This is a genomic window from Kitasatospora sp. NPDC057500, from assembly GCF_042802195.1.
In the GTDB taxonomy this organism is placed as follows: Bacteria; Actinomycetota; Actinomycetes; order Streptomycetales; family Streptomycetaceae; genus Kitasatospora.
Genome location: NZ_JBHVER010000009.1, coordinates 1 through 57,671, shown reverse-complemented (window position 1 = coordinate 57,671; position 57,671 = coordinate 1). Strand labels below are relative to the sequence as shown.

General features: G+C 75.3%; 3 protein-coding genes and 2 pseudogenes (1 of these 5 running past the window's edge). All 5 read right to left on the bottom strand.

The window, feature by feature from the left end; genetic code table 11:
* Window positions 1-7,741: pseudogene (locus tag ACFU74_RS03540) on the bottom strand (SDR family NAD(P)-dependent oxidoreductase) (its annotated part extends 1,760 nt beyond the left edge of the window); the annotation flags it as partial.
* The gene (locus ACFU74_RS03535; RefSeq protein WP_380751104.1) at window positions 7,738-22,455 is read right to left on the bottom strand and encodes a type I polyketide synthase; all 14,718 of its coding nucleotides are present in this window, start codon (window positions 22,453-22,455) and stop codon (window positions 7,738-7,740) included. The gene ACFU74_RS03535 and the pseudogene ACFU74_RS03540, both read right to left, overlap by 4 nt.
* A gap of 166 nt (window positions 22,456-22,621) precedes the next feature.
* Window positions 22,622-31,771 (bottom strand): type I polyketide synthase, encoded by a 9,150-nt coding sequence (locus tag ACFU74_RS03530; protein WP_380751101.1) that lies wholly within the window; start codon window positions 31,769-31,771, stop codon window positions 22,622-22,624.
* A 111-nt stretch (window positions 31,772-31,882) separates the two neighbouring features.
* A pseudogene (locus ACFU74_RS03525) lies at window positions 31,883-36,391 on the bottom strand (type I polyketide synthase); the annotation flags it as partial.
* Between the two features lie 607 nt (window positions 36,392-36,998).
* Window positions 36,999-57,578 (bottom strand): type I polyketide synthase, encoded by a 20,580-nt coding sequence (locus tag ACFU74_RS03520; protein WP_380751098.1) that lies wholly within the window; start codon window positions 57,576-57,578, stop codon window positions 36,999-37,001.
* Window positions 57,579-57,671 lie beyond the last annotated feature (93 nt).

Below are 57,671 nucleotides of genomic sequence, written 5' to 3'. Positions count from 1 at the left end.
TGTGGTCGACGGCCCACGGGTGGGTCGTCACGGACAGCGACCCGGTGAACAGCACCACCCCGGAGCCCGGGACCTCCGCCACCGCCCCGAGGACCGGATGACCGGTACCCGTGAGACCGAGGCCGGTGACGTCCCCGGTGACGCCGGTACGCGGGCGCGGCCAGAACCGCCGGTGGGAGAACGGGTAGGTGGGCAGGTCCACGGCGGCCCGGCCGACCAGCGCGGCCCAGTCGACAGACTGCCCCCGCACGAAGAGTTCGGCGACCGCGCGGAGCAGCGTCTGCGGCTCGGGCCGGCCACGCCGGAGCGCGGTGACGACGGGGAGGTCCGGGTCGACGTGGCCGACGAGCCCGGTGAGGACGCCGTCCGGGCCGAGTTCGAGCACGCGGGCGGCGTCGAGGGCGGTTGCGGCCTCGGCGAAGCGGACGGGCTTGCGGACCTGGTCGACCCAGTAGGCGGGGTCGGTCCACTGACCGGGCGTCACCGGGCGGCCGGTGACGGTGGAGACGGCGGGGAGGGCCGGTTCCTGGAAGGCCAGGCCGGTGACGATCTCGCGGAACCCGGCGAGCATCGGCTCCATCAGGCGGGAGTGGAAGGCGTGGCTGGTCCGGAGGCGGTTGGTCTTCCAACCGTTCTCGGCCGCCGCCGTCGCGGCTGCTTCGATGTCGGCCTCGGTGCCCGAAAGCACTACGGCGGCAGGGCCGTTGACGGCCGCGATGTCGAGGTCGGGGAACGCCTCGCTCACCTCGGTCTCGGCGGCGCCGACGGCCAGCATCGCACCGCCCGAGGGCAGTTCCTGCATCAGCCGGCCGCGCGCGGCCACCAGCGCGGCCGCGTCCTTGAGCGTCAGCACCCCCGCCGCGTACGCGGCCGTGACCTCGCCGATCGAGTGCCCCGCGACGATGTCCGGCGTCACGCCCCAGCTGCTCACCAGCGCCAGCAGCGCGACCTCCAGCGCGAAGATCGCCGGCTGCGCCCAACCCGTCCGCTCCAACCGCTCCGCGTCGTCCAGCACTTCACCGATCGCCAGGTCAAGCGCCACGCACGCCTCGTCGAAGGCCGCCGCGAACACCGGGAACGCCGCATACAACTCCCGGCCCATCCCGGCCCGTTGAGACCCCTGACCGGTGAACACCACTGCCAGTCGGCCTTCGACTGCTGTTCCGGTGACGGCTCGCTCAGTGAACTCGCAGATTGAATCGTGCAGTTCGACGCCGTCCTCGGCCAGGACCACCACGCGGTGCGGCAGCACCGCCCGGCCGGCCAGACCTGCCGCGACCCGGTCGAGCGGCAGGTCGTTCCGCTCGGCGAGCCGGTCCGCCAGCGTGTGCAGGGCGTCCTGGTCGGCTGCGCTGAGCACGAGCGGCGTGACGGGCAGCGCCGAGCTCGGCAGGGCCACCGGCTCGGCGGGCTCGGGGGCTTCGAGGATGACGTGGGCGTTGGTGCCGCTGATGCCGAAGGAGGACACCGCTGCGCGGCGCGGGCGGTCCAGCGCGGGCCACTCCCGCGCCTCCGTCAGCAGCTCGACCGCGCCGGCCGACCAGTCCACCTTCGTCGACGGGGTGTCGACGTGCAGCGTGCCGGGGAGACGGCCGTGGCGCATCGCCTCGACCATCTTGATGATCCCCGCAACGCCGGCGGCGGCCTGGGTGTGCCCCAGGTTCGACTTCACCGAACCGAGCCAGAGCGGCTCGCCCGCGCGGTCCTGGCCGTAGGTGGCCAACAGCGCCTGCGCCTCGATCGGGTCGCCCAGCGTCGTTCCGGTGCCGTGCGCCTCGACGGCGTCGACGTCCTGCGGCGACAGCCCCGCCGACTCCAACGCCGCCCGGATCACCCGCTGCTGCGACGGACCGTTCGGCGCCGTCAGACCGTTCGACGCACCGTCCTGGTTCACCGCCGTACCCCGCACGACCGCCAGCACCGGGTGACCGAGGCGCTCGGCGTCGGCCAGCCGCTCCACCAGGAGCATGCCGACGCCCTCACCCCAGCCCGTACCGTCCGCCCCCTCCGCGAACGACTTGCACCGCCCGTCCGCCGCCAACCCGCGCTGCCGCGAGAACCCGACGAACGTCCCCGGCGTCGCCATCACCGTCACACCACCCGCCAACGCCGCATCGCACTCACCACTGCGCAGCGCCTGAACAGCCAAGTGCAGCGCGACCAGCGACGACGAACACGCCGTGTCGACCGTGACCGCCGGACCTTCGAGACCGAAGGTGTAGGCGACCCGGCCCGAGGCGATGCTGCCGCTCGTACCGAGGAAGCCCTCGGCGTTGTCGGTGGATCCGTCGAGGACGAGCCCGTAGTCGTTGTACATCACCCCGGCGAACACACCCGTGCGGGAGCCGCGCAGGCCCAGCGGATCGATGCCCGCCCGCTCGAACGCCTCCCAGGACGTCTCCAGCAGCAACCGGTGCTGCGGATCCATCGCCAACGCCTCACGCGGCGAGATCCCGAACACCGCAGTGTCGAAGTCGGCCGCGCCGGCGAGGAAACCACCGTGCCGGGAGTACGAGGTGCCGGGGTGGTCGGGGTCGGGGTGGTACAGGCCCTCCACGTCCCAGTCACGATCCTCGGGGAACGGCACGATCCCGTCCCGACCGGCTACGACCAGCTCCCACAGCTCCTCCGGCGAGGAGACCCCACCCGGGTAGCGGCAGGCCATCCCCACGATCGCGATCGGCTCGTCGGCGGGGGTGGCGGTCGTCGGTGCGGCCACCGCCTGGGCCGCACCGGCCAGTTCCTCGCCGACCCGGCCGGCCAGGAGGGTGGCGTTCGGGTAGTCGAAGACCAGCGTGGACGGCAGGCGCAGCCCGGTCACGGTGTTCAGCCGGTTGCGCAGCTCGACGGCGGTCAGTGAGTCGAAGCCGAGTTCGCTGAAGGCCCGCTTGGGGTCGACGTCCTCGCCGCGGTCGTAGCCCAGGACGTCCGCCACCTGGGCGCGGACCAGCCCGAGCACCGCCATGACGCGCTGCTCGGTGGGCAGCTCGGCCAGCCGCAGGCCGAGGGGGGTCCCAGCGGTCGGGCGACGGTCGGCGGCGCGGACCAGGCCGCGCAGCAGGTCGGGGACGGCGGCGGCCTCACGGAGCACGGCGGTGTCCACGCTGAGCGCCGCGACGACCGGCCGGCCGGTGCCGAGGGCGGCGTCGAAGGCGGCGAGGCCCTGCTCGGCCGTCAGCGGCAGCACGCCGCCGCGCCGCATCCGGTCGCGGTCGGCGTCGGCGAGGGTCTCGGCCATGCCCGCGTCCCACAGGCCCCAGGCCAGCGAGACCGCCGGGACGCCCTGGGCGCGGAGGGCGGTCGCGTAGGCGTCCAGGAAGGCGTTCGCCGCCGCGTAGTTGGCCTGGCCCGCATTGCCGAACAGACCCGCCGCCGAGGAGTAGAGGACGAAAGCAGCGAGGTCCTTGCCCTCCGTCGCGGCCACGAGGTTGCGGGCCGCATCCACCTTGGCCCGGAACACCCGCTCCAGGCGCTCCGGCGTCAGGTCGGCGAGCAGAGCGTCGTCGAGCACCCCGGCCGCGTGGACCACCGCCGTCACCGGCTCGCCCCGCAGCACCTCGGCCACCGCCTCGGCATCAGCCACATCGCAGGCCACCGCGCGGACCTTCGCGCCCTCGACCTCCACGATTCCGCCCGACCGGGACAGCAGCAACAGATCACGGACCCTGTGCACGTCCACCAAGTGGCGAGCGATCAGGCGGCCGAGCGTGCCGGTGGCACCCGTGACAACCACGGTCCCGCCACCGAACCCGACCGGCTCACCCGCCTCCACGCGGACCAGGCGCGGGACACGGACCTCGCCCTCGCGGACGACGGCCTGCGGAAGCTCGTAGAAGGCATCATCGGCGGCATCCAGCAGATGGATCCGGTCCGGATGCTCCGACTGCGCCGAACGCACCAGACCCCACAGCGCGGCACCGTCCGCATCCGTGACCACCTCACCCGCCGCACCGAACGTCCGCACCACCAGACGCGATCGCGCCCACTCCGGATCGGCCAGCCACTCCTGGAGCAGCGCCAGCAGCACCACCGACCGGTCCAACGCCGCACCCGACACCGAAGCATCCACCAACAGCACCGGAACAGGCTCGGGCAGCACGTCACCGAGAGCGATCACCACCGGCGCAACCGCCGACGCGGCCACCTCCCGCGCCACCCACTCCACCCCGAACAGCAACCGGTCCGCCGCACCACTCGCCAACTGCCCGGCCGTCACCGGCCGGAGGCGGAGCGCGTCCACCTCCACGACCGGGAGCCCGGCCCCGTCCGCGAGCAGCAGCCGCACCACGTCCGGGCCGTCGCCCGGCAAGAGTCGGACGCGCAGTTCCCGGGTGGCCGTGCCGGTGACCCGAACGCCGGTGAAGGCGAACGGCAGCCGCACGTCCCCGTCCGGGAGCAGGCCGCCGGCGCCGATCGCGTGCAGCGCCGCGTCGAACAATGCCGGGTGCACACCTGGGCCGTCAGTCGGCCCGTCGAGCGCGACCTCGGCGAACACCGCCCCGTCCGCCCGCCAGACCCGTCGCAGGCCCCGGAACATCGGTCCGTACGACAGGCCTGCGTCGGCGAAGGCGTCGTAAAGGCCGTCGATCGCGATCTCCTCAGCGCCGGGCGGCGGCCAAGCGACCAGGCTCAGGTCTGCGCCGGGCCCGGCGGCCGGGGTGAGCGTGCCCTCGGCGTGGGTGGTCCAGCTCTCGGCGTCGCCGTCCTCGGGTTGGCTGTAGACGGTGACCGGTCGGCGGTCGGCGCCGTCCGCGGGCCCGACCCGGACCTGGAGTCGGACGCCGCCCTGCGGCGGGACCGCCAACGGCTCGCGGAGGACGAGTTCCTCGATGCCGTTCGTACCCACCCGCCGCCCGGCCGCGAGGACGAGGTCGAGCAGCGCGGTCCCCGGCACGAGGACTGTGCCGAACACCTGGTGGTCGGCCAGCCAGCCGGGCGCACCGGCGGCGAGTCGCCCGGTGAGCAGGGCGCCGTCGCCGTCGGCGAGGAGCATCGCGGCGCCGAGCAATGGATGGTCGGGCGCGTACAGGCCGGCCGTGGTGACGTCGCCGGTGTCGGCAGCGGTGTCCAGCCAGTACCGGCGCCGGTCGAACGGGTAGGTGGGCAGGTCGACGGGGCGTGCGCCGGTGCCGTCGAACAGAGCTGCCCAGTCGACGTCCTGGCCGTGGACGAACAGTTCGGCGACGGCGGTGAGCAGCGTCTCGGCCTCGCCGCGCTCGCGGCGCAGCGCAGCCACGGCCATCGTGTCGGGGGCCACCGAACCGACGAGGGCGGTGAGGACGGCGTCCGGGCCGAGTTCGAGGACGCGGTCCGCTTCGAGGGCGGTGAGGGCCTCGGCGAAGCGCACGGGTCGGCGGACCTGGTCGACCCAGTACTCGGGGTCGGCCCACTGGCCGGGCGCAACTGCTGTTCCGGTGACGGTGGAGACGGCGGGGATGGCCGGCTCGGCGAAGGTCAGTGCTGACACGACCGTGCGGAACTCGGCGAGCATCGGCTCCATCAGCCGGGAGTGGAACGCGTGGCTGGTGCGCAGCCTGCTCGTCTTCCAGCCCCGCTCGACCGCCACCGCCGCCGCTGCATCGATCTCGCCGTCAGCGCCCGAAAGCACCACCGCCGCCGGGCCGTTGACGGCCGCGATGTCGAGTTCCGGGAAAGCCTCGCGCACGTCGGCCTCGGACGCCCCGACGGCCAGCATCGCGCCACCGGAAGGGAGTTCCTGCATCAGCCGACCACGCGCGGCCACCAGCCTCGCGGCGTCGCCCAGGGAGAGAACCCCCGCCGCGTACGCAGCCGTGACCTCGCCGATCGAGTGCCCCGCGACGACGTCCGGGCTCACGCCCCAGCTTCGGACCAGCGCCAGCAGCGCGACCTCCAGCGCGAAGATCGCCGGCTGCGCCCACCCCGTCCGCTCCAACCGCTCCGCATCGTCCAGCACCTCACCGATCGGCAGGTCAAGCGCCGCACACACCTCGTCGAAAGCCGCCGCGAACACCGGGAACACCCCATACAGCTCCCGCCCCATCCCGACCCGCTGCGACCCCTGACCGGTGAACACCACCGCCAGCCGACCCTCGGCCGCAACACCACGCAACACCACGTCACCCAACAGCACCGCCCGACGCTCCAGCACCGCACGCGCCGCCAACGACACACCCACATCGACCACCGACGAGGACCCCGCCAGCGCCCGCACCCGCCCGACCAGAGCCTCCAACGACCCCTCGGAACGCGCACTCACCACCAACGGCACCACCGGCAACACCACCGACGGCCCAACCGACCCAACCGGCTCCACCGGCTCGACCGCCGGCGCCTCCTCCACGATCACATGCGCGTTCGTCCCACTGATCCCGAACGACGACACACCCGCCCGACGCGCACGGCCCACCTGCGGCCACGCCCGCGCCCCCGTCAGCAACTCCACCGCACCGGCCGACCAGTCCACCTGCGAAGACGGAGCATCGACGTGCAAGGTGCCCGGCAACACCCCGTGCCGCAACGCCTGCACCACCTTGATGACCCCCGCCACACCGGCGGCGGCCTGCGTATGCCCGATGTTGGACTTGAGGGAGCCGAGCCACAGCGGGCCCCCGGTCCGGCCCTGCCCGTACGTCGCCAGCAGCGCCTGCGCCTCGATCGGGTCACCCAGCACCGTCCCCGTCCCGTGCGCCTCCACCGCGTCCACCTCGGACGCGGCGAGACCGGCGGCCTCCAGCGCGGCCCGGATCACCCGCTGCTGCGACGGGCCGTTCGGGGCCGTCAGCCCGCTGGAGGCGCCGTCCTGGTTGACCGCGCTGCCCCGCACCACGGCCAGCACCGGATGCCCGTTGCGCTGCGCGTCCGACAGCCGCTCCAGGAGCAGCAGGCCGACACCCTCACCCCAGCCCGTCCCGTCCGCACCCTCCGCGAAGGACTTGCACCGGCCGTCGGCGGCCAGCCCGCCTTGGCGGGAGAACTCCACGAACGTGGTCGGCGTGGCCATCACCGTCACGCCGCCGGCGAGCGCCAGGTCGCACTCGCCGTTGCGCAGCGCCTGCCCGGCGAGGTGCAGGGCGACCAGCGAGGACGAACAGGCGGTGTCGACGGTGACGGCCGGGCCCTCCAGGCCGAACGTGTAGGAGATCCGGCCCGAGGCGACGCTGCCCGCGTTGCCGTTGCCCAGGTAGCCGGCGACACCCTCGGGCAGGTCGAGCGGGCGCGAGCCGTAGTCGTGGTACATCACGCCGGTGAACACGCCGGTGCGGGGGAACCGCACGGCAGTGGGGTCGAGGCCGGCCCGCTCGAACGCCTCCCAGGCGGTCTCCAGCAGTAGCCGCTGCTGCGGGTCCATCGCCAGCGCCTCGCGCGGCGAGATACCGAACAGCTCCGGGTCGAAGCCCGCGGCGCCGTGCAGGAAGCCGCCCTGGAGCCGGGCGCGCCGGTCGAGTTCGCCGCTCTCGTGGTCGTAGAGGCCCTCGACCTGCCAGCCCCGGTCGGTCGGCGGGGCACCGATGGCGTCGGTGCCGGAGGCGACCAGGCGCCACAGGTCCTCGGGACTCTCGACCCCGCCGGGGTAGCGGCAGCTCATCGCGACGATCGCCAGCGGCTCGCTGTTGCGCTGCTCCAGCTCCGTCACCCGCTGGCGGGCGGCGCGCAGGTCGGCGGCGGCGCGCCTGAGGTAGCCGAGGTACTTCTCCTCGGTCCCGGCGGGTTCGCTTACGGATGTCATGGCGGAGCCGCCTTCGGATCTGGGTCGGCTCACTGGGTGCCGAGTTCGTCGAGGAGGTCGAGGATCTCGTCGGCGGTCGCCGACTGGATGTCGTCGGTGGCGCCGTCGCCCGCGGGCGCGGTCCAGGCCGCCGCGAGCGTGCGCAGCCGCTGCCCGATGGCGTCGCGGTGCCCGCCGTCGAGGTGGCCTGCGGCCTTGAGCCGGGCCTCCAGGCCGGCGATCTCGGCGTAGGCGGCGTCGAGGGGGTCGGGTCCGGGGGCGATCCGGTCGGGGCGGAGCAGCTCGGCGAGGTGCCGGGCGAGCGCGGTCGGCGACGGGTGGTCGAACAGGACGGTCGCCGACAGGCGCAGCCCGGTCTCGGTGTTCATCCGGTTTCGCAGTTCGACGGCGGTGAGCGAGTCGAAGCCGAGTTCGAGGAAGCCGCGGGTGGTCTCGACGTCCTTGGGCGAGGCGTAGCCGAGGATGGCGGCGGTGCGGGTGCGGACCAGGTCGAGCAGGGCCCGTTCGCGCTCCGGGTCGCCCAGCGGGGCGAGCCGGTCCGCGAGCGTGTCGGCGGGGGCGGTGCCGGCGGCCCGGCGGGTCACGGCGACCAGGCCGCTCAGCAGTTCGGGGACGGTGCCGTCGGCCGCGCAGGCCCGTACGGCGTTCAGGTCCAGCGCGATCGGCACGGCCAGCGGGCGGCCGGTGGCGAGGGCGGCGTCGAAGGCGGCGAGGCCGTCGGCGGCGGTGAGCGCGCCGAAACCGGTGCGGGCCAGTCGGGCGCGGTCGGCCTCGGTAAGCGTCCCGCCCATCCCGGCGTCCCACAGGCCCCAGGCGAGCGAGACGGCCGGGACGCCCTGGGCGCGGAGAGCGGTGGCGTAGGCGTCCAGGAAGGTGTTGGCGGCGGCGTAGTTGGCCTGGCCCGCGTTGCCGAACAGGCCGGAGGCCGAGGAGTAGAGGACGAAGGCGGCGAGGTCCTTGCCCTCGGTGGCGGCGGCCAGGTTGCGGGCGGCGTCGACCTTGGCCCGGAACACGGCGTCGAGCCGTTCGGGGGTGAGCGACTGCACGGTGCCGTCGTCCAGGACCCCGGCCGCGTGGACGACGGCCGTCACCGGCTCGTCCCGCAGGACCTCGGCCACCGCGTCGGCGTCGGCCACGTCGCAGGCCACCGCGCGGACCTTCGCGCCGTCGATCGCCACGCTCCCGCCGGAGCGCGAGAGCAGCAGCAGGTCACGGACACCGTGCTCCGCCACCAGGTGCCGGGCGATCAGCCGGCCCAGCGTGCCGGTGGCGCCGGTGACGACGACCGTGCCGCTGCCGAACCCGACCGGCTCCCCTTCGGCGGGCACCCGTACCAGGCGCGGCACCCGCAGCTCGCCGTCCCGGACCACGGCCTGCGGCACCTCGTAGAAGGCGTCCTCCGCCGCGTCCAGCAGGTGGATGCGGTCCGGATGCTCCGACTGCGCCGAGCGGACCAGGCCCCACAGCGCGGCGCCGTCCGCGTCCGCGATCACCTCGCCCGCCGCGCCGAACGTCCTTACGACCAGACGGGATTGCATCCACTTCGGATCGGCCAGCCAGTCCTGGAGCAGCGCGAGCAACGCCGCCGACCGGTCCAACGCCGTACCCGGCGCCGATGCGTCCACCAGCAGTACCGGCTGCGCGACGGCCGGCAGCGGATCGCCGAGAGCGATCACCGCCGGCGCTTCGGCAGAGGCAGCCACCTTCCGCACCGCCCAGTCCACCCCGAAGAGCGAGCGGAAGCCGGTCCGCACGGCGCTGACCTGCTCGGCGGTGACCGGGCGGAAGGCCAGCTCGTCGACGGTGAGCACCGGCGAGCCGGAGCCGTCCAGGGCGATCAGGCTGACCGCGCCCTCGCCCGTCCGGGTGAGGTGGACGCGGAGCGCCCCGGCGCCGACGGCGTGCAGTCGCGCGCCGGTGACCGCGAACGGCAACCGGACGGTCCCGTCGAACAGGCCGGCCGCGCCGATCGCGTGCAGCGCCGCGTCCAGCAGGGCCGGGTGCACCCCGAAGCCGTCCGGGTCGACGCCCTCCGGCCGGATCTCGGCGATCACCCGGTCGCCGTCGCGCACGGCGCCGGTCAGACCCCGGAACGTCGGGCCGTAGCGCAGGCCGGCGTCGGCGAGCCGCTCGTAGAGGCCGTCGAGCGGAACGGGCTCGCCGTCGGGCGACGAGTCGGGCAGCCGCACGGGTGCGCCCGTGTCGGCGGAGAGGAAGCCGGTGGCGTGCGTGGTCCAGCCGTCGGCGCCGTCGGGCTGCGCGTGGACGCTCAGGGCCCGGCGCCCGTCGTCACCGGAGGCGCCGACGGTGACCCGCAGGGCGACCCCGCCCGCGGCGGGCAGCGCCAGCGGGACCTGGAGCAGCAGTTCGTCGAGGACCGGGGCTCCGGCCCGAGCGCCTGCGGCCAGTGCGATGTCCACCAGGGCGGCGCCGGGGAGGACCACGGTGTCGAAGACCGTGTGGTCGGTCAGCCAGCCGGGGGCTCCGGCGGCCAGCCGCCCGGTGAACAGCAGGGCGTCGCCCTCGGGGAGCGTGACGGCCGCGCCGAGCAGTGGGTGCTCGTCGTCGCGCAGACCGAGGCCGGCCAGGTCGCCGACCGGGTCGATCACATCGATCCAGAGCCGCTGGTGCTGGAACGGGTAGGTGGGCAGGTCGAGGACGGGCGCCGGTCCGGTGCCGAACGTGGCGGCCCAGTCGACCTCCTGGCCGTGGACGAAGAGCTCGGCCAGCGCGGTGAGCAGCGCCTCGGCCTCGCCGCGCTCGCGGCGCAGGGCGGGGACGGCGGCCGTGTCGGGAGCCGCCTCGCGGACGAGGGCGGTGAGGACGGCGTCCGGGCCCAACTCCAGGACGCGGGAGGCGTCGAGGGCCGCGGCCGCGTCGGCGAACCTGACGGGACTGCGGACCTGGTCGACCCAGTACGCCGGGTCGCTCCACTGACCGGGCGTCACCGGGCTGCCGGTCACCGTCGAGACGGCGGGGAGCAGCGGGTCGGCGAAGGCCAGGCCCTCCACGACCGTGCGGAACTCCGCGAGCATCGGCTCCATCAGCCGGGAGTGGAACGCGTGGCTGGTCCGGAGGCGGTTGGTCTTCCAACCGTTCCCGGCCGCCACGGCCGCGTCGATGTCGGCCTCGGTGCCCGAGAGCACCACGGCGGCAGGCCCGTTGACGGCCGCCACATCCAGCCCCGGGAACGCCTCCCGTACGTCGGCCTCGGACGCCCCGACGGCCAGCATCGCACCGCCCGAGGGCAGTTCCTGCATCAGCCGACCACGCGCGGCCACCAGCGCGGCAGCGTCCTTGAGCGTCAGCACCCCCGCCGCGTACGCGGCCGTCACCTCGCCGATCGAGTGCCCCGCGACGACATCGGGCGTCACACCCCAACTGCGCACCAACGCCAGCAGCGCAACCTCCAGCGCGAAGATCGCCGGCTGCGCCCAACCCGTCCGCTCCAACCGCTCCGCATCGTCCAGCACTTCACCGATCGGCAGGTCAAGCGCCGCACACACCTCGTCGAAAGCCGCCGCGAACACCGGGAACACCCCATACAGCTCCCGCCCCATACCGGCCCGCTGCGACCCCTGACCGGTGAACACCACCGCGAGCCGACCCTCGGCCGCACGGCCGGTCACGACCGGTTCCCCGGAGCCGGGGCTCAGCAGCACCGCGCGGTGCGGCAGCGTGGCGCGGGCGGTCAGGGCGTGCCCGACGGCGGCGGGCCGCAGGTCCGGCCGGTCGCGCAGCAGGGCCGGGGTCCGCTCGACGAGTTCGGCCAGCGCGGCCGGGTCGTTGGCGGTGAGCACCAGCGGCACCGGGCGGGTCACGGCGGGGAGCGGTGCGGGCGCCGGGTCGGCGGGCGGTTCCTCCAGGATGACGTGGGCGTTGGTGCCGCTGATGCCGAAGGAGGAGACGCCTGCCCGGCGGGGGCGCTCGCCGGCCGGCCAGGGGCGGGCCTCGGTGAGGAGTTCGACGTTCCCGGCGGCCCAGTCGACCTTCGGGGACGGCGCGTCGACGTGCAGGGTCTTCGGCAGCACTCCGTGGCGCATCGCCTGGACCATCTTGATGATCCCGGCCGCTCCGGCGGCGGCCTGGGTGTGCCCCAGGTTGGACTTGATCGAGCCGAGCCGCAGCGGCTCGCCCTCCCGGTCCCGGCCGTAGGTGGCCAGCAGGGCCTGGGCCTCGATCGGGTCGCCCAGCACCGTCCCGGTGCCGTGCGCCTCCACCGCGTCCACCTCGGACGCGGTGAGACCGGCGGCCGCCAGGGCGGTCCGGATCACCCGCTGCTGCGAGGGGCCGTTGGGGGCGGTGAGGCCGTTCGATGCACCGTCCTGGTTGACCGCCGTGCCCCGCACGACCGCGAGCACGCGGTGGCCGTTGCGCCGGGCGTCGGAGAGGCGCTCGACCAGCAGCATGCCGACGCCCTCGCCCCAGCCGGTGCCGTCGGCGGCGGCGGCGAAGGACTTGCACCGGCCGTCGGCGGCCAGGCCGCGCTGGCGGGAGAAGCCGGTGAAGGTGTCCGGGGTGGCCATGACGGTGACGCCGCCGGCGAGCGCCAGGTCGCACTCGCCCGAGCGCAGCGCCTGGGCGGCGAGGTGCAGCGCGACCAGCGAGGAGGAGCAGGCGGTGTCCACCGTGACGGCCGGCCCCTCCAGCCCGAAGGTGTACGACACCCGGCCGGAGGCGACGCTGCCGGAGTTGCCGGTGCCGAGGAAGCCCTCGACCTCCTCGGGGACGGCGGTCAGCCGGCCGAGGTAGTCGTGGTACATCAGGCCGACGAAGACGCCGGTGCGCGAGCCGCGCAGGCCCAGCGGGTCGACGCCGGCGTGTTCCAGGGTCTCCCAGGAGGATTCGAGCAGCAGGCGCTGCTGCGGGTCCATCGCCATGCCCTCGCGCGGCGAGATGCCGAACAGGCCGGGGTCGAAGTGGGCGGCTTCGTAGAGGAATCCGCCCTCGCGGGCGTAGGAGGTGCCGGGGTGGTCCGGGTCCGGGTGGTAGAGGCCCTCGACGTCCCAGCCGCGGTCGGTCGGGAAGGGCCCGATGCCGTCCCGGCCTCCCGCCACCAGCTCCCACAGGTCATCGGGCGAGGAGATCCCGCCCGGGTAGCGGCAGGCCATCCCGACGATGACGACGGGGTCGTCGTCCACCGGGACGGCGGTGGCGGCCGGCGCCGGGGCGGGCGCCGTGCCGGACAGTTCGGCGGCGAGGTACTCGGCGAGGGCGGTGGCGTTGGGATAGTCGAAGACCAGGGTCGCAGGCAGCCGCAGGCCGGTCTCGGCGGCCAGCGCATTGCGCAGTTCGACCGCGGTGAGCGAGTCGAAGCCCAGCTCCCGGAAGGCCCGGCCGACCGGGACCGCGTCCGGGCCCGGGTAGCCGAGGGCGGCAGCGGCCTGGGTCCGGACGGTGGCCAGTGCCGCCCGGGCCCGCTCGGCGTCCGCCAGGCCGGCGAGGTGCCCGCCGGGCGTGCCGGCTCCGGCGGGGCGCCCGGCGGCGGCGCGCCGGCGGGTGGCGGCCGGGACCAGGCCGTGCAGCAGCGGGTGCGGGCTCTCGGCGCGGCGCAGCGCGGCGAGGTCGAGCCGCAGCGGGACGGTGACGGCGCGGTCGGCGCGGAGGGCGGCGTCGAAGAGGGCGAGGCCGGTCCCGGTGTCGAGCGCGCCGAAACCGCCGCGGACGAGCCGGCGGCGGTCGGCGGTGGAGAGCGCGGCGCCGAGGCCCGCGTCCCACAGGCCCCAGGCGAGCGAGACGGCGGGGACGCCCTGGGCGCGGAGGGTGGTGGCGTAGGCGTCGAGGAAGGCGTTGGCGGCGGCGTAGTTGGCCTGGCCCGCGTTGCCGAACAGGCCGGAGGCGGAGGAGTAGAGGACGAAGGCGGCGAGGTCCTTGCCCTCGGTGGCGGCGGCGAGGTTGCGGGCGGCGTCGACCTTGGCCCGGAACACGGCGTCGAGCCGCTCGGGGGTCAGGTCGGTGAGCAGGCCGTCGTCGATGACGCCGGCGGCGTGCACGACGGCGGTGACGGGTTCCTCGCGCAGGGCGGCGGCGACCGCGTCGGGGTCGGCGAGGTCGCAGGCGAGCGTGCGCACCTCGGCGCCCTCGATGGCGGGGCCGCCGCCGGAGCGGGAGAGCAGGAGCAGCCGGGTGACGCCGTGTGCCTCGACCAGGTGGCGGGCGAGCAGGCCGCCGAGCGTGCCGGTGGCGCCGGTGAGGACCACCACGCCGTCGCCGAGGTCCGCCGTGCCCGCCGTGCCCGCCGCGGCGGGGCGGGCCAGGCGCGGCACGGTGGCCAGGCCGTCGCGCACCCGGGCCTGCGGCGCGGGGTGGAGCGCGGGGGCGGCGGCGTCGAGCAGGTGGATGCGGTCGGGGTGTTCGGTCTGGGCGGAGCGGACCAGGCCCCAGAGGGCGGCGCCGTCGGGGTCGGTGACCTCGTCGCCGACCGCGCCGAAGGTGCGCACCACCAGGCGGGAGTCGGTCCACGCCGGATCGGCCAGCCAGGTCCGGAGCAGCGCGAGCAGGGCGGCGGTGCGGTCGCGGGCGGTGCCCGGGGCGGTGGCGTCGACGGACAGGGCCGGCGCGGGGGCGGGCAGCGGCTCGCCGAGCGCGATCTCGGCCGGGGGCTGCGCGGCGGAGTCGGCGGCGGCCGGCTCGGCCGGGGCCCAGTCGACGGTGAACAGGGAGCGGGCCGCCTCGGTGCGGGCGGGCGCGGTGTCCTCGGCGTCGACCGGACGGAAGACGAGTCCTGCGACGGTGGCGACGGGCGCACCGTCGGCGTCGACGGCGTCGAGGCGGACGCTGTCCCCGGCCGGCCGGAGGCGGGCGCGCAGCAGGTCGGCGCCGTCGGCGTGCACGGTGGCGCCGGTGAAGGCGAAGGGCAGCCTGGTCGCACCGTCGGCGCTTCCTTCGCCGCCGCCGTCGCCGCCGGCCAGGCCGTGCAGGAGGGCGTCGAGCAGGGCGGGGTGGACGCCGAACCGGTCCGGTTCGCCGGGCAGTTCGGCCTCGACGTAGAGGTCCTCACCGTGCCGCCAGAGTTCGTTCAGGCCGCGGAAGGCGGGCCCGTACGCGTACCCGGCGTCGGCGAGCCGGTCGTAGAGGTCGTCGGTGGCCAGGCGGGTGGCGCCGGCGGGCGGCCAGGGGAACGTCTCGCCGGCCGGGCCCGCCGGGCCGAGCAGGCCGGTGGCGTGGACGGTCCAGTCGTCCTCGGTGCCGGAGGTGCCGGAGGTGCCGGAGGCCGGCTCGCCAGGGTGGGAGTGGATGGTGACGGGACGCCGTCCGGTCGGGTCGGGGGCGCCGACGCCGACCTGCACGGTGGCGCCGTCCGGGCCGTCGAGGCGCAGCGGCTGCCGCAGGACCAGTTCCTCGACGGTCGGGGCGCCGACCACGGCGCCCGCGGCGAGGGCGAGTTCGAGCAGGGCCGTGCCCGGGACCAGGACGCCGCCGAGCACGGTGTGGTCGGCCAGCCAGGGGTGGGTGCGGGGCGAGAGCCGGCCGGTGAGGACGGCGCCGTCGCCGTCGGCCAGCACGACCGCGGCGCCGAGCAGCGGGTGGTCGGCGGGGCCGAGGCCGAGGGCCGCCGGGTCGGTCCCGGTGGCGGCGTCGGCCCGCGGCCAGTAGCGCTGCCGCTGGAAGGCGTAGGTGGGCAGGTCGGGCAGTTGGGTGCCGGCGCCGTCGAGGACGGCGGTCCAGTCGACGTCGGTGCCCCGGGTGAAGAGCGCGGCGACGCCGGTGAGCAGGGTCGTGACCTCGTCGCGGTCGCGGCGCAGGGTGGGTGCGGCAAGCGCGTCGGGTGCGTTGGCGGCGACCAGGGCGGTCAGCACGCCGTCGGGGCCGACCTCCAGGAAGCGGGTGACGCCCCGGGCGGTCAGCGCGTGGACGGCCTCGGCGAAGCGGACCGGTCGGCGGACCTGCTCGACCCAGTACTCCGGGTCGGTCCATCGCGGCGGCTCCCCCGGCGCGACGGTGGAGACCGCGGCCAGCCGCGGCGCGGCGAGGTCGAGCCCGCGGACGACGGCGCGGAACTCGTCCAGCATCGGGTCCATCAGCCGGGAGTGGAAGGCGTGGCCGGTGCGCAGCCGGCTGGTCTTCCAGCCCCGCCCGGCCGCCACCGCGGCAGCCGCGTCGACCTCGGCCGAAGGGCCCGAGACCACCACCGACGCCGGGCCGTTGACGGCGGCGAGGTCGAGGCCGGGGAGGGCCGTCAGAACCTCGGCCTCGGCGGCGCCGACGGCGAGCATGGCGCCGCCGGCGGGCAGCGCCTGCATCAGCCGGCCCCGGGCGGCGACCAGGGTGGCGGCGTCGTCCAGTGACAGGACGCCGGCCGCGTGGGCGGCGGCGATCTCGCCGACCGAGTGCCCGGCGACGAGGTCGGGCGTCACGCCCCAGTGCCGGAGCAGGGCCAGCAGGGCCGTCTCGACGGCGAACAGGGCGGGCTGGGCGTACGCGGTGCGGTCGAGCGCGTCGGGGTCGGCGAAGACGGTCAGCCGCAGCGGCTGGTCGAGCAGCGGGTCGAACCGGGCGCAGGCCTCGTCGAAGGCCACCGCGAACACCGGGAAGGCGGCGTAGAGCTGCTCGCCCATGGCGAGGCGCTGCGCGCCCTGGCCGGTGAAGAGCAGGGCGAGGCGGCCGTCGGCGCTCTCGCCCGCCGCCGCGCTGTCGCGCCGCTTGAGCGCGCGCAGCAGCTGGGCCCGGTTGGGTGCCAGGTAGGCGGCGCGGTGGGCGAGCGGGGCGCGTCCCGCGGTGGTGCGGGCGAGGTCGAGGAGGTCGGTGCCGGGGTGGGCGTCGAGCCAGTCGAGGAGGCGGTCGGTCTGGGCCTCCAGGCCGTCCGGGGTGGCGGCGGAGACGATGACCGGCAGGGTCGGTGAGGCGGTGCGCCCGCGCGGACGGGCGGTCGCCTCGGCGGCGGGCGGCTCCTCCAGGATGACGTGGGCGTTGGTGCCGCTGACGCCGAAGGCGGAGATCCCGGCGCGGCGGGGGCGCTCGCCGGCCGGCCAGGGGCGGGCCTCGGTGAGGAGTTCGACGGCACCGGAGGCCCAGTCGGCCTGCGGGGTCGGCGCGTCGACGTGCAGGGTCCTCGGCAGCACGCCGTGCCGCATCGCGAGGACCGTCTTGATGATTCCGGCGGCGCCGGCGGCGGACTGGGTGTGCCCGATGTTGGACTTGACCGAGCCGAGCCAGAGCGGGTCCCCGGTGCGGCCCTGGCCATAGGTGGCGAGCAGGGCCTGCGCCTCGATCGGGTCGCCGAGGGTGGTACCGGTGCCGTGCGCCTCGACGGCGTCGACCTCGTGCGCCGACAGCCCGGCGCTTGCGAGGGCGGCGCGGATGACGCGCTGCTGGGAGGGGCCGTTGGGCGCGGTGAGGCCGTTGGAGGCGCCGTCCTGGTTGACCGCGCTGCCCCGTACGACGGCCAGCACCTCGCGGGCGGCCGCCCGGGCGGAGGAGAGCCGCTCGACCAGCAGCAGGCCGACGCCCTCGGCCCAGCCGGTGCCGTCGGCGGCGGCGGCGAAGGACTTGCACCGGCCGTCGGCGGCCAGGCCGCGCTGGCGGGAGAACTCGGTGAAGGTGCCGGGCGTCGCCATGATCGTGACGCCGCCGGCCAGGGCGAGGTCGCACTCGCCGTTGCGCAGCGCCTGCACGGCGAGGTGCAGGGCGACCAGCGAGGACGAACAGGCGGTGTCGACGGTGACGGCCGGGCCTTCGAGGCCGAAGGTGTAGGCGATCCGCCCGGAGGCGACGCTGCCGGCGCTGCCGGTGCCGAGGTATCCGCTGAGATCGTCGGCACCGCCCTCCAGGAGTGAGACGTACCCCTGGTGGGTGGTGCCGACGAAGACGCCGACCTGGCGGCCGCGCAGCGCGAGCGGGTCGAGCCCGGCCCGCTCGAACGCCTCCCAGGCGGTCTCCAGCAGCAGCCGCTGCTGCGGGTCCATGGCGAGCGCCTCGCGCGGCGAGATGCCGAACAGGCTCGGGTCGAAGCGGTCGGCGTCGAGGACGAAACCGCCGTTGACGGTGTAGGAGGTGCCGGATCGGTCGGCGTCCGGGTCGTAGAGCGCGTCGAGGTCCCAGCCCCGGTCGGCCGGGAACGGGCCGACCGCGTCGACCTCCCCGGCGACCAGCTCCCACAGTCCGTCGGGGGTGTCGACGCCGCCGGGGAAACGGCAGGCCATCGCGGTGAGGACGATCGGGTCGTCCTCGGCGGCGGGTACGGCGCTCGGGACCGACCCGGCGTCGGCGGAGGCCGCGTCGGCGCTCTCCGCGAGCAGGTGGCAGGCCAGGGCCAGCGGGGTCGGGTAGTCGAAGGCGAGCGTCGCGGTCAGGCGCAGCCCGGTCTCGGCGGCCAGCGCGTTGCGCAGTTCGACGGCGGTGAGCGAGTCGAAGCCGAGTTCGCGGAACGGCCGCTTGAGCGCGATCGCCTCGGCGGACGGATAGCCGAGCACGCGCGCGGCGTGGCCGCGGACCAGGTCGACGAGCACGCTCTCGCGCTCGGCGGGCGGCAGTTCGGCGAGCCGGGAGCGCCAGCCGGTCTCGGCGTGCGGTGCCTCCGCGGCCGGGCCGGTGAGCTCCGGCAGGTCCTCCAGCAGCGGGCGGCGGCGGGCGGCGGCGAAGGTCTCGGCGAAGGCCGCCCAGTCGACGTCGGCGACCGTGAGCAGCGGCGCGGGGGCGGCGACGGCCCGGCGCAGCACGTCGACCGCCAGGTCCGGGGCGAGCGGGGTCAGGCCCCGGCGGCTCAGCGCGGCGCCGGTGTCGCCCTCGGTGGCCATGCCGGCGTCGGCCCACGGGCCCCAGGCCAGCGAGGTGGCGGCCAGGCCGCGGGCGTGCCGCCGGGCGGCCAGCGCGTCGAGGGCCGCGTTGGCGGCCGCGTAGGCTCCGCCCCAGCCGCTGCCCCAGGTGGCGGCGATCGAGGAGAACAGGACGAACGCGTCGAGCGGAGTGTCGCCGAGGAGGTCGTCGAGGTGCCGGGCGCCGGTGCTCTTGCCCGCGAGCACCGCCGCGAGGGCGGCGGTGTCGAGGTCGGTCAGCGGTGCGCCGTGCGCGATGCCGGCCGCGTGGACGACGGCGGTGAGCGGGGCCTCGGGGTCGGCGCCGGCCAGGTCGAGGAGGGCGGCGACCGCCTCGCGGTCGGCCAGGTCGGCCGGGACGACGGTGACCTTGGCGCCGATGGCGCGGATCTCCTCGGCGAGTTCCCGCGCGCCGGGGGCGTCCGGTCCGCGTCGGCCGGCCAGCACGAGGTGGGCGGCGCCCTGGGCGGCGGCCCAGCGGGCGACGTGGCCGCCGAGCGCGCCGGTGCCGCCGGTGATCAGGACGGTGCCGCGCGGGCGCCAGCCCTCGTCGGGGGCGGCGGTGCTCGCGGGGGCGACGGGGGTGTGGGCCAGACGTCGGACGAACAGCCCGGCCGGGCGGATCGCTACCTGGTCCTCGGCGTCGAGGCCGCCGGCCAGGACGGCGGTGAGGCGGTCGGCGGCGCGCCGGTCGAGGTTGTCGGGGAGGTCCAGCAGGCCGCCCCAGCGGTCGGGGTGTTCGAGGCCGACCACCCGGCCCAGGCCCCAGACGGCGGCCTGGTCGACGTCGGTGGCGGGGTCGGCTTCGGTGGCCGTGGTGACTGCGCCCCGGGTGAGGATCCAGAGCGGGGCGGTGACCGCGGCGTCCTCGGCGGCCTGGGCCAGCGCGAGCGTGCCGGCGAGGGCCGCCGGAACGTGGGGGTCGGCCGGTTCGGGAGTCTCCGGGGTGTCCGCGTCGCCGCCCAGGGCGAGGAGCGAGACGATCCCCGCCGCGTCCGGCGTCTTCCGGAACCGGGCCGCGAGCGCGGCCCGGTCCGTGGCGGACACCGTCACCACGTCGGCCCCGGCCCGGGCGAGGGCCTCCGCGACGCCGTGCGTCCCGGCGGAGGCCGGGGCGACCAGGAGCCAGGTGCCGGAGAGCGGCCGGGCGGTCGGAGCGGGCAGTCCCTGCCAGGTCTCGCGGTAGCACCAGCCGTCGGTGCGGTCGCGGCGCTGACGGCGGCGGTGCCAGGATGCCAGCGCCGGGACCAGGGTGCCGAGCGACTCCCGGTGGGCCTCGGCGTCGATGCGCAGCTCGTTGGCGACCACACTCAGGTCGGCGGAGTCGATCGCGGTCCACAAGTCGGCGTCCGCGCCGGTCGGGGCGGCCTCCTCGCGGGGCGCGGGGCGCAGCCAGTACCGGCGCCGGTCGAACGGGTAGGTGGGCAGGTCGACGGGGCGTGCGCCGGTGCCGTCGAACAGAGCTGCCCAGTCGACGTCCTGGCCGTGGACGAACAGTTCGGCGACGGCGGTAAGCAGCGTCTCGGCCTCACCGCGCTCGCGGCGCAGCGCGGCGACGGCCATCGTGTCGGGGGCCACCGAACCGACGAGCGCGGTGAGGACGGTGTCCGGGCCCAACTCCAGGAACCGGTCCGCTTCGAGGACGGTGACGGCCTCGGCGAAGCGCACGGGCCGGCGGACCTGGTCGACCCAGTACTCGGGGTCGGCCCACTGGCCGGGCACAACTGCCGTTCCGGTGACGGTGGAGACGGCGGGGATGGCCGGCTCGGCGAAGGTCAGTGCTGACACGACCGTGCGGAACTCGGCGAGTATCGGCTCCATCAGCCGGGAGTGGAACGCGTGGCTGGTCCGGAGGCGGTTGGTCTTCCAGCCGTTCCCGGCCGCCGCCGTCGCGGCTGCTTCGATGGCCTCTTCAGTGCCCGAAAGCACTACGGCAGCAGGGCCGTTGACAGCGGCGACGTCGAGGTCGGGGAACACCTCCCGTACGTCGGTCTCGGACGCCCCGACGGCCAGCATCGCACCGCCCGAGGGCAGTTCCTGCATCAGCCGACCACGCGCGGCCACCAGCCTCGCCGCGTCGCCCAGGGAGAGCACCCCCGCCGCGTACGCGGCCGTCACCTCGCCGATCGAGTGCCCCGCCACGACATCGGGCGTCACACCCCAGCTCCGGACCAGCGCCAGCAGCGCAACCTCCAGCGCGAAGATCGCCGGCTGCGCCCACCCCGTCCACTCCAACCGCTCCGCATCGTCCAGGACCTCACCCAACGGCAGGTCAAGCGCCGCACACACCTCGTCGAAAGCCGCCGCGAACACCGGGAACGCCGTGTACAGCTCCCGCCCCATCCCGGCCCGCTGCGACCCCTGACCGGTGAACACCACCGCCAGCCGACCCTCGGCCGCAACACCACGCAACACCACGTCACCCAACAGCACCGCCCGACGCTCCAGCACCGCACGCGCCGCCAACGACACACCCACATCGACCACCGACGAGGACCCCGCCAGCGCCCGCACCCGCCCGACCAGAGCCTCCAACGACCCCTCGGAACGCGCACTCACCACCAACGGCACCACCGGCAACACCACCGACGGCCCAACCGGCCCAACCGGCCCAACCGGCTCGACCGCCGGCGCCTCCTCCACGATCACATGCGCGTTCGTCCCACTGATCCCGAACGACGACACACCCGCCCGACGCGCACGGCCCACCTGCGGCCACGCCCGCGCCCCCGTCAGCAACTCCACCGCACCGGCCGACCAGTCCACCTGCGAAGACGGAGCATCGACGTGCAAGGTGCCCGGCAACACCCCGTGCCGCAACGCCTGCACCACCTTGATGACCCCCGCCACACCGGCGGCGGCCTGCGTGTGCCCGATGTTGGACTTGAGGGAGCCGAGCCACAGCGGGCCCCCGGTCCGGCCCTGCCCGTACGTCGCCAGCAGCGCCTGCGCCTCGATCGGGTCACCCAACACCGTCCCCGTCCCGTGCGCCTCCACCGCGTCCACCTCGGACGGTGACAGGCCCGCCGACACCAGGGCCTGGAGGATCGCGCGCTGCTGGGCTCCGCCGTTGGGCGCGGTGAGGCCGTTGGAGGCGCCGTCCTGGTTGACCGCGCTGCCCCGCACCACGGCCAGCACCGGATGCCCGTTGCGCTGCGCGTCCGACAGCCGCTCCAGGAGCAGCAGGCCGACACCCTCACCCCAGCCCGTCCCGTCCGCACCCTCCGCGAAGGAACGGCAGCGGCCGTCGGCGGCCAGCCCGCCCTGCTTGGCGAACTGCCCGAAGGAGTCGGGGGTCGACATGACCGCCACGCCGCCGGCGAGCGCGATCGAGCACTCGCGGCTGCGCAGGGCGCGGCAGGCCAGGTGCAGGGCGACCAGCGAGGACGAACAGGCGGTGTCGATCGTGACGGCCGGGCCTTCGAGGCCGAAGGTGTAGGCGAGGCGGCCGGAGAGGACGGCGGGGGCGGTGCCGGTCAGCAGGTGGCCGAGGACGCCGTCGGGCAGGTCCTCGACGTAGGAGCTGTACCCGAGGTAGCTGCCGCCGACGAAGACGCCGGCCTGGGTGCCCCGCAGTGCCGCCGGGTCGATCCGGGCGTGTTCGAAGGTCTCCCAGGCGACTTCGAGCAGGATTCGCTGCTGCGGGTCCATCGCCAGCGCCTCGCGCGGCGAGATGCCGAAGAACGCCGGGTCGAAGTCGCCCGCGTCGTGCAGGAAGCCGCCGGAGCGGACGTCGCCCTCGGCCGGGCCGGACGGGTACCAGCTCTCCCAGCCGCGGTCGGCGGGGAAGCCGGAGATCGCGTCCCGGCCTTCGGCGACCAGGTCCCACAGGTCATCGGGGGAGGTCACTCCGCCGGGGTAGCGGCAGCCCATCGCGACGACGGCGATCGGTTCCTGTGCGGCGGATTCCAGTTCGGTGAGGCGCCGGCGGGTCTGGGCCAGGTCCTTGCTTACCCACGTGAGGTAATCGCGGAGGGTTTCCTCGGTTGCCATTCAGCTTCACCTCTGCGGATGACCGGACGCATGTCGAATCGACTGGCATCCGAATTCGAAGGACTCGAAAGCAGCCCGGCCTGAGGCTAGGAGTTCCGGATTGCCACCCGGAACCCCTAGCACTCCCCTAGGGGTGCACCCGTTCGGACACCCCCAGGGCGCCCGCTCAGGGCCGCCCGAGCTGCGAATCGATGAACCGGAGCAGCTCGTCGTCGGAGTCCCCGGGCAGGACCCCGGACGGCGGCTCGGGGGCCTCGGAAACGCCCGCTTCCAGTGCGGACAGCAGCGCGCGGAGCTTGATCCGCAGCTTGGTGCCGGTGATCGCGTCCGGCGCGGACCCGGTCAGCCGCCGCTCGATCCCCTCCAGTTCCTCCAGAATGGAACGGGAGTTGTCCGGGACCAGTTGAATGCGCAGATACGTCGCCAGCGCGGCCGGAGTGGGGTGGTCGAATACCAGGGTCGCCGGGCATCGCAATCCGGTCGACGCATTCACCCGGTTGCGCAATTCCACGGCGGTCACCGAATCGAATCCGATTTCCCGGAATGCGCGGCCCGGCGGGATCCTGTCGGAGCGGGAGGTACCGAGTACGGCCGCGGTGTGGTCGCGCAGCAGTTCGACCAGTTCGCGGTCCGCCTCCTCGGCCGGCAGGGCGGCCAGCCGCTCGCGCAGCGCGGCGCCGGCGTCGGTGGCCCCGTCCGGCTCCGCCGTGCGCGCGGCGGCGGCCTCCAACTCGGTGAAGAGACGGCCCGGGCGGGCCAGGCCGAAGGTGGGCAGGAACCGGGCCCAGTCGACATCCGCGACGACCAGGGACGGCAGCCCCGCGCCGAGTTCGGTCACCGCGCGGCCGGGGTCCAGCGGCCGGACGCCGACCCGCAGCAGCGAGCCGTCGGCGGCCGGCCCGGCGGCGATCCCGCCGCCCGCCCACGGCGACCAGGCGATCGAGGTGACCGGCCGGCCCTCGGCGCGGCGCCGCTGGGCGAACGCGTCGAGGAAGGCGTCAGCGGCCGCGTAGGCGGGGTGCCGGGCGGCGCCCCAGATCCCGGCCACCGAGGAGAAGACCACGAAGGCGTCGAGTTCGGTGCCGGCGAGGTACTCGTCCAGCAGGAGCGTGCCGGTGACCCTCGCGCCCGTCACCTCCGCCGTCCCGGCGGCGGTCAGGTCGGCGACGGCGGTGTCCTGGGCGACTCCGGCGGCGTGGACCACGGCGGTGAGGTCCTCGGGCAGGCCCGCGACGAGCGCGGCCACCTCCTCCCGGACGGTGAGGTCGCAGGCGACGACGGCCACCCGTACCCCGGCGTCGGCGAGTTCGGCGCGGAGCGCCTCGGAACCGGGCGCGTCCGGGCCCCGGCGGCCGGCCAGGACCAGGCCGGTGGCGCCGTTGCGGGCGGCCCAGCGGGCGACGTGCCCGCCGAGGGCACCGGTGCCGCCGGTCACCAGCACCGTTCCGCGGGGGCGCCAGCCGGGTCCTGCCGCCGCCGGGGCGGGCCGCAGGCGCCGCCCCCAGGCGCGTCCGTCGCGCAGCGCGAGCTGGTCCTCGCCGCCGCCCTCCTCGGAGGCCCCGCCGTCGGCCCCGGCGAGGACGGCGGCGAGGCCGTCCGCTCCGCTGGTGGGCAGGTCGACCAGGCCGCCCCACCGCTCCGGGTGTTCGATCGCCGCGACCCGGCCGAGGCCCCAGACCTGGGCCTGGGCGGGGCTGCGCACCGGCTCGGGGCCGGTCGAGACCGCGCCGGCCGTGACGATCCACAGCGGGGCGGCCGATCCGTCCAGCGCCCGCAGCAGGTCGACGGTGCCGGTCAGGCCCCGGGGGACGCCCGGGTGCTCGGGGTGCGGGCGCTCGTCGAGGGCCAGCAGGGAGACGACGCCCGCGAAGCTGCCCGGCGGGACGCGGCCGCCGTCGGCGGTCACCACCTCGGCTCCGGCGGCGGCCAGTTGCTCCGCCACGGCGCGGACGCTCCGCGCGGCGTCCGGGTCGGTCGCGGCGTCCGGGCCGGCCGGGACCTGCGGGCCTTCCGGGTCGGCGCCGGTGGGCGGCACGACCAGCCAGCGGCCGGCGAGCCGGGCCGCGCTGTCGAGCGACACCGGGGCCCAGCCGACGGTGTGGCGCGGGCCCCCGTCCCGGGTCGGCACGGGCTCGCCCGCGTGGTCGGGCGAGAGCCAGTAGCGGCGGTGCTGGAAGGGGTAGGTGGGGAGGTCGGGGAGGTGACGGGTGCCGGCGAACCACGGTGACCAGTCGACGGTCGCGCCGCGTACCCAGGCCTCGCCCAGCGCGCGGATCTGCGCGGCCGGACCGTCCTCGCCACGCCGCAACGTGCCCCAGATGCCGGCCTCCGGAGCGCACTGCTCCAGAGCCACCGTCAGCACCGGATGCCCGGAGACCTCCGCGAAGAGCCGGAACCCGTCCTTCGTCAACTGCTCCACCACCGGGGCGAACCGCACCGGCTCGCGCAGGTTGCGCCACCAGTACGCGGCATCCACCGGCTCGGCGATCCGCTCACCCGTCACCGTCGAGTACCAGGGGATACGCGGCAACTCACCCCGCACACCCTCAAGCCCGGCCATGACCGCCCCCCGGACCGGCTCGACCTGCGCCGAGTGCGAGGCATAACCGACACCCACCACCCGGGCGCGCACCCCCCGCTCATCGCACCACGCCACGAACGCCTCCACCACGGGCCGCCCGCCCGCCACCACCACCTGGGAAGGGGAGTTCACCGCCGCCACCGCGAGAGCGGACCAGCGCGGGTCGGCCAGCCAGCCGGCCACCGCGTCGGCCGACGCACCGACCGAGGCCATCCCGCCGGTGCCGTCCATGCCGACCAGCGGACGACAGCGCGCCGCCACGACCCGCGCACCCTCCTCCACCGACAACGCACCCGCCACCACCGCCGCGACCACCTCACCCTGCGAATGACCCACCACCGCTGACGGGGTGACGCCGTACGACCCCCACCACGCCGTCAACGCCACCCCCACCGCCCACAGCACCGGCTGCACCACCTCCACCCGCGCCAACCACTCCTCCGAACCCCGCAACACCTCCTCCACCGAGAAACCCACCAACGGACGCAACGCCGCATCGCACTCCCGCAACCGCTCCACGAACACCGCCGACCCCAACAACCCCACAGCCATACCCAGCCACTGACCACCCTGCCCCGGATACACGAACACCACGTCCGAGGACCCCGACAGCGAACCCGCCACCGAACCGAGACCGGCCGCCACCGCCGCCAACCCCTCCACATCCCACGCCACCGACCGCACCGGCAGACCCGCCCGCACCGCCAACGTCGCCCCCGCATCCGCCACCGACATCCCACCCGACACCACCCGCTCCAACACCAGCGAAGCCAACGCCCGCAACCCCGCCTCATCCGCACCCGCCAACGGCAACGGCAGCGGCAGCGGCAGCGGCAGCGGGACGGGACCGGCGGAGTCGGCCGCGCACCCGGAGTCGGGCTCCTCCGGGGCCTGTTCGAGGATCACGTGCGCGTTGGTGCCCGAGACGCCGAAGGCGGAGACCCCGGCCCGGCGCGGCCGTCCGGTGGCCGGCCAGGGGCGGGCCTCGGTGAGCAGTACGACGCCGCCGAGCGCCCAGTCCACGTGCGGGGAGGGCTCGTCGACGTGCAGCGTCCTCGGCAGCACGCCGTGCCGCATCGCCATCACGGTCTTCATCAGCCCGGCCATGCCCGCCGCGGCCTGGGTGTGGCCGATGTTCGACTTCACCGAGCCGAGCCAGAGCGGTTCGCCGGTGCGGCCGGTGCCGTAGGCGGCGAGCAGCGCGTTGGCCTCGATCGGGTCGCCGAGGGTGGTGCCGGTGCCGTGCGCCTCCACGGCGTCGATGTCGGCGGGGTCGAGCCGGGCGTCGGCCAGCGCCTGGCGGATGACCTTCTGCTGGGACGGTCCGCTGGGAGCGGTCAGCCCGTTGGAGGCGCCGTCCTGGTTGACCGCGCTCCCCCGCACCACGGCCAGTACCTCGCGCCCGGCCGCCCGTGCGTCGGCGAGCCGCTCGACCACCAGCACGCCGACGCCCTCGCCCCAGCCGGTGCCGTCGGCGGCGGCCGCGAAGGACCTGCACCGGCCGTCGGCGGCGAGCCCGCCCTTCCGGCTGAACTCCACGAAGGGGCCTGGCGTGGACATCACGGTGACGCCGCCGACGAGGGCGAGGTCGCATTCGCCGTTGCGCAGCGACTGCACGGCCAGGTGCAGGGCGACCAGCGAAGAGGAGCAGCCGGTGTCGACGGTCATCGCGGGGCCTTCGAGACCGAAGGTGTAGGAGACCCGCCCGGACAGCACGCTGGAGGCGTTGCCGGTGCCGAGGTGGCCCTCCAGTTCGGCGGGGAAGACGCCCATCGACCACAGGTAGTCGGAGCCGTTGGTCCCGGCGAACATGCCGGTGCGGGTGCCGTGCAGGCCGAGCGGGTCGAGTCCGCCGCGTTCCAGGGCCTCCCAGGCGCACTCCAGCAGCAGCCGCTGCTGCGGGTCCATCGCGACGGCCTCGCGGGGCGTAATCCCGAACAGTCGGGCGTCGAACCCGGCGACGTCGTCCAGGAAGCCGCCCTCGCTGGTGTAGGTGGTGCCGCGCACCGCCGAGTCGGGGTTGACCAGGTCGCCGAGGTACCAGCCGCGGTCGGTGGGGAACGGTGCCATGGCGTCGACGCCGTCGCTCACCAGCCGCCAGAGGTCCTCGGGGGAGCCGACGCCGCCGGGGAAGCGGCAGCTCATCGCGGTGATGGCGATCGGTTCGCCGTCGGCCGCCCGCGCGGCGGCGGAGGCGGGGAGGGCGGGAGCGGGGGCGGCGGGGCCGGCCACCCGGGTGAGCAGGTGCGCGGCGAGCGCGGCGGCGTTCGGATGGTCGAAGACCACCGTGGCCGACAGCGGCAGGCCGGTCCCGGCCCGCAGCCGGTTGCGCAGGTCGACGGCGGTCAGCGAGTCGAAGCCCAGTTCGCGGAACGGTCGGCGCGGCGCGATCTCGTCGCTGGACTCGTGGCCGAGCACCGCGGCGGCAGCGGCCCGGACGAGTTCCAGCACGACCCGCTCGCGCTCGGCGGCGGGCAGCTCGGCCAGTCGGGAGGCGGGAGCGGCGCTGTCCCCGGCCGGTTCGGCGTCCGCCGCCAGTGCCTCCCGGACGGCGGGGATGTCGCCGATCAGTGGCCGGGGCCGCTCGGCGGTGAACAGTTCGGTGAAGCGCGGCCAGTCGACGTCGGCCACGCAGACCGTGGTGTCGTCCTGGGCGACGGCGCGGCGCAGCGCCTCGATCGCGAGGTCCGGCGGCATCTGCACGATGCCGCGCCGGCGCAGGTCGGCGCCGACCTCGGCGGAGGCCATGCCGCCCTCGGCCCACGAGCCCCAGGCGATGGCGGTCATCCGGCCGCCCCGGGCCCGCCGCTGCTCGGCGAGCGCGTCCAGGGCGGCGTTGGCGGCGGCGTAGGCGGCGTGCGCCTGGCTGCCCCAGACGCCGGACATGGAGGAGAAGGTGACGAACGCGTCGACGTCCCCGATCAGCTCGTCGAGGTGCGCGGCGCCGGCGACCTTGCCGGTGAGCAGGCGTTCCAGCAGTGCGGTGTCGGTCTCGTCGAACGGCACGTTGGCGCCGGTCCCGGCGGCGTGCACGACGGCGTCGACCCGGCCGACCTCGGTCAGCAGTTCCTCGACCGAGGCCCGGTCGGCCAGGTCGCAGGCGACGATCCTGACCTCGGCGCAGACGGCGGCCAGCTCGTCGCCGAGTTCGGCGGCGCCGGGCGCCTCGGGGCCGCGCCGGCTGGTGAGGACGATCCGTTCGGCGCCGTTGGCGGCGGCCCAGCGGGCGATCCGGGAGCCGATCGCTCCGGTGCCGCCGGTGACGAGGACGGTGCCGCGCGGCCGCCAGCCCTCGCCGCCCCGGCGGGCGGGGGCGGGGGTGACACGGCGGGCCCGGAGGCCGTCGGGGCGGATCGCGAGCTGGTCCTCCGGGCCGAGGGCTCCGGCGAGGACGGCGGCGAGGAGTCCGTCGGTGCGGGCGTCCGGGGTGTCGGGCAGGTCGAGCAGGCCCGCCCAGCGGTCGGGGTGCTCCAGGCCGGCGATCCGGCCCAGGCCCCAGACCGCGGCCTGGGTGAGGCTCTGCGGGGCGCCGCCGCCGACGCCGACCGCGCCCCGGGTCAGGACCCGGACGGGGCCCTCGATCCCGGCGTCGCCGAGGGCCTGCACCAGTGCCAGGGTGCCGGCGAGCGCGCGGGTGACCACGGGGTGGTCGGGCACCGGCCGCTCGTCGAGGGCCAGCAGGGAGACCACCCCGGCGAACGGCCCGGCGGGCAGGGCAGCGGCGAGCGCGGCCCGGTCGGCGGCGGCGTCCACCGCCAGGACCTCGGCGTCCGGGAGCGGGCCGGCCAGGTCCGGGGTGTCGACGCCGTCGGGCCGCACGACCAACCACCGGCCCTCGGGGCGTGCGGGGGCGGGGGCGGGCAGCGGGGTCCAGCCGACGGCGTAGCGCCAGCCGTCGACGGTGGACGCGAGCTTGCGCCGGGCCCGCCAGGACGCCAGGCCGTCGAGGACCGGTTCGACGGCTTCGGCGGTGAGGCCGAGTTCGTCGGCGAGGCTCTCGGCGCCGGCCTCGACGGCGGTCCAGAACTCCGGGTCGCCGCCCTGGTCGCGGCGCTGTTCCTCGGGGGTGAGCCAGTGGCGGCGGTGCTGGAAGGGGTAGGTGGGGAAGTCGGTGAGGTGACGGGTGCCGGCGAACCACGGTGACCAGTCGACAGTCGCGCCACGTACCCAGGCTTCGCCCAGCGCGCGGATCTGCGCGGCCGGACCGTCCTCGCCACGCCGCAACGTGCCCCATACACCGGCCTCCGGAGCGCACTGCTCCAGAGCCACCGTCAGCACCGGATGCCCGGAGACCTCCGCGAAGAGCCGGAACCCGTCCTTCGTCAACTGCTCCACCACCGGGGCGAACCGCACCGGCTCGCGCAGGTTGCGCCACCAGTACGCGGCATCCACCGGCTCGGCGATCCGCTCGCCGGTCACCGTCGAGTACCAGGGGATACGCGGCAGCTCACCCCGCACACCCTCAAGCCCGGCCATGACCGCCCCCCGGACCGGCTCGACCTGCGCCGAGTGCGAGGCATAACCGACACCCACCACCCGGGCGCGCACCCCCCGCTCCTCGCACCACGCCACGAACGCCTCGACCACGGGCCGCTCACCCGCCACCACCGCCTGGGAGGGGGAGTTCACCGCCGCCACCGCGAGAGCGGACCAGCGCGGGTCGGCCAGCCAGCCGGCCACCGCGTCGGCCGACGCACCGACCGAGGCCATCCCGCCGGTGCCGTCCATGCCGACCAGCGGACGACAGCGCGCCGCCACGACCCGCGCACCCTCCTCCACCGACAACGCACCCGCCACCACCGCCGCGACCACCTCACCCTGCGAATGACCCACCACCGCTGACGGGGTGACGCCGTGCGACTCCCACCACGCCGTCAACGCCACCCCCACCGCCCACAACACCGGCTGCACCACATCCACCCGCGCCAACCACTCCTCCGAACCCCGCAACACCTCCTCCACCGAGAAACCCACCAACGGACGCAACGCCGCATCGCACTCCCGCAACCGCTCCACGAACACCACCGACCCCAACAACCCCACAGCCATACCCAGCCACTGACCACCCTGCCCCGGATACACGAACACGATCTCGGAGGCGTCGAGGGCGGTGCTCGCCAGTTGCCCGGACTCGACGGCGGCCAGGCTCTCGGCGTCCCAGGCCACCGCCCGCTCGGCGAGCGCGGCCCGACGGGCGAGCGTCGCCCCCACGTCCCGCACTGCCGCGCCGCCCTCCGTGAACTCCCGTACGGAGGCGGCCTGGGCGCGCAGCGCGGCGGGGCCGGCACCGGAGAGCAGCAGCGGGACCGGGCCGGTAGCGGGCGCGGCCTCGGGCTCCGGTTCGCGAATCGGGTCGCCCTGCTCCACGATCACGTGGGCGTTGGTGCCGCTCATGCCGAACGAGGAGACGGCCGCCCGGCGCGGCCGGTCGACCTGCGGCCAGTCCCGGGCCTCCGTCAGCAGCTCCACCCGCCCGGCGGTCCAGTCGACCTTCGGGGTCGGCGCGTCGACGTGCAGGGTCTTCGGCAGCACGCCGTGCCGCATCGCCTGGACCATCTTGATGATGCCACCGACACCCGCCGCCGCCTGGGTGTGGCCGATGTTCGACTTGAGCGAGCCGAGCCAGAGCGGGTCCCCGGTGCGGCCGGTGCCGTAGGTGGCGAGCAGGGCCTGCGCCTCGATCGGGTCGCCCAGGGTGGTGCCGGTGCCGTGCGCCTCGACCGCGTCGACGTCGGCGGTCGTCAGTCCGGCGTTGGCGAGCGCGGCCCGGATCACCCGGCGCTGGGCGGGGCCGTTGGGCGCGGTGAGGCCGTTGGAGGCGCCGTCCTGGTTGACCGCGCTGCCGCGCACCACGGCCAGGACGGGGTGCCCGTTGCGCCGGGCGTCGGAGAGCCGCTCGACGGCCAGTACCCCGGCGCCCTCGCCCCAGCCGGTGCCGTCGGCGGCGGCCGCGAAGGACTTGCACCGCCCGTCGGAGGCCAGGGCGCGCTGCCGGGAGAACTCCAGGAACGTGCCCGGCGTCGACATCACCAGCACACCCGCGATCAGCGCCCGGTCGCACTCGCCGTTGCGCAGCGACTGCACGGCCAGGTGCAGGGCGACCAGCGAGGAGGAGCAGGCGGTGTCGACGGTGACCGCCGGGCCTTCGAGGCCGAAGGTGTAGGCGAGCCGGCCGGACAGCACGCTGGACGCGTTTCCGGTGCCGAGGTGGCCCTCCAGCTCGCCGGGGTGGTCGCCGAGCAGGCCCAGGTAGTCCTGGTCGTTGCTGCCCGTGAAGACACCGGTGCGGGTGCCGCGCTGGCCGAGCGGGTCGAGTCCGGCCCGTTCGAGGGCCTCCCAGGCGCACTCCAGCAGCAGCCGCTGCTGCGGGTCCATGGCGCGGGCCTCGCGCGGGCTGATTCCGAACAGGGCGGCGTCGAATTCGCCCGCGTCGTACAGGAACCCGCCGCCTCGCACGGTCGAGGTGCCGGACTCGTCGGGGTCGTCGCTGAACAGCGTGGCGAGGTCCCAGCCCCGGTCGGCCGGGAAGTCGCCGACCGCGTCCCGGCCGTCGGCGACCAGGCGCCACAGGTCCTCCGGGCTGCGCACCCCGCCGGGGTAGCGGCAGGCCATGCCGACGATCGCGATCGGCTCGGCGGCCCGTGCCTCGGCCTCCTGCTGTCGGCGGCGGAGCCGGTCGCTCTCCTTCAGGGCGCTGCGCAGGGCCTCGACGAGCTTCTCGTCCGGCTGGGTCATGGTTCGCTCCGCTGGTCGGGCCGGTCTGGGGCGTTGAGGTGTCCGTACGGGGTCGGCCGTCGGGGTTGCGCGGGCAGCCGTTGCGGGGGCGCCCGTTTCGGGCCCCGGAGGTCAGCTCCGGTCGGTGGTGGCGCCGAGCGCGAGCTTCACCAGGTCGTCGGCGTCCATCGCGTCGAAGTCACCTGCTGCTTCGGCCTGTTCCGCGGGCTCGGGCCGTGCCGGGGCCGGGTCCGCGTCGGCGAGCCGCAGCAGGACGGGCAGCAGTCCGGACTCCCGCAGCCGCTCGACCGGAATCGCGGCCAGGACCCGGTGGACCTCGGCGTCCGGCAGGTCGACCGCCTCCTCGGCCGGTGCCAGCAGCTCGCCGAGGTGGGCCGCGAGCCGGTCGGCGTCGGGGTGGTCGAAAACCAGGGTCGGCGCGAGCGGCAGGCCGGTGACGGTGATCAGCCGGTCGCGCAGTTGGACGGCGGTGAGTGAGTCGAAGCCGAGCTCCTGGAAGGCGCGGCCCGGGGCGACCGCCGTTCCCGAGGCGTGGCCGAGGACGGCGGCGACCTCGTCCCGGACCAGCCGCAGCAGGACGCGCTCCCGCTCGGCCGGGGCGGCGCCGGCCAGCCGCGCCGTCAGGCCGGCGTCGGCGGGGGCCCCCTCGGACCGGCCTTCGGCGACAAGGCCCGGGTCGGGGAGCAGACCGGTGAACAGCGGCCGGGCCCGTGCGGTGGAGAAGACCGGGACGAACCGCGTCCAGTCCGCGTCGGCGACGGTGACCAGGGCGTCGTCGGCGCCGACGGCGACACCGAGTGCGTCCAGCGCCCGCTCCGGGGCCATCGGGGTGAGCCCGCGCCGGCGCAGCCGGTCCGCGACGGCGGCGTCGGACGCCATGCCGATCCGGGCCCACGGGCCCCAGGCGACGGCCGTCCCCGGCCGTCCCTCGGTCCGGCGCCGCGCGATCAGCGCGTCCAGGGCCGCGTTCGCCGCCGCGTAGGCGGCCTGCTCGGCACTCCCCCAGACGCCCGCGATCGAGGAGAAGACGATCAGCGGCACGTCGGGCAGCAGCGCGTCCAGGTGGACGGCGCCGGCCACCTTCCCGGCCGCCACGGCCCGCAGGTGCTCCGGATCCTCGGCGGCCAGCGGCAGGTCCGCGCCGACACCGGCCGCGTGCACGACCGCGTCCACCGCGCCGGTCCTCGCGAGCAGCGCCTCGACGGCCGACCGGTCGGACAGGTCGCAGGCGTGCGCCTCGGCGCCGGGCAGTTCGGCCAGCAGCGCGTCCGCACCGGGCGCGGCGGCGCCCCGGCGGGAGACCAGCACCAGGCGCTCGGCGCCCCGGGCCGCTGCCCAGCGGGCCACCTGCGCGCCCAGGTCTCCGGTGCCGCCGGTGACCAGTACGGTGCCACCGGGCCGCCAACGCGGGGCGCCGGGCGGTACGGGGGCGGGGACCAGCCGCCGCAGCAGCGTGCCGGACGGGCGCAGCGCGATCTGGTCCTCGGGGCCGAGCGCCCCGGAAAGGATCCCGGTCAGCCGGGCCGCCGTCGGGGCGTCCAGCTGCTCGGGCAGGTCGATCAGCCCGCCCCACCGGTCCGGGTGCTCCAGGCCGACGACCCGGGCCAGCCCCCAGGCCGCCGCCGGGTCGAGGGCGGGGGCCGGGTCGTCCGGTCCGGCGGCGACAGCGCCCCGGGTGACGAACCAGTGCGGGGCGGGCAGGCCCCGGCGGACGGCTGCCAGCGCCTCGGCCGGGGTCGCCACCGCAGCCAGCACCCCGGCGAGGGCGGGGACAGGGGCCTCGGCGCCGGCCGCGGTGAGCACCTCGGCGCCGCCGGCGCGCAGTGCCCCGGTGAGCGTGCCGTCCTGGTCGCCGAGCACCAGCCAGGTGCCGACCGGTCCCACGGGTTCGGTGAGCGGCGGGAGTTCGGGGGCCGGCTGCCACTCGACGCGGTAGCGCCAGCCCTCGGTGCCCGGCCGCGTGTCGGCTGCCGTCTCCAGCCAGAACCGGCGCCGGTGGAAGGCGTACGTCGGCAGGTCCGCCCGCCCGGTTCCGGGCAGGACCGCGGCCCAGTCCACGGGGGTGCCGTGGGCGAACAGTGCGGCCGGTGCGGTGAGAGCGGTGACGGTCTCCTCCCGGCCCCGGCGCAGTGTCGGAACGCAGACGGCGTCCGGCCGCAGCTGCCGGGCCGTCGCCGACAGGACGGCGTCCGGGCCGAGTTCGACGAAGGTGCTGATGCCGGGCAGCGCGCCGATCGCGTCGGCGAACCGGACCGGTCGGCGGACCTGCCGCACCCAGTACTCCGGGTCCGACCACTGCCCCGGCTCCACCGGGCGGCCGGTGACGGTCGAGACCACCGGGAGCTTCGGCTCGGCGAAGGCCAACCCGCCGACCACGACGCGGAACTGGTCGAGCATCGGATCCATCAGGCGGGAGTGGAAGGCGTGGCTGGTGCGCAGCTCGTTCGTCCGCCAACCGCGTTCGGCCGCGAGCGCGGCAGCCTGCCGCACCGCCTCCGCGTCGCCCGAGACCACCACGGCCGCCGGGCCGTTGACCGCGGCGAGGTCGAGGTCGGGGAACGCCTCGTGCACCTCGCCCTCGGCGGCGCCGACGGCCAGCATCGCGCCGCCGGACGGGAGTTCCTGCATCAGCCGGCCCCGGGCGGCGACCAGCGCGGCGGCGTCGGCCAGCGAGAGGACGCCCGCGACGTGCGCGGCGGCGATCTCGCCGACCGAGTGGCCGATCAGCACGTCGGCGCGCACACCCCAATGCGTGAGCAGGCGGTGCAGCGCCACCTCGACCGCGAACAGCGCGGGCTGGGCGAAGCCGGTGCGGTGGATCAGCTCCTCGTCCGCCAGCACCTCCGCCAGCGGCCGGTCCAGGTGCGGGTCGACGGCGGTGGCGACGGCGGCCAGCGCCTCGGCGAACACCGGGAATCCGGCGGCGAGTTCCATCCCCATGCCGGGCCGCTGCGCGCCCTGGCCGGTGAAGAGGAAGGCCCGCTTGCCGCGCGCCGCGACGCCCTCGGCCAGGCCCTCGACGCGTTCCCCGGCGGCCCAGGCGGTCAGCACCTCGGCAGCCCCGCTCCCGCCGCTCGCCCCGGCGATGAGCACCGCGCGGTGCGGCAGTGCGGCGCGCCGTGTGGTCGCCCGGGCGACGTCGGCCAGTGGCTCGCCCGGGTGCTCGGCCAGGTACCGGCCGAGGGCTCCTGCCTGGCGGCGCAGCGCTTCGGGGTCCGGCCCGCTGAGCACCAGCGGCACCGGGTGGGTCACGGCGGGGAGCGGTGCGGGCGCCGGGTCCGCGGGCGGTTCCGCCACGATGACGTGGGCGTTGGTGCCGCTGATGCCGAAGGAGGAGATCCCGGCCCGGCGGGGGCGCTCGCCGGCGGGCCAGGGGCGGGCCTCGGTGAGGAGTTCGACGTTCCCGGCGGCCCAGTCGACCGTCGGGGTCGGCGCGTCGACGTGCAGGGTGCGGGGCAGTGCGCCGTGGCGCATCGCCTGGACCATCTTGATGATCCCCGCGACCCCGGCAGCCGCCTGGGTGTGCCCGAGGTTGGACTTCACCGAACCGAGCCAGAGCGGCTCGCCCTCGCGGTCCCGGCCGTAGGTGGCGAGCAGGGCCTGCGCCTCGATGGGGTCGCCGAGGGTGGTGCCGGTGCCGTGCGCCTCGACCGCGTCGACCTCGTCCGCCGAAAGTCCGGCGTCGGCCAGGGCGGCGCGGATGACGCGCTGCTGGGCGGGGCCGTTGGGCGCGGTGAGACCGCTGGAGGCGCCGTCCTGGTTGACGGCGGTACCCTGCACGACGGCCAGGACGGGGTGGCCGAGGCGTCGGGCGTCGGAGAGCCGCTCGACGAGCAGCATGCCGGCGCCCTCGCCCCAGCCCGTGCCGTCGGCGGCGGCCGCGAAGGACTTGCACCGCCCGTCGGAGGCGAGGCCGCGCTGGCGGGAGAAGCCGATGAAGGTGTCCGGGGTGGCCATCACCGCGGCGCCGCCGGCCAGCGCCAGGTCGCACTCGCCCGACCGCAGTGCGCGGACCGCCAGGTGGAGCGTGACCAGCGAGGAGGAGCAGGCGGTGTCGACGGTCAGCGCGGGGCCCTCCAGGCCGAGCGTGTAGGCGATCCGGCCGGAGGCGACGCTGCCGGAGTTGCCGGTGCCGAGGTAGGCCTCGACCTCGTCCGGGACGTCGAGCAGGCGCGCGCCGTAGTCGTGGTACATCAGTCCGACGTAGACGCCGGTGCGCGAGCCGCGCAGGCCCAGCGGGTCGACCCCGGCGCGCTCCAGCGCCTCCCAGGCCGTCTCCAGCAGCAGGCGCTGCTGCGGATCCATCGCCAGCGCCTCGCGCGGCGAGATCCCGAACACGTCCGGGTCGAAGTCGGCGGCCTCGTACAGGAACCCGCCCTCGCGGGCGTAGGAGGTGCCGGGGTGGTCCGGGTCCGGGTGGTACAGCCCTTCGACGTCCCAGCCGCGGTCGGTCGGGAAGAACCCGATGCCGTCACGGCCCTCCGCCACCAGCCGCCACAGGTCGTCCGGCGTCCGCACCCCGCCCGGGTAGCGGCAGGCCATGCCGACGATCGCGATCGGCTCGCGCGTCCCGGCCTCGGCCTCGGCCAGGCGCTTGCGCGTCTGGTGGAGGTCCGCCGTCACCCGCTTCAAGTAGTCCCGGAGCTTCTGCTCAGTCGACACCAGTGCGTCACCTCACTCCGGTGGTCACCGGGATCAACGGGGTGGGACGGCGCCGCGGACCGGCGACACCGTCCCGGACGGTAGGAGCCGCCGGAGGGGCCCTCAACCCCTATGCCTCCCTTAGGGCGTGCCCGACCCCCTCCGGGCGCACGACGTCAGGGCACGCACTCGCCCAGTCTTCTGCCGGGAGGTACTCCCACGCCGCGTCGTCGTCGGTCACCGATGACCTCCGGCCTCCGGCCGGGAGGTGCCCCCCACGTCTTTCGCCTGGTCGGCGGCGGCAGGCGCGACGCACGACAGGACCGGGGCGGCAGGCCGTAGGCCGCCGCGCCCGATTGCGCCCGGCCGGCCGTCCGGCATGGCCTCGGCCGCCGGCCGGGGCTGCCGACAGCCGTGAAGTGCCCCACGGCAGCCCGCAGCTGCCCGCAGCAGTCCGCGGGTCGACAGCCACCACCGGCCCGCCGGAAACTGCCCGCGCCCACGGGACGAGGTCGACCGGTCGAGCAGGGGGCAGGATCGGCAGGAGCCTCATGTGTACGGACCCCCGCCGCTCCCCCGTCGGCGCCTACTGGAGGCCGAGGTCGTTGTCGATGAACGCGAACATCTCGTCGTCGCTGGCCTCCGACAGTAGGTCGGCGACCCCGTCCGGGCCGGTCGGCTCCCAGCCCGCCAGCAGCTTCCGCAGCCGGTCGGCGATCTGGTCGCGTACCGCCGGGTCGAGCCCGTCGTCGGCCAGCGAGGCTTCGAAGCGGTCGAGTTCGGCCAGCGCGGGCAGCGGCGGGGCGGCGGCCGGCTCCGCCGGGGCCAGCTGCTCGTACAGGTGCCCGGCCAGGTCGGCGGGCGTCGGGTAGTCGAAGACGGCCGTCGCCGGCAGGCGCAGCCCGGTCGCCGCCGTCAGCCCGTTGCGCAGCTCGACCGCCGTGAGCGAGTCGAAGCCCTGGTCCAGGAAGCCCCGGTCGGGCTCGATCGGGTGGTCGGCCGGGTGGCCCAGCACCGTCGCCATGTGGCCGTGCACCAGGTCCAGCAGCAGTTCGCGCCGGGCCTCGGCGGACAGGCCCGCCAGCCGCTCGGTGACCGGCACCGCCGCGGGCGCGGCGGCGACGGCCCTGGCCGCCGGGCGGCGGACCAGGCCGGCCAGCAGCGGCGGCACGTCCCCGCCCGCCCGTACGGCCGCCAGGTCCAGTCGGATCGGCACCACCGGCGCCGCCGCCGCGAGCACGGCCGCGTCGAACGCCGCCAGCCCCGACCCGGTGTCGAACGGCCGTACCCCGGCCCGGGCCATCCGCTGCCGGTCGGCCTCGTCCAGGTCCCCGGCCATGCCGCCCTCGGCCCACGGCCCCCACGCCAGCGCCTGCCCCGGCAGGCCGAGCGCCCGCCGGTGCTGCGCGAGCGCGTCGAGGAACCCGTTGGCCGCCGCGTAGTTCGCCTGGCCAGGCGTCCCGAAGACCGCCGACGCGGAGGAGAACAGCACGAACGCCGACAGGTCCAGGTCCCGGGTCAGCTCGTGCAGCAGCAGCGCGCCGTCCACCTTGGGCCGAAGCACCCGGGCGAGCCGCTCGGACGTCAGCTGCTCGACGATCCCGTCCGCCAGGACGCCGGCGGTGTGCACGACCGCGCTGAGCGGGTGCTCCGCCGGGATGCCCGCCAGGACCGCGGCCAGCGCGGCCCGGTCGGTCACGTCGGCCGCGGCGAGCGTGACGTGCGCGCCGTCGGCGCGCAGCGCCTCGGCGAGCGCCTCCCCGCCGCCGCTGCGGCTGACCAGCACCAGGCGGCTGACGCCGTGGGTGGCGACCAGGTGCCGCGCCACCGCGCCCGCGAGCGTGCCGGAGCCGCCGGTGATCAGGACCGTGCCGGTGCCGAACGGACCCACCGCCGGGTCGCTCGCCCGCACGGGGGTCGGGTCGGCGGCGCGGGCCAGCCTCGGTGCGAGGAGCGCGCCCCCGCGCACGGCCAGCTGCGGCTCGTCGGCGGCCACCGCCGCCGGCAGCGCCCGCCAGGACGCGGTGTCACCGTCGAGGTCGACCAGCAGGAACCGGTCGGGGTTCTCCTGCTGGGCCGAGCGGAGCAGCCCCCAGACCGCAGCCCCCGCGAGGTCGACGCCGTCGCCCTGCGGCCGGACGGCGTTCCGGGTCAGGACCACCACCCGCGAGTCGCCGGCCAGCGAGCGCTGCACGACCTCCAGCACCCGGCGGACCTCGGCGTGCGTCGCCGCAGCCGCCTCCTCCGCCGGCACCCCGGCGGCGACCCGGCCGCCGGCGGGCACCAGCAGGACCGGGGCGCCGGACGTTCCCGGGGCGTCCGCGGCGTCCTGCGCCGGTACGTCCGGCAGCTCCGGCAGGGGCGCGCCGAGCACCGCCCAGCCCGCCGTCTGCGGGGAGGCCACCGCCACCGCCGGGGCCGGCACCCGTGCCCAGTCGACCGCGAACAGGTCGTTCGCGCCGCCGCCGGCGGCCGGCACCGGCCGCAGCACCAGCGAGCCGACCGACAGGACCGGCTGCCCCACCGCCGTGAACGCGTCCAGCCGGACCGCGTCACCGCCCGACGGGCTGATCCGGACCCGCAGCCGGTCCGCTCCGGTGGCGTGCACCGTGACGTCCGACCAGCTGAACGGCAGCCGGGCTGCCGGATCCGCCGCGTCCGCCACGTCCTCGCCGGTCAGGCTGAGCGCGTGCAGCGCCGCGTCGACCAGCACGGGGTGTGCCCCGAACCGCGACGCCTCGCGCTGCCGCTCCTCGTCGAGGAGCACCTCGGCGAACAGGTCGTCACCGCGCCGCCAGACCGCCCGCAGCGCCTGGAACGCCGGCCCGTACTCCAGGCCGAGGTCGCGCAGACCTGCGTAGAGGCCGTCGAGCGGCACCGGCACGGCGTCGGCCGGCGGCCAGGCGGCCCCGTCCGGCTCCGCCGCCGCGCCGATCGGGGCGAGGGAGCCGGTGGCGTGGTGCCGCCAGCCGCCGCCCTGCTCGTCCCGCGAGTGGATGCGCACGCCCCGGCGGCCCTGCTCGTCCGGGCCGTCCACCGTCACCTGGACCTGGACCGGCGTCCGGTCCGGAACGACGAGCGGCACGTGCAGCGTCAACTCCTCCACGCTGTTGCATCCGACCTGGTGGGCGGCCTGGACCGCGAGCTCCAGCAGCGCCGTGCCGGGCAGCAGCGCCGCCCCGCCGACCACGTGGTCCGCGAGCCAGGGCTGCGCGGCGAGCGAGAGCCGCCCGGTGAGCAGCATCCCGTCGCCGTCGACCAGCGGCACGACCGCACCGAGCAGGGGATGCCCTGCGGAGTCCAGCCCGGCCGCGCTCAGGTCGCCGGCGCCCTGGGACGCCGCGAGCCAGTACCGCCGGCGCTGGAACGCGTACGGCGGCAGGTCCACGGGCCGGACGCCGCGGTGCAGCGCACTCCAGTCGACGGGGGTGCCGTTGACCCACAGGCCTGCGAGGGCGGTGAGGGCGGTGGTGGCCTCGTCGCGCTCCCGGCGCAGCAGGGGCGCTGTGAGGGCGTCGGGCTGCTGGACGAGGGCGGAGAGTACGCCGTCGGGGCCGAGTTCGGCGTAGGTGGTGACGTCGTCGAGTGCGTTGAGCGCGTCGGCGAAGCGGACGGGCTCGCGGACCTGTCGGACCCAGTACTCGGGGTCCGACCACTGGCCGGGCTCGATCGGGCAGCCGGTGACGGATGAGACCGCCGGGACGGTGGGTTCGGTGAACGCCAGCCCGCTGACGACGGTGCGGAATTCGTCCAGCATCGGGTCCATCAGGCGGGAGTGGAAGGCGTGGCTGGTACGCAGCCGCGAAGACTTCCAGCCGCGCTCGGCCGCGACCGCCTCGGCCGCGTCGATGGCGGCCTCGGGGCCCGAGAGCACGACGGACGCCGAGCCGTTGACCGCGGCGAGGTCGAGGTCCGGGAAGGCTTCCAGGGCTTCGGCCTCGGCGGCGCCAACCGCCAGCATCGCGCCACCGGAGGGGAGTTGCTGCATCAGCCGGCCGCGCGCGGTGACCAGCATGGCGGCATCGGCGAGTGGGAGGACGCCCGCGACGTGGGCGGCGGCAATCTCACCGATCGAATGGCCGAGGAGGACGTCGGGTGCGACGCCCCAGTGCGCCAGCAGCGTGTGCAGGGCGACCTCGACAGCGAAGATCGCCGGCTGCGCGTACTCGGTGCGGTGGATCAGCTCCTCGTCCGCCAGCACCACCGCCAACGGCCGATCCAGATGGGCGTCCACGTGCAGGGCCACCTGGTCGAACGCGTCCGCGAACACCGGGAACGCCTCGTACAACCCCCGCCCCATCCCGACCCGCTGCGCCCCCTGCCCCGTGAACAGGAACGCCACCCGGCCAGGCCGTGCCCTGCCCGTCAACCCACCGGCTCCGGACGCCACCGCGTCCAGACCGCCGGTCATTGCGTCTCGGTCGCTCGCGAGCACCACGGCGCGGTGCGTGAGCGCCGAACGCCGCGCGGCTGCCGCGGCGAGCCCGGGGAGGTCGTCGCTCGTCATGTCACGCAACCGCTCGGCCTGAGCACGCAGCGCCTCCGCCGTGTGACCGGCGAGCGGCACCGGCACGAGCGGCAGCGGCGGGGTGCCCGTCGCTGCCTCTGCCTGTTCCAGGGACTCCTCGATGATGACGTGGGCGTTGGTGCCCGAGACGCCGAACGCCGAGACACCCGCACGGCGGGGACGGCCCGACGCCTCCCAGGGCCGCGCCTCGGTCAACAGCTCGACCGCACCGGCAGTCCAGTCGATGTGCGGCGACGGCTCGTCTGCGTGAAGCGTCGCGGGCAGGGTCTCGTGCCGCATCGCGAGAACCATCTTGATGATGCCGGCGACACCCGCAGCCGCCTGCGTGTGGCCGATGTTCGACTTCACCGACCCCAGCCAGAGCGGATCGCCCTCACGCCCCTGCCCATAGGTGGCCAGCAGCGCTTGGGCCTCGATCGGGTCACCCAACGAGGTACCGGTGCCGTGCGCCTCGACCACGTCGACATCCTGCGGATCCAGCCCGGCCTGCGCGAGCGCCGCCCGGATCACCCGCTGCTGCGACGGACCGTTCGGGGCGGTGAGGCCGTTCGACGCACCGTCCTGGTTCACCGCCGTTCCCCGCACCACGCCGAGCACCCGACGACCCGCCGCCCGAGCCGACGACAGCCGCTCGACCAGCAGCATGCCCGCACCCTCGGACCAGCCGGTGCCGTCGGCACCCGCGCCGAACGACTTGCACCGGCCATCGGCCGCGAGCCCCCGCTGACGCGAGAACTCCACGAACACATCCGCGTTCGGCATCACGGTGACGCCGCCAACGAGCGCCATCGAGCACTCGCCGCCACGCAGCGCCTGCGCCGCCAGGTGCAGCGCCACCAGCGAGGACGAGCAGGCGGTGTCGACCGTGACCGCCGGGCCCTCCAGCCCGAAGGTGTACGAGATCCGCCCCGACATCACCGACGACGCCGTCCCTGTCAGCAGATGCCCTTCCAGCCCGTCCCCCGGCTCGCCCGCCCCGGTGCCGTAGCCCATGAACGAAGCACCCACGAAAACGCCCACAGGCTCGCCCCGCAGACCCAGCGGATCAGCCCCCGCAGCTTCCAGCGCCTCCCACGACGTCTCCAGCAGCAACCGCTGCTGCGGATCCATCGCCAACGCCTCACGCGGCGAGATCCCGAACAGACCCGCATCGAACTCACCAGCGCCGTAAAGGAATCCACCGTGCCGGGTGTAAGAGGTACCCACGTGCTCCGGATCCGGGTGGTAGAGCCCCTCCAGATCCCAGCCGCGATCCGACGGGAACCCGCCGATCCCGTCCCGGCCGGAGGCCACCAACTCCCAGAAGGACTCCGGAGTTTCCACCCCACCGGGAAGTCGAAGGCCCATCCCGACGATCACGATCGGGTCGTCGGCGGCCACGGTCGTGACTTCGACCGCCGCCACGGGGGTCGCGATCTCGCCGCCGACCTCGGTCAGGACGAACTCGGCCAGCCGCTCGGCGCTCGGGTGATCGAAGGCCAGCGTCGCGGGCAGGGCGAGTCCGGTTGCCGTGCGGAGGCGGTTGCGCAGCTCGACCGCCGTCAGCGAGTCGAAGCCCAACTCCTTGAACGCACGCGACGGTTCGATCTCATCGGCCGACGTGTGACCGAGGGCAGCCGCCACCTCAGCCCGCACCAGGGCCAGCACCACGCGCCGGCGCTCAGCCGACGACAGCGCCGCCAGCCGCGCGGACAGGCCCGTCCCCTCCGACACCACAACCGCCTCACCCGGGGCCAACCGAGCAAACAGCGGCCGCTCCCGCACAGCGCTGAACAGCGGCAGGAACTCCCCCCACCGCACATCCGCCACCACCACCAGACCCTCGTCCGACCCGACCACCGACGCCAGCGCCGCCATCGCGCGCGCCGGCTCCATCGGACTCAGCCCACGACGACGCAACTGCTCAGCCGTCCCACCATCCGAGGCCATTCCGACCTCGGCCCACGGGCCCCACGCCACCGCCGTCCCCGGCAGACCCCGCGCCCGACGACGCGCCACCAACCCGTCCAGCGCCGCGTTCGCCGCACCGTACGCCGCCTGCCCACCACTGCCCCAGACACCCGAGATCGACGAGAACACCACAAACGCGTCCACCTCGCCCACCAGCTCGTCCAGATGCAACGCACCGTCGACCTTGCCCCGGATCACCCGGTCCAGATGCGCGGCATCGGCATCCACCAGCGACACGTCCTCGGCCACACCCGCCGCATGCACCACCGCATCAACCGGACCAACCACCGCCAACAACGCCTCGACCGCCGACCGGTCCGCCAGATCACACGCATGCACCTCGGCGTTCGGCAACTCCGCCACCAACTCCGCAGCCCCCGGCGCCCCAAGCCCACGCCGCGACACCAACACCAACCGCTCCGCACCGGCCCCCGCCGCCCACCGGGCGACCTCCGCACCGAGCCCGCCCGTGCCACCCGCGACCAGCACCGTCCCACGCGGACGCCAGACCGTGCCCGAAGCCGCCGGCGCCTGCACCAGACGCCGCACCAACACCCCACCACTGCGTACCGCGACCTGATCCTCCGCACCCAGCGCACCGCCCAGGACAGCAGCGATCCGGCCCTCCGCCCGGTGATCCAACACCTCCGGCAGATCCAGCAGACCACCCCACAACTCCGGATGCTCCAGACCCACCGCACGGCCGAAGCCCCACAACTGCGCCTGGCCCACATCCACCGCACTGTCCGCACGCCCGGTCGCCACCGCACCCCGAGTGACGAACCACAGCGGCACCGTGGAGCCGGCCTCCGCCATTGCTCGGACCAACGCCAGCGCGTCCTCGACCGACGCCGGGGCAGCCAAAACGCCGGCAGCGTCGAGGCCCCGCAGGTCTGCGCCCGCCGGAACCGCGACGACGGTCGCGCCGTGCCGCTCCAGCGCTGCGGCGAGCGGCACTTCGCCGACCAGTACCCAGGTGCCGGAGAGCGCCACCGCGCCGGGCTCGGACTGCGGCTCCCACGTGACGTGGTAGCGCCAGCCGTCCAGCGTCGAACGCTCCCTGCCCTGCGCCCGCCAGTCGGCAAGTGCCGGAACCACGCCTTCGAGGGCGGTTTCCGCGATGCCGAGCTGCGTGGCGAGGCCCGACAGGTCGCCCTGCTCGATCCGGTCCCAGAAGCCCGCCTCAACCACATCGGCCGCCTGGGTCCTGAACTCCAGCCAGTAGCGCTGCCGTTGGAAGGCGTAGGTCGGCAGTTCGGCGGGCTGGACTCCGGTGAAGAGCCGGGACCAGTCGACGGGGGTGCCGTTGACGTGCAGGGTGGCGAGGGCGGTGAGGGCGGTGGTGGCCTCGTCGCGGTCGCGGCGCAGCAGGGGCGCTGTGAGGGCTTCGGGCTGCTGGACGAGGGCGGAGAGTACGCCGTCGGGGCCCAGCTCCACGTACCGGGTGACGCCGTCCAGCGCCGCGAGCGCGTCGGCGAAGCGCACCGGCTCGCGAACCTGCCGCACCCAGTACTCGGGGTCCGACCACTGGCCGGGCTCGACCGGGCGGCCGGTCACCGAGGAGACGACCGGCACCGACGACTCGGCGAACGTCAACCCGGCGACGACGGTGCGGAATTCGTCCAGCATCGGGTCCATCAGGCGGGAGTGGAAGGCGTGACTGGTGCGCAGCCGAGAAGACTTCCAGCCGCGCTCGGCCGCGACCGTCTCTGCTGCGTCGATGGCGGCCTCGGGGCCCGAGAGCACGACGGACGCCGAGCCGTTGACCGCGGCGAGGTCGAGGTCGGGGATGGCTTCCAGGGCTTCGGCCTCAGACGCACCCACAGCCAGCATCGCCCCGCCGACGGGCAGTGCCTGCATCAGCCGGCCGCGCGCGGTGACCAGGGCAGCGGCATCGGCCAGCGAGAGGACGCCCGCGACGTGGGCGGCGGCGATCTCACCGATCGAGTGGCCGAGGAGGACGTCGGGTGCGACGCCCCAGTGGGACAGCAGCGTGTGCAGGGCGACCTCGACGGCGAAGATCGCCGGTTGCGCGTAGCCGGTGCGGTGGATCAGCTCCTCGTCCGCCAGCACCACCGCCAACGGCCGGTCCAGATGGGCGTCCAGGTGCAGGGCAACCTGGTCGAACGCGTCCGCGAAGACCGGGAACGCCTCGTAGAGGCCGCAGCCCATCCCGACCCGCTGCGCACCCTGCCCCGTGAACAGGAACGCCACCCGGCCAGGCCGTGCCCTGCCCGTCAACCCACCGGCTCCGGACGCCACCGCGTCCAGACCGCCGACCAGCGCACCCCGGTCACCCGCCAGCACCACCGCCCGGTGCGCCAGCCCGGCACGCCGAACCGACGCGGCACCCAACGCCCGCAACTCCTCACCGGCCACGCCCCGCAACCGCTCCGCCTGAGCCCGCAACGCCTCCGACGTGTCACCGGACAACAGCACCGGCACCAAGGGGAGTTCCACCACCGAACCGACGGACGCTTCCGCAGTCGGCGGCTCCTCGATGATCACGTGCGCATTGGTGCCCGAGACCCCGAACGCCGACACACCCGCACGGCGGGGACGGCCGACGGCCTCCCACGAACGCGCCTCCGTCAGCAACTCCACCGCACCCGCCGACCAGTCCACGTGCGGCGACGGCTCGTCTGCGTGAAGCGTCGCGGGCAGGGTCTCGTGCCGCATCGCGAGAACCATCTTGATGATCCCCGCCACACCCGCAGCCGCCTGCGTGTGGCCGATGTTGGACTTCACCGACCCCAGCCACAACGGCTCACCGTCACGGTCCTGCCCATAGGTGGCCAGCAGCGCTTGAGCCTCGATCGGATCACCCAGCGACGTACCCGTCCCGTGCGCCTCCACCACATCGACGTCCCGCGGATCCAACCCCGCCTGCGCCAGCGCCGCCCGAATCACCCGCTGCTGCGACGGACCGTTCGGCGCCGTCAGACCGTTCGACGCACCATCCTGGTTCACCGCCGTACCCCGCACCACACCCAGCACCCGACGACCCGCCGCCCGAGCAGCGGACAGCCGCTCGACCAGCAGCATGCCCGCACCCTCGGACCACCCCGTCCCGTCCGCACCCGCACCGAACGACTTGCACCGGCCATCGGCCGCGAGCCCCCGCTGACGCGAGAACTCCACGAAGATGTCGGGGGTCGGCATCACCGTGACACCGCCGACCAGCGCCATCGAGCACTCCCCCGCCCGCAGCGCCTGCGCCGCCAGATGCAGCGCCACCAGAGACGACGAACACGCCGTGTCAACGGTGACCGCCGGACCCTCCAGCCCGAACGAATACGAGATCCGCCCCGACATCACCGACGACGCCGTCCCCGTCAGCAGATGACCCTCCAACCCCTCCCCTGGCTCGCCCGCCCCGGTGCCGTATCCCATGAACGCGGCGCCCACGAACACGCCCACCGGGCGTCCCGCCAGTTCCGCCCTCGGGTCCACGCCGGCCCGCTCGAAGGCTTCCCAGGACGTCTCCAGCAGCAACCGCTGCTGCGGATCCATCGCCAACGCCTCACGCGGCGAGATGCCGAACAGCGCGGCGTCGAAGTCGCCCGCCCCGGCCAGGAATCCGGCCTCGCGGGCGTAGTACGTGCCGGGGTGGTCCGGGTCCGGGTGGTAAAGGCCCGCCAGGTCCCAGCCTCGGTCGGTCGGGAAGGCGCCGATGCCCTCGCCGCCGGCCGCCAGCAGGTCCCAGTACCGCTCGGGCGAGTCCACCCCGCCCGGCAACCGCAGACCCATCCCCACGATCACGACCGGATCGTCGTCCACCGAGGAGACCGGCAGGAGCGGGTTCACCGAGCCCGGCTCCGTACCGACAGCGACCAACCCCAGCAGGTGATCGGCCAGCCGCTCGGCGCTCGGGTGATCGAAGGCCAGCGTCGCGGGCAGGGCGAGTCCGGTTGCCGCGCGGAGGCGGTTGCGCAGCTCGACCGCCGTGAGCGAGTCGAAGCCCAACTCCTTGAACGCACGCGACGGTTCGATCTCATCGGCCGACGTGTGACCGAGGGCGGCCGCCACCTCCGCCCGCAGCACGTCCAGCACCGCGCGCCGACGCTCGGTGGGCGACAGACCCGCCATCCGCGCTGCCAGACCCGATTCCGCCTCCGGCACGACGACCGACGCGACCGCCTCCGGCAGGTCCGCCAGCAGCGGCCGCTCACGGGCCGCCGTGAACAGCGGCAGGAACTCCGCCCACCGCACATCCGCCACCGTCACCGACTCGTCCCCGGAGCCGACGGCCGAGGCCAGCGCGGCCACCGCGAGCCGGGGCTCCATCGGGTTCAATCCGCGACGGCGCAACTGATCGGCGGACTCGTCGTCGGCGGCCATGCCGACCTCGGCCCACGGTCCCCAGGCGATCGCCGTCCCCGGCAGACCCCGCGCCCGGCGCCGCGCCACCAGCGCGTCCAGGGCCGCGTTCGCCGCACCGTACGCCGCCTGCTCGCCACTGCCCCAGACACCCGAGATCGAGGAGAACACCACGAACGCGTCCACCTCGCCGACCAGCTCGTCCAGGTGCAGCGCCCCCAGGACCTTGCCGTCGACGACCCTGCGGACGTGGCCCTCGTCTGCCTCCGCCAGGAACCGGTGCTCGCTGACGCCCGCCGCGTGCACGACGGCGTCGACCTGGCCGACCGCGCCCAGCAGCGCCGCGACGGCCTCGCGGTCCGCCAGGTCGCAGGCGTGCGCCTCCGCACCGGGGAGTTCGGCGAGCAGCGCGTCCGCACCCGGCGCCTCGACACCGCGCCTCGACACCAGGACCAGCCGCTCCGCGCCGTTCCCGGCAGCCCACCGGGCGACCTGCGCCCCCAGCCCACCGGTGCCGCCGGCGATCAGCACCGTGCCGCGCGGCCGCCAGGCCGTACCCGACGCCGCCGGAGCATGCACCAAGCGCCGCACCAGCACACCGCCGCCACGCACCGCGACCTGGTCCTCCGCACCCAGCCCGCCACCCAGGACGGCGGCGATCCGAGCTGCCGCCCGACGATCCAGGTCGGCGGGCAGGTCCAGCAGGCCACCCCAGAACTCCGGGTGCTCCAGGCCCACCGCGCGGCCCAGGCCCCAGACCTGCGCCTGCTCCACGTCGACCGTGCCGTCCGCCCGCCCGGTCGCCACCGCGCCCCGGGTGACGAACCAGAGCGGCGCCGACGCCCCGGCGTCCAGGCAGGCCTGGACCACCGCGAGCGAGTCGAGCAGCGGCGCGCACCCCAGGGCTGCGAAGCTCACCACACCGGCAATCGGGCCGTCCAGGGCCCGCAGGCTCTCGGCCAGCACGGACCGCACGTCCGACTCGACCACCAGGACGCGCGCGCCCTGGCCGGCCAGCGCCTCGGCCAGCCCCACGGGGTCGGCGCCGACCAGCACCCAGGTGCCCGTCGTCGGCGCCGCCGGCCCCGGCTCGGACACGGGCTGCCAGGTGACGCGGTAGCGCCAGCCGTCGATCAGTGACCGCTCCTGGCCGCGCGCCCGCCAGGACGTCAGCGCGGGCAGCACGCTCGCCAGCGGGGAGAACGGGTCGACGCCCAACTCGGTAGCGAGCGCGCCGAGATCACCCCGGTCGACCGTGGCCCAGAACCCGGCCTCGGCCGGGTCGGCGGCGGAGGCGACCGCCGGGCGGGTCTCCAGCCAGTAGCGCTGCCGTTGGAAGGCGTAGGTCGGCAGTTCGGCGGGCTGGACGCCGGCGAACAGCGGGGACCAGTCGACGGGGGTGCCGTTGACGTGCAGGGTGGCGAGGGCGGTGAGGGCGGTGGTGGCCTCGTCGCGATCGCGGCGCAGCAGCGGCGCCGTGACAGCTTCGGGCTGCTGGACCAAAGCGGACAGCACACCGTCCGGGCCCAGCTCGACGAAGCGGGCGACACCCTCCAGCGCTTCCAGCGCCGCCGAGAACCGAACCGGCTCCCGGACCTGCCGCACCCAGTACTCCGGGTCCGACCAGTGGCCGGGCTCGACCGGGCGGGCGGTCACCGAGGAGACGACCGGCACCGACGGGTCGGCGAAAGCCAACCCGGCGACGACAGTGCGGAATTCGTCCAGCATTGGGTCCATCAGGCGGGAGTGGAAGGCGTGGCTGGTGCGCAGCCGCGAAGACTTCCAGCCGCGCTCAGCCGCGACCGCCTCGGCCGCGTCGATGGCGGCCTCGGGGCCCGAGAGCACGACGGACGCCGAGCCGTTGACCGCGGCGAGGTCGAGGTCCGGGAAGGCTTCCAGGGCTTCGGCCTCGGCGGCGCCAACCGCCAGCATCGCGCCACCGGAGGGGAGTTGCTGCATGATTCGGCCGCGCGCGGTGACCAGCATGGCGGCATCGGCCAGCGACAGGACGCCCGCGACGTGGGCGGCGGCGATCTCACCGATCGAGTGGCCGAGGAGGACGTCGGGTGCGACACCCCAGTGCGCCAGCAGCGTGTGCAGGGCGACCTCGACAGCGAAGATCGCCGGCTGCGCGTACTCGGTGCGGTGGATCAGCTCCTCGTCCGCCAGCACCACCGCCAACGGCCGATCCAGATGGGCGTCCAGATGCAGGGCCACCTGGTCGAACGCGTCCGCGAACACCGGGAACGCCTCGTACAGCCCACGGCCCATCCCGACCCGCTGCGCCCCCTGCCCCGTGAACAGGAACGCCACCCGGCCGGGCCTGGCCGTGCCCGTCAACCCACCGGCTCCGGACGCCACCGCGTCCAGACCGCCGGTCAGTGCGTCTCGGTCGCTCGCCAGCACCACCGCCCGGTGCGCCAGCCCGGCACGCCGAACCGACGCGGCACCCAACGCCCGCAGCTCCTCACCGGCCACACCCCGCAACCGCTCCGCCTGCGCCCGCAGCGCCTCCGGCGTGTCACCGGACAACAGCACGGGCACCAGCGGGAGTTCCACCACCGACTTGACAGACGCTTCCGCAGTCGGCGGCTCCTCGATGATGACGTGCGCATTGGTGCCCGAGACCCCGAACGCCGAGACACCCGCGCGGCGCGGACGGCCGACGGCCTCCCACGAACGCGCCTCGGTCAACAGCTCGACCGCACCAACAGTCCAGTCGATGTGCGGCGACGGCTCGTCGGCGTGCAGCGTCGCGGGCAGGATCTCGTGCCGCATCGCGAGCAGCACCTTGATGATCCCCGCCACACCCGCAGCCGCCTGCGTGTGCCCGATGTTCGACTTCACCGACCCCAGCCACAACGGCTCACCGGAGCGGTCACGCCCGTACGTCGCCAACAGCGCCTGCGCCTCGATCGGATCACCCAGCGACGTACCCGTCCCGTGTGCCTCCACCGCATCCACCTCGGACGCCGACAGCCCGGCCTGCGCCAGCGCCGCCCGAATCACCCGCTGCTGCGACGGACCGTTCGGCGCCGTCAGACCATTCGACGCACCGTCCTGGTTCACCGCCGTTCCCCGGACCACGCCGAGCACCCGACGACCCGCCGCCCGAGCCGACGACAGCCGCTCGACCAGCAGCATGCCCGCGCCCTCGGACCACCCCGTCCCGTCCGCACCCGCACCGAACGACTTGCACCGGCCATCGGCCGCGAGCCCCCGCTGACGCGAGAACTCCACGAAGATGTCGGGGGTCGGCATCACCGTGACACCGCCCACCAGCGCCATCGAGCACTCCCCCGCCCGCAGCGCCTGCGCCGCCAGATGCAGCGCCACCAGCGACGACGAACACGCCGTGTCAACGGTGACCGCCGGACCCTCCAGCCCGAACGAATACGAGATCCGCCCCGACATCACCGAGGAGGCGGTCCCCGTCAGCAGATGACCCTCGACACCGTCCCCGGCCTCCACCGGACCAGCGCCATACCCCATCACCGACGCACCCACGAACACGCCCACCGGCTCACCCCGCAGACCCAGCGGATCAGCCCCCGCCGACTCCAACGCCTCCCACGACGTCTCCAGCAGCAACCGCTGCTGCGGATCCATCGCCAACGCCTCACGCGGCGAGATCCCGAACAGACCCGCATCGAACTCACCAGCGCCGTAAAGGAACCCACCGTGCCGCGTGTAAGAGGTACCCACGTGCTCCGGATCCGGGTGGTAGAGCGCGTCCAGGTCCCAGCCGCGATCCGACGGGAACCCGCCGATCCCGTCCCCACCCGACGCGACCAACTCCCAGAAGGATTCCGGGGTCTCCACCCCACCCGGCAACCGCAGACCCATCCCCACGATCACGATCGGATCCTCGGCGACGGGCGCGACGGCCTCGGCAACGGTCGCGTCCGAGACGAAGGTGCCCTGCGCGAAGCGCCCCAGCACGAAGGCGGCGAGCCGCTCCGCGTCCGGGTAGTCGAAGACCAGCGTCGCGGGCAGCACCAGCCCGGTCGCCGCCTGCAGACGGTTGCGCAGCTCGACCGCCGTCAGCGAGTCGAAGCCCAACTCCTTGAACGCACGCGATGGTTCGACCGAGTTCACCGATGCGTGGCCGAGCGCCCGGGCCACCTCGGAGCGCACCAGATCCAGCACCACCCGCCGGCGCTCACCCGACGGCAGACCCCCCAACCGCGCCGCCAGACCCGAGCCGCCCTCCGAAGCGACCGCCGCCTCAACGGCCTCCGGAAGGTCCGCCAGCAGCGGCCGCTCACGGGCCGCCGTGAACAGCGGCAGGAACTCCGCCCACCGCACATCCGCCACCGTCACCAGGTCATCCCCGGCACCCACCGCCGACGCCAAAGCGGCCACCGCGAGCCGGGGTTCCACGCCGACCAGCCCCTGCCGGCGCAGCGCGGTCGCCGCCTCGGCACCGGCGGCCATGCCGACGCTCGCCCACGGTCCCCAGGCGACCGAGGTTCCGGGGAGCCCGGCCGCACGGCGGCGCAGCACGAGGGCGTCGAGAGCGGTGTTGGCCGCCCCGTACGCGGCCTGCCGACTGCTGCCCCAGGTCGCCGAGATGGACGAGAAGACCACGAACGCGTCGACCTCGCCGACCAGTTCGTCCAGGTGCAGGGCGCCGTCGACCTTGCCCCGGATCACCCGATCCAGATGGGCCCGGTCCGCTTCGACCAGTGGCACGTCCTCGGCCACACCCGCCGCGTGCACCACCGCGTCCACGCCACCGACAACCGCCAGCAGCGCCTCGACGGCCGACCGGTCGGCCAGGTCGCACGCGTGCACCTCGGCGTTCGGCAACTCCGCCGCCAACTCCGCAGCCCCCGGCGCCCCAAGCCCACGCCGCGACACCAGCACCAACCGCTCCGCACCGGCCCCCGCCGCCCACCGGGCGACCTCCGCGCCCAGCCCACCGGTGCCGCCGGTGATCAGCACCGTGCCGCGCGGTCGCCAGGCCGTGCCCGACGCCGCCGGCGCGTGCGCCAAGCGCCGCACCAGCACACCGCCGCTCCGTATGGCGACCTGATCCTCCGCGCCCAGCACGCCGGACAGCACCGCCCCGAGGCGGCCGGCGGCCCGGCTGTCCACCGCGGCGGGGAGGTCGAGCAGGCCGCCCCAGAAGTCCGGGTGTTCCAAGCCCACCGCGCGGCCGAAGCCCCACAGTTGCGCCTGGTCGACGTCCACTGCGCCGTCCGCCCGGCCGGTCGCCACCGCACGCCGGGTCACGACCCACAGCGGTGCCCGGCACCCGGCGTCGGCCAGGGCCTGGACGAGCGCCAGCGCCTCCCCGACCGAACCGGGAGCCGTGACCACACCCGAAGCCGCCCGGTCCGCCAGCAGGTCCGCGAGCTCGCCGCGCGACCCGGTGGGCAGCGGCGTGACGTCGGCGCCCAGGCCGGCGAGCAGCTCACCGAGGCCGAAGCGGTCGTCACCGACGAGCAGCCACGTTCCGCTGAGCCGCCCGCGGTCGGTGAGAGCGGCCGGGGTCCAGCTGTCGCGGTAGCGCCAGCCGTCGATCAACGACCGCTCACGGCCGCGCGCCCGCCAGGCGGCCAGCGCCGGGAGCAGGTCCGCCAGCACGGCGCTGTCCACCCCGAGCCGGTCGGCGAGGATGTCGGCGTCGCCGTCCTCGACCACCGCCCAGAAGCCGTCGTCGTCGTGGTCGACGCGCGGGCGGAACCCCTTCTCGGGCCAGAACCGCTCACGTTGGAAGGCGTACGTGGGCAGTCCGGCGAGGGGGACGCGGCCGAACAGCGAGCGCCAGTCCACCGGGACGCCGTCGACGTACAGGGTCGCGAGCGCGGTGAGGGCGGTGGTGACCTCGTCGCGCTCCCGGCGCAGCAGCGGCGCCGTCACGGCGTCGGGCTGCTGGACGAGGGCGGACAGCACACCGTCCGGGCCCAGCTCGACGAAGCGGGTGACACCGTCCAACGCCGCCAGCGCGTCGGCGAACCGGACGGGCTCGCGAACCTGCCGCACCCAGTACTCCGGGTCCGACCACTGCCCCGGCTCCACCGGGCGGCCGGTGACGGTCGAGACCACCGGGAGCTTCGGCGCGGCGAACTCCAACCCGCCGACCACGAACCGGAACTGGTCCAGCATCGGGTCCATCAGGCGGGAGTGGAAAGCATGGCTGGTCCGCAGCCGCGAGGCCTTCCACCCCCGCTCGGCCGCCACCGCAGCAGCCGCCTCGATCTCCTCCACCGGGCCCGAAACCACCACCGACGCCGGACCGTTGACCGCCGCGAGATCGAGGTCCGGGAACGCTTCGCGAACCTCGCCCTCCGAGGCCCCGACCGCCAGCATCGCACCGCCGGACGGCAGCGCCTGCATCAGCCGCCCGCGCGCAGTCACCAGCACAGCAGCATCCGCCAACGACAGCACACCCGCCACATGCGCAGCCGCGATCTCACCGATCGAGTGACCCACCAGCACGTCAGCCTCAACGCCCCAGGACCGGAGCAGCGCGTACGACGCCACCTCCACCGCGAACAGCGCCGGCTGCGCGTACTCGGTGCGGTGGATCAACTCCTCGTCCGCCAGCACCACCGCCAACGGCCGCTCCAGATACGCGTCCACCTGCAACGCCACCGCATCGAACGCATCCGCGAACACCGGGAACGCCTCGTACAACCCCCGACCCATCCCCACCCGCTGAGCCCCCTGCCCCGTGAACAGGAACGCCACCCGGCCGGGCCGTGCCCTGCCCGTCAACCCACCGGCTCCGGACGCGAGAGCATCCAGACCGCCGACCAGCGCGCCCCGGTCACCCGCCAGCACCACCGCCCGGTGCGCCAGCCCGGCACGCCGAACCGACGCGGCACCGAACGCCCGTACATCCTCACCGGCCGCATCCCGCAGCCGCTCCGCCTGCGCGCGCAACGCCTCCGGCGTCCGGCCGGACAACAGCACCGGCACCAGCGGAAGTTCCACAGCGGCCACGTCGGGAGCCGAGATCACCGGAGCCTCTTCCAGGATCACGTGCGCATTGGTCCCGCTGATCCCGAACGAGGACACGCCCGCCCGGCGCGGACGCCCGCCCGCCGGCCACGGCCGCGCCTGCGCCAGCAGCTCCACCGCACCCGCCGACCAGTCGACGTGCGGCGACGGCTCGTCTGCGTGCAGCGTCGCGGGCAGGGTCTCGTGCCGCATCGCGAGAACCATCTTGATGATCCCCGCAACACCCGCAGCCGCCTGCGTGTGCCCGATGTTCGACTTCACCGACCCCAGCCACAACGGCTCACCGGAGCGCTCGCGCCCGTACGTCGCCAACAGCGCTTCCGCCTCGATCGGGTCACCCAGCGACGTCCCCGTCCCGTGCGCCTCGACCACGTCGACGTCCTGCGGATCCAGCCCGGCCTGCGCCAGCGCCGCCCGGATCACCCGCTGCTGCGACGGACCGTTCGGCGCCGTCAGACCATTCGACGCACCATCCTGGTTCACCGCCGTACCCCGCACCACCGCCAACACCCGACGACCCGCCGCCCGGGCAGTGGAGAGCCGCTCCACCACGAAGACGCCCGCTCCCTCGCCCCAGGCGGTGCCGTCGGCGTCCGCGCCGAACGACTTGCACCGGCCGTCGGCCGCCAGGCCGCGCTGGCGCGAGAAGTCGACGAACGCGGTCGGGGTCGCCATCACAGTGGCGCCGCCGACCAGGGCCATCGAGCACTCGCCGCCACGCAGCGCCTGCGCCGCCAGGTGCAGCGCCACCAGCGAGGACGAGCACGCCGTGTCGACCGTCACCGCCGGACCCTCCAGCCCGAAGGTGTACGAGACGCGGCCCGAGAGCACGCTCGCCGCGTTGCCGGTGCCGATGTGGCCCGCCGAGTCGGCGACGCCCTCCGGCCCCTCGTCCAGCAGCGCCACGTAGTCCTGGCCGTTGGTGCCGGCGAACACGCCGACCTGCTCGCCGCGCAGCGACAGCGGGTCGATGCCCGCGTGCTCGAACGCCTCCCAGGAGGTCTCCAGCAGCAGCCGCTGCTGCGGGTCCATCGCCAGCGCCTCGCGCGGCGAGATGCCGAACAGGCCCGCGTCGAACTCACCCGCGCCCGTTACGAAGCCGCCGGTGCGCGTGTACGTGGTGCCGGGGTGTTCCGGGTCCGGGTGGTAGAGCGCCTCCAGGTCCCAGCCTCGGTCCGTCGGGAACCCGCCCATCGCGTCGGTGCCGGAGGCCAGCAGGTCCCAGAGCTGCTCGGGGCTGTCGGCCCCGCCGGGGAAGCGGCAGGCCAGTCCGGTGATCACGACCGGGTCGTCGGCGATACCGGGGGCCGGGCGGGTCGGGGCCGCGGGCCCTGCCTCGGCCGGGGTGCCGACCAGCCGCCGCAGCAGGAAGTCGGCCAGCCGCTCGGCGTCCGGGTAGTCGAAGACCAGCGCGGCCGGCAGGGTGACGCCGGTCGCGGCGGCCAGCCGGTTCCGGAGCTCCATCGCGGTCAGCGAGTCGAAGCCCAGCTCCTGGAACGAGCGGTCGGACGCCACCGCGTCCGCCGAGCCGTGCCCGAGGACGATCGCGGCCTGCTCGCGCACCTCGGCCAGCACCGTCCGGCGCGCCTCGGCGGGCGGGAGGTCGGCCAGCCGCACGGCGAGCGGCAGTCGGCCGGTGACGGTCACTTCGCGGGCCGGTGTGCGCGCCTCGGGCAGATCGGCGAGGACGGAGGCGGGCCGGAGCGCGCCGAGTTCGGCGGCGAACCGGTCCCAGCGCACGTCCGCGACGACGACCGCCGACTCGCCGCTGCCGACGGCGGCGGCCATCGCGGCGAGAGCGGCGGCGGGGCGCAGCAGCGAGAGGCCGGTGCGGCGGAACTGCGCCGAGCTCCCGTGGTCGGCCATCATGCCCGCCTCGGCCCATGGGCCCCAGGCGATCGAGGTCGCGGGCAGTGCCAGGGCGGCGCGGTGCTCGGCGAGCGCGTCGAGGGCGGCGTTGGCGGCGGCGTAGTTGGCCTGGCCGGGATTGCCGAAGACACCGGCGGTCGAGGAGAACAGCACGAACGCCGAGACCGGACGGTGCTCCGTCAGCTCGTGGAGCTGCCAGGCGGCGCCGGACTTGGCCGCGAGCACCGTGTCGAGCCGGGCCGGGTCGAGGCCGGCCACCACGCCGTCGTCCAGTACTCCGGCGGCGTGCACGATCGCCAGGTCCGGTTCGTCGTCGAACTCCCGGACCAGCGCCGCGACCGCGTCGCGGTCGGTCAGGTCGCAGGCGCGTGCCTCGACGGTGCCGAACTCCGCCGCCAGTTCGCGGACGCCGTCCGCCTCGGGGCCGCGGCGGCCGACGAGCACGACGCGGCGGGCGCCCTGCTCCGCGGCCCACCGGGCGACCTGCCGGCCGAGGCCGCCGGTGCCCCCGGTGACCAGGACCGTCCCGGTCGGCTCCCAGCTCGCGCCGGGCCGCCGGGGCGCCGGGGTCAGACGCCGGACCAGCAGTCCGGTGGAGCGGACGCAGATCTCGGCCTCGTCGCCGAGCCTGCCTGCCAGTACGGCGGCCAGCCGGGCGGCGGTGCGGGCGTCCGGTCGAGCGGGGAGGTCGATCAGCCCGCCCCAGCGGTCGGGGTGCTCCAGGGCGAGGACCCGGCCGAAGCCCCAGGTCTCCGCCCCGCGCGGGTCGGCCGCCGGGTCGGCGGTGCCCGTCGTGACGGCGCCGCGGGTCAGCAGCCACAGCGGCGCCGTGATCCCGGCGTCGCCGAGCGCCTGGACGACCGCGAGGGTCTCGGTGAGCGGGCCGGCCGGCGCGAGCACGCCGGCGAGCGGCGTTTCCAACGTCCGCACACGGGCAACGAGTTCGGCCCGGGTCGCCCCCGGGTCGCTGGTGCCGATCGGGGTGTCCGCCGTCGGCAGCCGCCGTACGGTCGCGCCGTGACCGGTCAGGGCCTCGGCGAGGGTGTCGGTGTCCTCGCCGTCGGGCCCGAGCAGCAGCCAGGCGCCGTCGATCCGGGCCGGGCCCGGATCGGCGATCGGTCGCCAGACGGCCCGGTATCGCCAGCCGTCGATCAGCGACCGCTCCTGGCCGCGCGCCCGCCAGGTCGACAGCGCGGGCAGCACGGTGGCCGCGGCATCGACGTCGATGCCCAGCTCGGCGGCGAACGCGGGCAGGTCGCCGCGCTCGACGACGCTCCAGAAGCCGCCCTCGGCGGGCTCCGTGACGCCCGCGGAGGTCACCGACCGGAGCCAGTAGCGCTGCCGTTGGAAGGCGTAGGTCGGCAGTTCGGCGGGCTGGACGCCGGTGAAGAGCGGGGACCAGTCGACGGGGGTGCCGTTGACGTGCAGGGTGGCGAGGGCGGTGAGGGCGGTGGTGGCCTCGTCGCGCTCCCGGCGCAGCAGGGGCGCTGTGACGGCGTCGGGCTGCTGGACGAGGGCGGAGAGCACGCCGTCGGGGCCGAGCTCGACGTAGGTGGTGACGTCGTCGAGTGCGTTGAGCGCGTCGGCGAAGCGGACGGGCTCGCGGACCTGTCGGACCCA

Coding starts and splice junctions, on each gene's coding strand:
- ACFU74_RS03535 (WP_380751104.1), bottom strand. CDS start 22,455: ATGGCAACCGAGGAAACCCTCCGCGATTACCTCACGTGGGTAAGCAAG.
- ACFU74_RS03530 (WP_380751101.1), bottom strand. CDS start 31,771: ATGACCCAGCCGGACGAGAAGCTCGTCGAGGCCCTGCGCAGCGCCCTG.